General features: G+C 63.9%; 53 protein-coding genes and 1 pseudogene (1 of these 54 cut by a window edge). 34 read left to right on the top strand and 20 right to left on the bottom strand.

From position 1 onward, the window contains the following. Positions 1-415, bottom strand: the 5' end (the start) of a protein-coding gene (locus tag QZ634_RS20175; RefSeq protein ID WP_291991286.1) for a PIG-L family deacetylase. Its footprint begins 1,013 nt before the window's first position; 415 of the gene's 1,428 nt are visible here — the first part of the coding sequence; its start codon is at positions 413-415; its stop codon lies beyond the left edge, outside the window. 68 nt (positions 416-483) lie between these two features. Continuing rightward, positions 484-1,380, bottom strand: a complete 897-nt coding sequence (locus QZ634_RS20170) for a GNAT family N-acetyltransferase (protein ID WP_291991285.1) — start codon at positions 1,378-1,380, stop codon at positions 484-486. 283 nt (positions 1,381-1,663) lie between these two features. Here QZ634_RS20170 and QZ634_RS20165 point away from each other — a divergent pair, with 283 nt between their 5' ends. The 6 genes from QZ634_RS20165 (at position 1,664) to QZ634_RS20140 (ending at position 8,675) form a co-directional block, all read left to right on the top strand. After that, the gene (locus QZ634_RS20165; RefSeq protein WP_291991284.1) at positions 1,664-2,791 is read left to right on the top strand and encodes a glycosyltransferase; all 1,128 of its coding nucleotides are present in this window, start codon (positions 1,664-1,666) and stop codon (positions 2,789-2,791) included. A gap of 75 nt (positions 2,792-2,866) precedes the next feature. After that, positions 2,867-3,649: a glycosyltransferase family 2 protein gene (locus QZ634_RS20160; protein ID WP_291991283.1), complete on the top strand. Its 783-nt coding sequence runs from the start codon at positions 2,867-2,869 to the stop codon at positions 3,647-3,649. A 37-nt stretch (positions 3,650-3,686) separates the two neighbouring features. Then, positions 3,687-4,643 (top strand): glycosyltransferase, encoded by a 957-nt coding sequence (locus QZ634_RS20155; RefSeq protein ID WP_291991282.1) that lies wholly within the window; start codon positions 3,687-3,689, stop codon positions 4,641-4,643. 185 nt (positions 4,644-4,828) lie between these two features. After that, a complete protein-coding gene (locus QZ634_RS20150) occupies positions 4,829-6,538 on the top strand; it encodes a carbamoyltransferase C-terminal domain-containing protein (RefSeq protein ID WP_291991281.1) in 1,710 nt (569 codons plus the stop codon). Further along, on the top strand, positions 6,538-7,512 hold the full coding sequence (locus QZ634_RS20145) for a DUF6625 family protein (protein WP_291991280.1): 975 nt from the start codon (positions 6,538-6,540) through the stop codon (positions 7,510-7,512). Before QZ634_RS20150 ends, QZ634_RS20145 begins: the two co-directional genes overlap by 1 nt. Continuing rightward, complete coding sequence (locus QZ634_RS20140) at positions 7,509-8,675, top strand: O-antigen ligase family protein (protein ID WP_291991279.1); 1,167 nt, start codon at positions 7,509-7,511, stop codon at positions 8,673-8,675. Before QZ634_RS20145 ends, QZ634_RS20140 begins: the two co-directional genes overlap by 4 nt. Positions 8,676-8,754: 79 nt before the next feature. Here the strand turns inward: QZ634_RS20140 and QZ634_RS20135 are convergent, their stop codons facing one another. The 7 genes from QZ634_RS20135 to QZ634_RS20105 all read right to left on the bottom strand — a co-directional run bounded on the left by QZ634_RS20135 (position 8,755) and on the right by QZ634_RS20105 (position 13,463). Continuing rightward, positions 8,755-9,876: an alkene reductase gene (locus tag QZ634_RS20135; RefSeq protein ID WP_291991278.1), complete on the bottom strand. Its 1,122-nt coding sequence runs from the start codon at positions 9,874-9,876 to the stop codon at positions 8,755-8,757. 400 nt (positions 9,877-10,276) lie between these two features. Further along, entirely contained in the window at positions 10,277-11,266 is a 990-nt protein-coding gene (locus QZ634_RS20130) for an NAD(P)H-dependent glycerol-3-phosphate dehydrogenase (protein ID WP_291991277.1), read from the bottom strand. Between the two features lie 12 nt (positions 11,267-11,278). Continuing rightward, positions 11,279-11,713, bottom strand: a complete 435-nt coding sequence (locus tag QZ634_RS20125; RefSeq protein ID WP_291991276.1) for an SH3 domain-containing protein — start codon at positions 11,711-11,713, stop codon at positions 11,279-11,281. Between the two features lie 31 nt (positions 11,714-11,744). Continuing rightward, a complete protein-coding gene (gene secB, locus QZ634_RS20120; RefSeq protein ID WP_291991275.1) occupies positions 11,745-12,236 on the bottom strand; it encodes a protein-export chaperone SecB in 492 nt (163 codons plus the stop codon). 94 nt (positions 12,237-12,330) lie between these two features. Continuing rightward, positions 12,331-12,582, bottom strand: coding sequence for a glutaredoxin 3 (grxC, locus tag QZ634_RS20115; protein ID WP_291991334.1), 252 nt, complete (start codon positions 12,580-12,582; stop codon positions 12,331-12,333). A gap of 20 nt (positions 12,583-12,602) precedes the next feature. Further along, positions 12,603-13,022, bottom strand: a complete 420-nt coding sequence (locus tag QZ634_RS20110) for a rhodanese-like domain-containing protein (protein WP_291991274.1) — start codon at positions 13,020-13,022, stop codon at positions 12,603-12,605. A 132-nt stretch (positions 13,023-13,154) separates the two neighbouring features. Continuing rightward, positions 13,155-13,463, bottom strand: a complete 309-nt coding sequence (locus QZ634_RS20105; protein WP_042335199.1) for a metalloregulator ArsR/SmtB family transcription factor — start codon at positions 13,461-13,463, stop codon at positions 13,155-13,157. A gap of 218 nt (positions 13,464-13,681) precedes the next feature. On the opposite strand from QZ634_RS20105, the gene QZ634_RS20100 reads away from it, so the two are divergent. From QZ634_RS20100 to moeB, 4 genes are all read left to right on the top strand, one after another. After that, a complete protein-coding gene (locus QZ634_RS20100; protein ID WP_291991273.1) occupies positions 13,682-15,262 on the top strand; it encodes a peptidoglycan DD-metalloendopeptidase family protein in 1,581 nt (526 codons plus the stop codon). 21 nt (positions 15,263-15,283) lie between these two features. Beyond that, positions 15,284-16,714 (top strand): S41 family peptidase, encoded by a 1,431-nt coding sequence (locus QZ634_RS20095; protein ID WP_291991272.1) that lies wholly within the window; start codon positions 15,284-15,286, stop codon positions 16,712-16,714. Positions 16,715-16,739: 25 nt separating this feature from the next. After that, positions 16,740-17,165 (top strand): hypothetical protein, encoded by a 426-nt coding sequence (locus QZ634_RS20090; protein WP_291991271.1) that lies wholly within the window; start codon positions 16,740-16,742, stop codon positions 17,163-17,165. A 63-nt stretch (positions 17,166-17,228) separates the two neighbouring features. After that, positions 17,229-17,987, top strand: a complete 759-nt coding sequence (gene moeB / locus QZ634_RS20085; RefSeq protein ID WP_291991270.1) for a molybdopterin-synthase adenylyltransferase MoeB — start codon at positions 17,229-17,231, stop codon at positions 17,985-17,987. On the opposite strand, the gene ribD is transcribed toward moeB, so the two are convergent. The 5 genes from ribD to QZ634_RS20060 form a co-directional block, all read right to left on the bottom strand. Beyond that, positions 17,980-19,086, bottom strand: a complete 1,107-nt coding sequence (ribD, locus tag QZ634_RS20080; RefSeq protein WP_291991269.1) for a bifunctional diaminohydroxyphosphoribosylaminopyrimidine deaminase/5-amino-6-(5-phosphoribosylamino)uracil reductase RibD — start codon at positions 19,084-19,086, stop codon at positions 17,980-17,982. The genes moeB and ribD overlap by 8 nt on opposite strands. Continuing rightward, positions 19,086-19,556 carry a transcriptional regulator NrdR gene (gene nrdR, locus QZ634_RS20075; protein WP_169065383.1) on the bottom strand — a complete coding sequence of 157 codons (471 nt, stop codon included), beginning with the start codon at positions 19,554-19,556 and terminating at the stop codon, positions 19,086-19,088. Before nrdR ends, ribD begins: the two co-directional genes overlap by 1 nt. Further along, on the bottom strand, positions 19,553-20,812 hold the full coding sequence (glyA, locus tag QZ634_RS20070) for a serine hydroxymethyltransferase (RefSeq protein ID WP_291991268.1): 1,260 nt from the start codon (positions 20,810-20,812) through the stop codon (positions 19,553-19,555). The genes nrdR and glyA overlap by 4 nt, the downstream gene beginning before the upstream one ends. 191 nt (positions 20,813-21,003) lie before the next feature. Next, complete coding sequence (locus QZ634_RS20065; RefSeq protein WP_291991267.1) at positions 21,004-22,194, bottom strand: cation diffusion facilitator family transporter; 1,191 nt, start codon at positions 22,192-22,194, stop codon at positions 21,004-21,006. A 378-nt stretch (positions 22,195-22,572) separates the two neighbouring features. Further along, positions 22,573-23,172: a CBS domain-containing protein gene (locus tag QZ634_RS20060; RefSeq protein ID WP_291991266.1), complete on the bottom strand. Its 600-nt coding sequence runs from the start codon at positions 23,170-23,172 to the stop codon at positions 22,573-22,575. A gap of 464 nt (positions 23,173-23,636) precedes the next feature. Here QZ634_RS20060 and secA point away from each other — a divergent pair, with 464 nt between their 5' ends. From secA to QZ634_RS20045, 3 genes are all read left to right on the top strand, one after another. Continuing rightward, complete coding sequence (gene secA, locus QZ634_RS20055) at positions 23,637-26,351, top strand: preprotein translocase subunit SecA (RefSeq protein WP_291991265.1); 2,715 nt, start codon at positions 23,637-23,639, stop codon at positions 26,349-26,351. A 132-nt stretch (positions 26,352-26,483) separates the two neighbouring features. After that, the gene (gene argJ, locus QZ634_RS20050) at positions 26,484-27,722 is read left to right on the top strand and encodes a bifunctional glutamate N-acetyltransferase/amino-acid acetyltransferase ArgJ (RefSeq protein ID WP_291991264.1); all 1,239 of its coding nucleotides are present in this window, start codon (positions 26,484-26,486) and stop codon (positions 27,720-27,722) included. 24 nt (positions 27,723-27,746) lie between these two features. Beyond that, a complete protein-coding gene (locus QZ634_RS20045; protein ID WP_291991263.1) occupies positions 27,747-30,209 on the top strand; it encodes a tetratricopeptide repeat protein in 2,463 nt (820 codons plus the stop codon). Between the two features lie 168 nt (positions 30,210-30,377). On the opposite strand, the gene apaG is transcribed toward QZ634_RS20045, so the two are convergent. Beyond that, positions 30,378-30,761, bottom strand: a complete 384-nt coding sequence (gene apaG / locus QZ634_RS20040; protein WP_291991262.1) for a Co2+/Mg2+ efflux protein ApaG — start codon at positions 30,759-30,761, stop codon at positions 30,378-30,380. 151 nt (positions 30,762-30,912) lie between these two features. Between apaG and rpe the strand changes: the two genes are divergently transcribed. The 3 genes from rpe (at position 30,913) to trpE (ending at position 33,925) form a co-directional block, all read left to right on the top strand. Beyond that, a complete protein-coding gene (rpe, locus tag QZ634_RS20035; RefSeq protein WP_291991261.1) occupies positions 30,913-31,602 on the top strand; it encodes a ribulose-phosphate 3-epimerase in 690 nt (229 codons plus the stop codon). Further along, the gene (locus tag QZ634_RS20030; RefSeq protein WP_291991333.1) at positions 31,602-32,285 is read left to right on the top strand and encodes a phosphoglycolate phosphatase; all 684 of its coding nucleotides are present in this window, start codon (positions 31,602-31,604) and stop codon (positions 32,283-32,285) included. Before rpe ends, QZ634_RS20030 begins: the two co-directional genes overlap by 1 nt. A 167-nt stretch (positions 32,286-32,452) precedes the next feature. Next, positions 32,453-33,925 (top strand): anthranilate synthase component I, encoded by a 1,473-nt coding sequence (gene trpE, locus QZ634_RS20025; RefSeq protein WP_291983136.1) that lies wholly within the window; start codon positions 32,453-32,455, stop codon positions 33,923-33,925. A 172-nt stretch (positions 33,926-34,097) separates the two neighbouring features. Here the strand turns inward: trpE and QZ634_RS20020 are convergent, their stop codons facing one another. After that, complete coding sequence (locus QZ634_RS20020) at positions 34,098-34,496, bottom strand: carboxypeptidase regulatory-like domain-containing protein (RefSeq protein ID WP_291991260.1); 399 nt, start codon at positions 34,494-34,496, stop codon at positions 34,098-34,100. A gap of 237 nt (positions 34,497-34,733) precedes the next feature. On the opposite strand from QZ634_RS20020, the gene QZ634_RS20015 reads away from it, so the two are divergent. The 11 genes from QZ634_RS20015 to QZ634_RS19965 all read left to right on the top strand — a co-directional run bounded on the left by QZ634_RS20015 (position 34,734) and on the right by QZ634_RS19965 (position 44,292). After that, complete coding sequence (locus tag QZ634_RS20015; protein WP_291991259.1) at positions 34,734-34,901, top strand: hypothetical protein; 168 nt, start codon at positions 34,734-34,736, stop codon at positions 34,899-34,901. 281 nt (positions 34,902-35,182) lie between these two features. Then, positions 35,183-35,755 carry an aminodeoxychorismate/anthranilate synthase component II gene (locus QZ634_RS20010; protein ID WP_291991258.1) on the top strand — a complete coding sequence of 191 codons (573 nt, stop codon included), beginning with the start codon at positions 35,183-35,185 and terminating at the stop codon, positions 35,753-35,755. Continuing rightward, the gene (trpD, locus tag QZ634_RS20005; protein ID WP_291991257.1) at positions 35,752-36,777 is read left to right on the top strand and encodes an anthranilate phosphoribosyltransferase; all 1,026 of its coding nucleotides are present in this window, start codon (positions 35,752-35,754) and stop codon (positions 36,775-36,777) included. The genes QZ634_RS20010 and trpD overlap by 4 nt, the downstream gene beginning before the upstream one ends. A gap of 29 nt (positions 36,778-36,806) precedes the next feature. After that, positions 36,807-37,406 carry a Uma2 family endonuclease gene (locus tag QZ634_RS20000; protein ID WP_291991256.1) on the top strand — a complete coding sequence of 200 codons (600 nt, stop codon included), beginning with the start codon at positions 36,807-36,809 and terminating at the stop codon, positions 37,404-37,406. Then, entirely contained in the window at positions 37,403-38,191 is a 789-nt protein-coding gene (gene trpC, locus QZ634_RS19995) for an indole-3-glycerol phosphate synthase TrpC (protein ID WP_291991255.1), read from the top strand. Before QZ634_RS20000 ends, trpC begins: the two co-directional genes overlap by 4 nt. 276 nt (positions 38,192-38,467) lie before the next feature. Beyond that, positions 38,468-39,670 carry a porin gene (locus tag QZ634_RS19990; RefSeq protein WP_291991254.1) on the top strand — a complete coding sequence of 401 codons (1,203 nt, stop codon included), beginning with the start codon at positions 38,468-38,470 and terminating at the stop codon, positions 39,668-39,670. 394 nt (positions 39,671-40,064) lie between these two features. Further along, the gene (locus QZ634_RS19985; protein ID WP_291991253.1) at positions 40,065-41,207 is read left to right on the top strand and encodes a porin; all 1,143 of its coding nucleotides are present in this window, start codon (positions 40,065-40,067) and stop codon (positions 41,205-41,207) included. 189 nt (positions 41,208-41,396) lie between these two features. Continuing rightward, positions 41,397-41,663 (top strand): 30S ribosomal protein S20, encoded by a 267-nt coding sequence (gene rpsT / locus QZ634_RS19980; RefSeq protein WP_043566151.1) that lies wholly within the window; start codon positions 41,397-41,399, stop codon positions 41,661-41,663. A 230-nt stretch (positions 41,664-41,893) separates the two neighbouring features. Beyond that, on the top strand, positions 41,894-42,547 hold the full coding sequence (locus QZ634_RS19975) for a protein-L-isoaspartate O-methyltransferase (protein WP_291990140.1): 654 nt from the start codon (positions 41,894-41,896) through the stop codon (positions 42,545-42,547). Positions 42,548-42,562: 15 nt separating this feature from the next. After that, positions 42,563-42,916, top strand: a complete 354-nt coding sequence (locus QZ634_RS19970; RefSeq protein WP_291991252.1) for a rhodanese-like domain-containing protein — start codon at positions 42,563-42,565, stop codon at positions 42,914-42,916. 17 nt (positions 42,917-42,933) lie between these two features. Continuing rightward, entirely contained in the window at positions 42,934-44,292 is a 1,359-nt protein-coding gene (locus tag QZ634_RS19965; protein WP_291991251.1) for a TolC family outer membrane protein, read from the top strand. On the opposite strand, the gene waaA is transcribed toward QZ634_RS19965, so the two are convergent. Beyond that, a complete protein-coding gene (gene waaA / locus QZ634_RS19960; RefSeq protein ID WP_291989983.1) occupies positions 44,267-45,556 on the bottom strand; it encodes a lipid IV(A) 3-deoxy-D-manno-octulosonic acid transferase in 1,290 nt (429 codons plus the stop codon). The two genes, QZ634_RS19965 and waaA, sit on opposite strands and share 26 nt — an antisense overlap. Next, the gene (gene waaC / locus QZ634_RS19955; protein WP_291991250.1) at positions 45,556-46,509 is read right to left on the bottom strand and encodes a lipopolysaccharide heptosyltransferase I; all 954 of its coding nucleotides are present in this window, start codon (positions 46,507-46,509) and stop codon (positions 45,556-45,558) included. Before waaC ends, waaA begins: the two co-directional genes overlap by 1 nt. Before the next feature lie 223 nt (positions 46,510-46,732). Between waaC and QZ634_RS19950 the strand changes: the two genes are divergently transcribed. The 4 genes from QZ634_RS19950 to QZ634_RS19935 all read left to right on the top strand — a co-directional run bounded on the left by QZ634_RS19950 (position 46,733) and on the right by QZ634_RS19935 (position 51,132). Then, positions 46,733-48,154, top strand: a complete 1,422-nt coding sequence (locus tag QZ634_RS19950) for a mannose-1-phosphate guanylyltransferase/mannose-6-phosphate isomerase (protein ID WP_291989990.1) — start codon at positions 46,733-46,735, stop codon at positions 48,152-48,154. 110 nt (positions 48,155-48,264) lie between these two features. Beyond that, entirely contained in the window at positions 48,265-49,332 is a 1,068-nt protein-coding gene (gene rfbB / locus QZ634_RS19945; protein WP_291989992.1) for a dTDP-glucose 4,6-dehydratase, read from the top strand. Continuing rightward, a complete protein-coding gene (gene rfbD / locus QZ634_RS19940; protein WP_291989995.1) occupies positions 49,329-50,225 on the top strand; it encodes a dTDP-4-dehydrorhamnose reductase in 897 nt (298 codons plus the stop codon). Before rfbB ends, rfbD begins: the two co-directional genes overlap by 4 nt. Before the next feature lie 106 nt (positions 50,226-50,331). Further along, entirely contained in the window at positions 50,332-51,132 is an 801-nt protein-coding gene (locus QZ634_RS19935) for a sulfite exporter TauE/SafE family protein (RefSeq protein ID WP_291989997.1), read from the top strand. A 9-nt stretch (positions 51,133-51,141) separates the two neighbouring features. Here the strand turns inward: QZ634_RS19935 and QZ634_RS19930 are convergent, their stop codons facing one another. Together QZ634_RS19930 and QZ634_RS19925 are read right to left on the bottom strand one after the other, a co-directional pair. Next, positions 51,142-51,921, bottom strand: a complete 780-nt coding sequence (locus QZ634_RS19930; protein ID WP_291989999.1) for an enoyl-CoA hydratase-related protein — start codon at positions 51,919-51,921, stop codon at positions 51,142-51,144. Further along, positions 51,918-52,574 carry a GntR family transcriptional regulator gene (locus QZ634_RS19925; protein ID WP_291991332.1) on the bottom strand — a complete coding sequence of 219 codons (657 nt, stop codon included), beginning with the start codon at positions 52,572-52,574 and terminating at the stop codon, positions 51,918-51,920. The genes QZ634_RS19930 and QZ634_RS19925 overlap by 4 nt, the downstream gene beginning before the upstream one ends. Before the next feature lie 218 nt (positions 52,575-52,792). Between QZ634_RS19925 and QZ634_RS19920 the strand changes: the two are divergent. The 3 genes and pseudogenes from QZ634_RS19920 to QZ634_RS19905 all read left to right on the top strand — a co-directional run bounded on the left by QZ634_RS19920 (position 52,793) and on the right by QZ634_RS19905 (position 56,332). After that, a pseudogene (locus QZ634_RS19920) lies at positions 52,793-54,303 on the top strand (methylmalonyl-CoA mutase family protein). 149 nt (positions 54,304-54,452) lie between these two features. After that, positions 54,453-54,857 (top strand): hypothetical protein, encoded by a 405-nt coding sequence (locus QZ634_RS19910; RefSeq protein WP_291991247.1) that lies wholly within the window; start codon positions 54,453-54,455, stop codon positions 54,855-54,857. Positions 54,858-56,098: 1,241 nt separating this feature from the next. Beyond that, positions 56,099-56,332: a hypothetical protein gene (locus tag QZ634_RS19905; RefSeq protein WP_291991246.1), complete on the top strand. Its 234-nt coding sequence runs from the start codon at positions 56,099-56,101 to the stop codon at positions 56,330-56,332. The last annotated feature ends 495 nt before the right edge of the window (positions 56,333-56,827 follow it).

Here is a 56,827-nt window from a genome sequence, read left to right as displayed (position 1 = left end):
AGAGGTTCAGATAGCGCCGCCCGTTGACAGCGCGCTCGAAGTCCTGCCGGTCGTCGCCGAGAACGACGTGGGGGTCCAGGCAGTGGCCAAGCAGGGTGCTCTGCAAATGCAGCTCGAGAATCAGGGTCTCGCCAGCTGCCAGCGGCGCGCTCAACTGCACGCGCCCGGCGATCAGCGAGACCTTCTGCTGCGCCGTTTCGGCCGGGAAGTGGTATTGGTAGTCGTCCTGCGGCGAATAGAAGAGGTGGTCGGCAAACCAGGCTTCGTGCGCCACCCAGCCAGGCAGCAACAATACCGGCGGCAGCCACCAGGCGACGAAGACCCCGAGCGCGGCGAGCAGCAGCAGCGCGACCAACAGGAGGAAGCGCTTGTGCTGGCGGTGTCGCTTCAGCAATTGCTGTTTTCTCGAACTCATGGGTGCTCTCGGACGGTGGCCCCGCTCGCCAGGCGAGGCATGTTCATGACTACGCTCTTTCGTGCACTCTATATTTGATACGCCGGCACCCGGTGGCACCAGCGATCCTTATACTCGCGATCGGCACGGCCAAAGGAAAAGCGCAAGGGCTTGCCGAGCGCGCGCGCCTCTGCCCAGGCGCTCTGCGTATTGATGAAACTGAGCACGCTTCCCGGGCTGAAATCACGCGTTGCGGGATCGACACCGCCATTGATGTATTCCAGAGAAATCCACGCCGGGGCTTCGACGCGATAGAGAATCTGGACCGCCATCGGCTGCTCGTTACGCAACAGGACGGCGCCGGTCATGAACTCGCGCAGTAGCGTGAACACCTCAGCCAGATGCTCGTGGCCCCTGGCCGCAAAACCCCAGCGACGCTGAAAGAGATCGGCATACATGGCGGCCTGCTCGCACGGCGAAAAGTCGCACATCTGGCGTACCTGCCCGCCTGCCTCTTCGAGCAGGCGAAGCTCGCGACGCTGGTTGTAGCGAAACTTCTTCGAGTAGTCCTCGGGCGCACGCGCCAGCGCCAGGCCTTCCGGCTGCGCCTTGAGTTCGCCGATCCGTCCGGCGTTGAGCTCCGACACGTAACGCATGTGCTGGCGCACCGGCACGCAGGCGTGTGCGGCAATCGGCAGGATCACCTCGGCGTTGCCCAGATCAAACAGGTCGCGCTGGCCGCGCTGTTTCAACACCGCCTTCGACAGCGCCAAGTGGCGCCCCCAGCAGGGAATCGCCGCCACTAAATCTTCGCCGGAAGGGCAGCCTAGGTAGCGCACCCGGATTCCCGCCAGCGCCGAGAGTCGCTCGACGACTGCCGGATGGGTGAACACGCTGCCGCCGAAGCGCTGCCACGCGGTGGCATACGCCGCGGCATCGATTTCGCTCCAGCCGCGCTCGCGCCAGACTCGCAGCCGATTCAACATGCGTCGGCGGAGCGTGTGCAGAGGCGGGTCATGACGGCGGGAATCCTCGCTGTTCGCTGCGCCCGGAGGGATCTCCGGGTGCTCGTGGTGGGTGGTCGTTGAACGGGGCAAGCACGCCACCGCCACGGGCGCAAGGATAAACCAATTACGGCGCCGTTTGCCCTGCGTGCGGGATCAGCGCAGGCCATGGCTGGCGCGGTATACTTGCCAACCTCGAGCGCCCGGCGCGGCCGCAGGATTGCGCAGGGCCAGCAGCAGCCAATCAACATGGAGGACCACGACGATGTCGGCTGAATCGCGCCGCGTGCTGCAGCTCTGCCACAGCTATGGCGCGCCGTTCACGGATGTCGCCTGCCAGTGGGCCAGGCTATTCGCGGGCCAGGGCTGGACGATGACGACCGTATACCTCACCGGCGAACCGGACAGCGAAGTGGTGCGCAACTCGGGCGGCGACGAAGTGCTGTTTCTCGGCTTCGACTCGCGACAGGTGCGCGGACTGAAGCTGGCGGCCCTCTGGAAATTGCGCAAGCTGCAGCAGACGCACGCCTTCTCCCTGGCCATTGCCCACCGCTTCAAGCCGATCTACGCCTGCTGCCTGGCGCTGGACATCCCGGTCATCGGCGTGCATCACGCCTTTGGCGACTACCAGCGCCTGGGACGGCGCCTGCTTGCCGGCGCCTTCGCCAAGCGGCTGGCATTGCTCGGGGTCTCCAATGCCGTGCGCGACGACATTCGCGCGTGCCTGCCGCGCTGGCCCGCGGGGCGCATCCAGACCCAATACAACCACATCGAACTGGTGGCCTTGCAAGCTCGCCAGCTTCCCAGGAACGAGGCGCGGCGCGCGCTCGATCTGCCGCCCGACGCCTACGTCTTCGGCAATGTCGGCCGCCTGCACCCGGACAAGGACCAGGCGACACTGATCCGCGCCTTTGCCCGCCTGCCGCCGGCCGGCGCACTGCTGGCAATTGCCGGGCGCGGGCGCCTGGATGAATCGCTGCAGGCCCTGGCCGCCGAGTTGGGCGTCGCTGACCGTGTCCGCTTTCTCGGCCAGGTGCCGGCCATGGACCGCTACTTCCGCGCCTTCGACAGCTTTGTCCTGAGCTCGGATCACGAGCCCTTCGGAATGGTGCTTCTGGAGGCCATGGCTGCCGGAATCGCGGTGCTCAGCACCGATTGTGGCGGTGCCCGCGAAGTGGTCGCGGCCAGCGAGTGGCGGTTTGCTCTCGGCGACGTCGAGAGCCTGTGCCAGTGCATGCTCGCCGTCAGGGCCTTGCACGAGCCTGCCCGGACGGAGCTCGTTGCCGCACAACTGGCACATCTTGAGGCCCACTTCTCGCTGGCCGCCGCACGCCGCCAGTTCTGGGCGCAGCCCTGCCTGCACAGCGGGAGCGAATGCCATGCAGGGGTCTGAGGTGCGCTGGCATGCTGGCTGGCCAGCCAGCGCGCACAGGCCATCGAACGTAGCGGCGAATGACGGGAGATCAACATGAGCGGCCAGGCCTTTGCCGCAGATAGCGACGTGACTCTGGTGTTGACCAGTTGTGGGCGATTCGATCTCCTCAGGCGCACCCTGGAAAGCTTCGCACGCTTCAACACCTACCCGATCCGGACCTGCATCATCACCGAAGACAGTGGTGACGAGGGTGTGTTCGAGGCGCTGCCCGAGGACTGGCGCGAGCACACGCAAGTGATCCTCAACCGACCACCGCTTGGCCAGATTCGCTCCATCGATGCCGCCTACAGCCGCGTGGAAACACCGTACATCTTTCACTGCGAGGACGACTGGGAGTTCCACCGACCGGGCTTCATCGAGGATTCGAAACTGATCCTCGAGAAAAGCGCAAACACCCTGCAGGTCTGGCTGCGCAGCTACTACCACGACCTGCTCGTGCACAGCCCTTTCCACGGACTCGGGGCACGCGAGTTGCTGGACGGGGTCGCCTTCTATGGCCTGACTTCGGAGAAGGCCGGCTGGCAGGGCTTCTCGTTCAACCCTGGCCTGCGGCGAGTGGCAGACTACCAGCGCCTGGGCAGCTACGGCGCGACCGGCGGCGAGGAGAAGGCGGTGGCTCGCTGGTACGCCGAGCACGGCTACCGCGCGGTGATCCTGGAAAACGATGCGGTCGCCCACACCGGCTGGGGAGAGCACGTGGTCAGCAGCAGCGACCGCGTCAAGCGCAAGCATCGCGAGCGCCGCGCCCGACAGCGCTCGCTGTTGTGGCTCCTGCTCGGCCTGGCCATCGGCGCAGCGCTGGGCGCGCTATGGTAAGGGTCTGCAAACGAGCACCTGAGAGGAGAACTGCGTCATGAGAATCCTGCTGTTGGTTCAGGACGAACAGCGAGTCATTCTTGACGAGCTTTACGAGGCCATCGTCGCGGCTGCCGGCGAGGGCGAAATTCGTCGCCTGAACAGCGCGCAGCAAGCGGACCTGCGCAGCTATTTCAAGAACGTCGACGTCACCGCTTACGAGCGAATCGTTCTTTTTCTACGCTTCAAGAAAGAGATTCGCCAACGCCGTTTCCTGCGTGCCCTGCCGCGACTGGTTTTTCTCGAACACGACGCCTACCAGAACTACATCCCCGGCAAGTACCAGGGCGCCTTTTCGAAGCACTACGCGGCGCTGCCCTGGGTACGGGTAATCTCTTCCGGTTTCCTGGTCGTCGAGCATCTTCGCGCCGAAGGTATCGACGCGGCGTTTGTACCCAAGGGCTACGACCAGCAGGCGATGTGCAATCGCAGCCTGCCGCGCGACATCGAACTGGCCTTCCTGGGCAGCATCCAGAACCAGGCCTACGACGGCCGGCGGAGCTTTCTCGAGGCGCTGGCGGAGCGCGAGAAGCTGCTCGTCACGCGCACCAAGTCCGGCGAGGAGTACGTCGAGATGCTCAACCGCATCCGTTTCTTCGTCAGCGCCGACGTTGGCATGGGCGAATACATGATCAAGAACTTCGAGGCCATGGCCTGTGGCTGCATGCTTTTCGCCTTCGATCAGGGAGACGCCGAAAACACCGCTCTCGGTTTGCAGGACATGCACAACGTCGTGCTGTACCGAAACCTGGACGACTGTCAGGCCAAGCTGCAGCGCCTGCGCGCCGACCCCGAGCTGGCAGACAGCATCGCCGCGGCCGGTTGCGCGCTGGCACAAGCCCGCTTCGGCTACGACAGCATCGCCCGCGCCATTGCCGACGCCTTGCAGCCGCCGCTTCGCAAGCCGGTGATCCGACGCTTGCTCGGCTTTCCGTACAGCGTCGGCTGGGAGTAATCCCGGCAACAACAAGGCAGCGACGCCGGCTCGGGATACATCGGGATACAATCACGCCTGGGTGGCTTCTCTTGCCGCGAAGCTTGCGCAGGAGCCCCGAAGGGAAGCCCGTGTCCTGGAGGCCATTCCCCGGTGGCATCGCGAGCCGCCGCCGGAACCGAAAAACTCTCGTCGAAAGCGGTTGAATGTACATCCTGGGTATCCACACCGGGCATGATGCCGGTGCCGCACTGTTCAAGAACCAGCAGCTGGTGGCCTTCTGCAAGGAAGAACGCCTGAGTCGAATCAAGAACCACGGCGGGGTATTTGCCCTTGCCGCCATCGACGAGGTACTACGCATCGCCGGCATTCAACGCCCGCAGATCGACGTGCTGGCGATGACGCGCATCAAGATCCCGCTCTCCGCCTACAAGCGCACTTCGCGCCCCGCCAAGGACTTCGTGGACCGTTTGCGCGATGGCAGCCGCTTACGCAACCTGTACCGCGAAATGTACCGGCTGCGCACGCTCGACGAGTCGTCGGTGGTGGATCTGCCGGCACTGCGCAAGGCGCTGCAGCTGCGCCCGGATACGGAAATCGACTTCGTCAATCATCACAAGGCGCATATCCTCGGCAGTGTGATGTACACCGACTGGCAGACGGGACTTTACCTGTCGTTTGACGGTGGCGGCGATCACGCTTTCTACTCCGCCTATGAACTGAAAGATGGCCAGCTCGTCTGCCATCAGGGCGAAGACGAGATCCTGCTCACCGAGGCCCAGGATCCGGCGGCATCGGTCGCTCTGGCCTACGCCTACACGACCGAAATCTGCGGCTTTACGCCGCTTCGCCACGAGGGCAAGATCACCGGTCTCGCCGCCTTCGGCAAGCCACTCGCTGCAGACGCGATTCGCGATCAGTACCTGATTGGCGACGACGGACACATCGCCAGCCGCATGCAGGGCTACGCCGAACTCAAGGCATTTCTGCAGAAAATCTTTAGTGGCATGCGCCGCGAGGACATCGCGGCTTCGATCCAGACCGCCGCCGAGGAGGTTACCCTTGCCTGGATCCGCAGTCTGCGCAAGCGCCATCCGGCAACGCGTCTCGGACTGAGCGGCGGCCTCTTCTCGAACGTGCGGCTCAACCAGCGCATCGTCGAGATGCCGGGAATCGAAGAGATTTTCGTCTTTCCGGCGATGAGCGACGAGGGCCTGCCGGTGGGTTGCGCCATCGACAGCCTGCTGCGCAGGCACGGCGGCGTCGCCGGGCTGCAGCGCGGACGGTTCACCGATCTCTATTACGGCTACGCATATAGTGGAACCGACCTGATGGCTGCCGCCGACAGCCGCTTCCGCCTGCAACCCGACGGCGAGCCGGCACTGACGACAGCAAGGCTGCTCGTCGAAGGACTGGTCGGCGCGGTCTTCGCAGGCGGCATGGAGATGGGGCCGCGTGCACTGGGTGCGCGCAGCATCCTCGCCAGCCCGACCAGGCGCGAAGTCAACGACAGCATCAACAAGCGCCTGGAACGTACAGAATTCATGCCCTTTGCGCCCTACGTGCTGGACCAGGATGCCGAGAAGGTCTTCGAGATCGACGACCGAAACCGCTACGCCTGCCGCTTCATGACGACAACCACGGGCGTGCGCGCTGCCTACCAGTCGAGCATTCCGGCCGTGGTGCACGTCGACGGCACGGCCCGGCCGCAGATCGTTTACCGCGACGACAACCCCCTGTACTACGACATCCTGGCCCAGTTCAAGGAGCTTTCCGGAGTGCCGTGCCTGGTCAATACCAGTTTCAATGCCCACGAAGAGCCGATCATCAACACGCCACAGGAAGCCTTGCAGGCGCTGGCTGACAACCGCATCGACTTCCTGGTCTGTGATCGCGGCCTGATTTTTCGTAGCTGATGACGCGCGTGCGCGGGCGGATGTCGGACGGCGCGGAGACCGAGACGGCGGCGGGACTGCGCCTCTGCCTGGTAATCCCCTACTTCGGTCGCTGGCCATTCTGGTTTTCCCACTTCCTGGAAAGCGTGCGCTGGAACCCCGGTATCCAGTGGCTGTTTTACACCGACTGCGGCGTTCCCGAGAACGTACCGGCCAACACGCGTTTCGTGGACAGCAGCTTTGTCGACTACTGTCGGCGAGTCTCCAATGCGCTCGGCATCGTCTTCGCGCCGGAGAATCCGTACAAGCTCTGCGACCTCAAGCCTTGTCTCGGCCGTGTGCACCAGGAGGAACTGCGGGGCTTCGACTTCTGGGGGTTCAGCGACATCGACGTGATCTACGGCGACCTCGAACGCTATCTCGCGCCGCGTCTGCACTACGACCTCATCTCCACCCATGCCAACCGAGTTTCCGGGCACTTCTGCGTACTGCGCAACACGCAGGACATGCGCGATCTGTTCATGCGGGTGCCTGACTGGGCGCGGATGTTGGCTTCTCAGGAACACCACGCCTTCGACGAAGGGCCATTCTCGCGCATCTTCATTCGCCACAAGAACTGGCCGCAATGGGCCAGGCGACTTGCCGACCGTCGCAATCCGTATCGGCAGCGCGCCCTGTTCGAAGAGGCCTACTCGACACCCGGCGGGCGCATTCCCTGGCGCGATGGATCGCGCAGCTTTCCCGAGTGGTGGCACTGGCAGCGCGGCGAACTGAGCAATTCGTTCGCCGATGGCCTCGACTATCCCTACTTCCATTTCATCCAGTTGAAGTGCGAGCGCTGGTCCGCAACCACCACAGCGTCGGGCGACGCGGGAGCCGAAGACGGCTTTGTGGTGTCGGCCGACGGAGTGTCGCCCGCGTCATCAGAACAGGCTTCAGTCGTCCCGTCGCCAGTGGCGGCGTCGGCGGCGAGGGCCTGCGGAGCGCGCCAATGATGCTTGATTGCAGCCGTCCGTGGCTAGCAAGGAATTACTTTGCACTGGCCCTTGCCTGCTTCTGGCTGGCCTTTCTGGTGCTGCCTACCGCCAAGTCGGTCAACAACGTCTTCTATGCGCTGGTCGCATTGCCCGGGCTGTTCGTCGTCAGCCGCCGCTGGCGAGAGCTTCCCTGGCGAGAGACCGGATTTCTGCTCTTCGTTGCCTGGCTGTCGTACGGCGCCTTGTCGGCAATGGCGTGGGGGCCGGCGGGCTACGACCGGATCAAGGATGTGGTGTACGTGTTTCTTTTCTACAGTGTCGTGATCGTGACCGTCGATCCGTCATGGTGGCAAGCCGAGTTGCTGCGGCGCATGGCGTTCTGGCTGGCTTTGAGCTATGTCCTGGTGGCGTGCGTCTATCTCTGGCTGAGCGGGGCCTACGCCTTCGGCGAGCAGGTCCTGTGGTTGCCTGCACGCATGACAGGTCCTATCTATACATCGATGTTCCTGGTTTCTCTCTGGGCGCTGGCAATAGAAGACTGGCTGGTGCGCAAGCGCTACGCGGAGCTTTCCCTGGCAACGGTGCTGATGCTTTTTTGCATGTTGCAAGGGCTGCAAAGCCGTACCGGCCTGGTTGGCTTCGCTGCCGTAGTCCTTTTCCTGCTGCTGCGCAGGCGCTCTGTGGCCGGCCTGGCAATTCTCGCCGGGCTGGCGGCGCTGGTCGTCGCTTACCTGGGCCTGGCTGGCGGGGCCGAGACTGTGCAGAGCTGGAGTCTTGTCGCCCGTGCCGACAGTTACCGCTTCGAGCTTTGGGGCAAGGTATTTGGCGAAATGCGCGAGTGCGGCTGGCTCCTTGGCTGCGGTTATGGCCACGCCATTCACTCGAGCCTGGATGTTTCCGCCGCGCTCCGCATTGCCCACTCACACAGCATTTTCGTCGCGCAGGCCCTGTTAGGTGGCGCGATCGGCCTGTCCTTGCTCGTGGCAATGCTCCTGTGGTCCCTGGTCGGCGGTTGGCGGCGGAACACCCCCTGGGCGCTCTGCCTGGCCGCCGGGGCAATTATGCTCAACTTCGATGGCAACCGCCTGATCGATAATCCGGACGAGCTCTGGCTGCTATTCCACTGGCCGCTGGCGGTGCTCATCGCGCTACAGGCGCACCGCCCGCGCTTTCAGGGATGAAAGGGCAACCTTGATGCCGCCGCGGAAAGCATCTCGGCCGGGGGGGTCACGAGCCCCTTCTGCATTGTGCAAGTGCCGCTCAGGCGGCCGTCACGGCGGCCACGTCTAGCGCCGGATAGTCGACGTAGCCCTTCGCTCCGCCCTTGTAGATCGTCGTCGAGTTCCAGGGTGCCAACGGCGCCCCGATGCGCAGGCGATCGACGAGATCCGGGTTGGCGATGAAGTGCTTGCCGAAGGCAATCAGATCGCCGCGACCGGCACGCAGCGCCACTTCCGCACGCTCGCGGTCGAAGCCTCCGCAAAGAATCATCGTTCCCGGGAAGCAGGCGCGCAGGTGCGGCAGCAGATCGCCCTGCCGATCGTGGATCCAGCTCCCTTCCTGGTCGTAGACGTGCAGATGAGCGATGCGCAGGAGCTTCAGCCGCGTCGCGAGGTAGCCATAGCTGACCAGGGGATCCGGATCAGGTTGCATCTCGTGCGCGGTCCCCAGTGGCGAGATGCGTACGCCGACACGCGCGCTGCCAATCGCCGCGGCAACGGCCTGCACGGTCTCCAGGAGAAAGCGCCAGCGATTGGACAGCGAACCGCCATACTCGTCGGCACGGTCGTTGACGTAGGGGCAGCGGAACTGATCGAACAAATAGCCGTTTGCGGCGTGAATCTCGACGCCGTCGAAACCCGCGGCGACGGCATTGCGCGCTGCGCGGACGAAATCGGTGACGATCAGCCGCACCTCCTCGGTCGTCAGCCCGCGCGGCGCATCGCAGGGCACCATCACCGGCTCGGCGCCGCCGTTTAGGATCGGCACCCGATCACTGTGCAGACCGATTCCGGTCGGCCCCACCGGCGGTGAGCGATCCGCGCGCAGGCTGCTATGGCCGACGCGACCGACGTGCCAGAGCTGCAAATAGATGCGGCCCCCGGCATGGTGCACGTCTTTGGTCACCTTGCGCCAGCCGGCGACCTGCGCGCCGCTGTAGATGCCAGGCGTGCGCGCACAACCGCGCGCCTGCGGCGAGACCGGCGTTCCCTCGGCAATGATCAGGCCGGCCGAAGCGCGCTGTGCGTAGTATCTGGCGGTCATCGCCGGTGGCGCGAGTTGCCAGTCGGTGGCACGGTTACGGTTCATTGGCGCCATGACGACGCGGTTTGGCAGCAGCTTGCCGCCGAGCGAATGACGAGAAAACAGTTTCTTGAACATTGTTTGCCTACCTCCTTGATGGCTGGGCACACCAGAAATCTAGCAATTTCCGTGCCCGAAAGCCATCAGCTTTCGTGTATGTTGGTCAGGGTGATGCACCGCCAGCGGTTTGCCACTGCGGCGAGCGTACGATCTGCGTGACGATCACCGGTTGCGCGGCGCGCCCGGGATGCGTGACGTGACGTGACGGCCGCAGCGAACACTGGCGACGCTGTCAGCGCTCACTGGACAGCGAAGGCATCATAGAGGGCTAAAGGTTTCGCATTTGTGGCAGCGGCACCCGCTTCTGGAAACCGCGACCTGCGTTCGAGAGCGCGGTCTGACCCCCAACTGATGAGAAAGTTTCGTCAGCGCCGAAGCTGCCAAGACGATTCCCGGCGGCAACCATGTTGGCCGCCGGCTATGTACCCTCGTTCTTCGGATCCCGGCTGAGCAGTTTTTCGACCGCCGATGCTGCCGGTTCAGCGTGATAAAGCATGGCGTCGACGGCCTGCGTGATGGGCATCTCTATTGCCAGCTGGCTCGCCAGGCGAGCAACTTCGCGCGTCGTGCTGACGCCCTCGGCAACGTGGCCGAGATCACGAAGGATCTGTGACAGCGTCTTGCCAGCGGCCAGTTCCAGACCGACACGGCGATTCCGTGACAAGTCGCCGGTGCAGGTAAGGATCAGATCGCCGATCCCGGCCAGCCCCATGAAAGTCTGCGCCTGTCCACCGAGAGCGACACCAAAGCGCGCTATCTCGGCGAGCCCACGCGTAATCAGCGCGGCGCGCGCGTTAAGCCCAAGGCCAAGGCCATCGCAAACGCCGGTGGCAATGGCCATGATGTTCTTCACCGCGCCGCCGACTTCAACACCGGGCAAATCGTCGTTGGCATAGATGCGAAAGCGCGGGCTATGCAGGGCCAGCGCCGTCTGTTGGCCAAATGCGGCGTCGTTGGCCGCCAGCGTCACCGCAGTCGGCAGGCCGCGCGCCACCTCGTCGGCGAAGCTCGGCCCCGACAAGGCAGCACACAAGCGTTGCGCACCCAGTTCTTCGGCGACAATCTGGTGCGGCAGCTTGCCCGTTTCGGCCTCCAGACCCTTGCACGCCCAGATCAGCGGGCTGGCAACAGCGGCATCACGCAAGCGGCAAAGCGTCGGCCGCAGGCCGGCAAGCGGAGTGGCGATCAACAACAGATCGGCGTCGGCTACGGCAGTCGCGAAATCGTCGCCGATGTGCAAGGCCTCGGGAAAGCGGCGGCCCGGCAGATAGCGCGGGTTTTCGCGCTTGTCGCGCAGAGCACGCAGCACTTCCGGCCCGCGCGCCCACAGCGTGACCGTGTGCCGATCGCAGAAAGCGGCGGCCAGCGCGCTACCCCAGGCGCCGGCCCCCAGCACCGTCAACTTCATGTATTCACCGATTCACAGGCCCCAGATCTGGTCGGCGCGGACGTAGCCGGACTGTCCATCACGGTGGCGGACCTTTACCCAGCCACCGGGAACGATTTCCAGGTAATCGAGGGCGACGTTCCTCTCGGCTTCGAAGACCAGCGCAGCGGCATCGTCGGCGCTCTCCCGGACTTGCGCACGCGCGGCGACGACGACCACGGAATGCCGCAAGCCGAGGTACTTGCTCTCCAGCCAGGCCATGGCGCCGTCCGAATCCCGCACCTTTGCCCAGCCTTCGAGGTGGACGACCAACTCGACCGGTGTATCGCGCTTGATGACGAAAAGCTTATTGCCCCGCTGGGAAGGCGCATCGTAGAGCACGGTCGCCGTGTCGACCGTGCGAAACTCGACCGCCAACGCCGGTACAGCCGAACCAGCCGCGAGCAACACGCTCAGCCATCGCTTCATTGGCAAGGCCCCTTTTTCTGGCCGCCCCTGCTTACTGGATGGTCGCTTCGCCCGGCTCCTCGTTCGGCGCATCCTTCGCCGCTTCGGCCTGCTGCTGTTGGAGGCGCGACATGTAAAGCGCTTCAAAATTCACTGGCTGCAGCATTACTGGCGCAAAACCAGCACGGGTCACGGCGTCGGAAACGACTTCGCGAGCATAGGGGTAGAGAATATTGGGGCAGGCAATCGACAATACGGCGTCCATATTCTCGCTCGGCACATGCTGAACGCGGAAGATACCCGCCTGACCGACCTCGACGAGAAAAACGGTCTTCTCTTCTATCTTGGAGGTCACTGTGGCCGTCAAGGCGACCTCGAAGAGCCCCTCGCCGATACCCTGCGCCTTGGTCTGCAACTGGATGTTGATCGTTGGCGTCTCGCGCTCGAGATAAATCTGCGGCGCATTGGGCACTTCGACCGAGAGGTCCTTGACGTAGATCTTCTCGATGGAAAAAACGGGGTTCGGGGTTTCTTGTTCGCTCATGGTGTTTTTCGGCCTGTGGTTGGGGGTGGAAAAAATGCGCGCGGGAAAGTGCCGGGAACTGCCGGGAAGCGCGCGGTCACTCGGCGAGCGGTGGTCACACGGGATCACCCGCCAGCAAGGGTAACAACTTGCCCGCCCGATCAAAAGCAAGGAGATCGTCGAAACCGCCGACGTGCACCTCCCCGATGTAGATTTGCGGGACGGTGCGTCTGGCGGTCTTCTCGAGCATCTCGCTGCGGCGCTCGGGATCGAGGTCGATGCGAATCTTGTCGATCATGGCCACGCCGCGGGCAAGCAACAGTTGCTCGGCCCGGATGCAGAATGGGCAAACGCCGGTGGAGTACATCAGCACCCGCGGCGACTGGGTCACTTCCGCGAACCCTTCTTCAACGGCAGGCCAGCCTCGGCCCACGCGCCGACGCCGCCCTCGAGGGAGTGCAGCCTGGAGAAACCGAGCTTGGCCAGCTTGGAGCAGGCGGCGGATGAACGCATGCCGGATTGACAGATCAGAATCAAGGGATTGTCCTTGAACGACGCCAACTCCTCGGCCCGCTCGTCGAGCGACCCGACAGGAATGTTGATTGCGTCGGCGGGGTGTCCGGCAACGTATTCGCTCGGTTCACGGATGTCCAGCAACTGCGCATTCTCGCGGTTGATCAGTATCGTTGCCTGGGCGGTGGTCAGCGATCGCGCGCCACCGGGGCGATGCACCGAAAGCACGAGCAGCAGCGTGCCGCTGACCACAGCGACGGCCACCAGAAGAAGATTCTGCTGTATGAATTCCAATCGAAACTCCAGAAATTGACGCGAAACATGGCTAGAACGTGGCACAAACATGGCGAAAAAACGGGGCCACACCGGGAGCGAGGCCCGACCCCACTCGCCGGCAAGGACGGGTCGGGCAGCGACAACGCGCCGCTAATCGCCGCAGAACACCTCGCGCATCATGCCAATCAACTGCAGCGTGCGCGCGTCGCCAACCCGATAGTAAACTCGGTTGGCGTCCTTGCGCGCGAGCAGAACGCCCTTTTCGCGCAGTATTGCAAGATGCTGGGAGATATTGCTTTGCGAAGTCCCGACAGCGTCGACGATCTCTTGCACACAAGCATCCTGGTCACCAATCACACACAGAATCTTAAGACGCAAGGGATGCGAGATCGATTTGAGCGCCCGTGCCGCTTGTTCGATATGCTCCTGCTTGTCGATGATGCTGGTCCGGATAGGCACGTTACGCCAGACTCGCCGTTTATCATATAATCCGCGATTATAGAACAAAACCACCCGCCAAGGGGTGCCGCACACGCCTTGGACGCGCTCGCCGGGTTCCCGCTTACCAGCGGCGATACCGGCCACGTGACCTCGCCAATTTGCCACCACCTCGCCACCATCTCGGCCTCCCGTCCCTCTCCAGCCAACTCACGTTTAAGCCAGGCGTGCGCCGCTCATTGACCAACACATCCGCAAGCCCTTTCGACGACGCAACGCCGACCCGCACAGCCGCCAAGGCTGGCGTCGCGGCAAGGCTTCCGGGGAAGCGCCAGGACACGCGCCTGCCCGCAGCAGCCGTGCGTTCGGCACGCCGCGCACTCGGACGCAGCCTGGCCATTGCAGTGCTCGCCAGCGTCTTGTTCACGCCGGCTTTCGCCGCCGACGGCAACAAGGAGCGGCCGGACTCTCCCGCCAGCTCGACAGGCGACGTCGCCGAAAAGCAGGGCAACCTGAAATCCTTGCGCACCCAGATCGAAGCGCTGCGCCGGGAGATGGTCGCTGCGGAAGGTTCACGCAAGGAATCGGCGGATCAACTCAAGGACGCCGAACGCGCCATTTCATCGACACAGCGCGACCTTCACCAGCTCAAGGAGCAGATCGCCACACTACAGGGCAAGCTCAAAGACCTCGATGGCCAAGCCAAGGCGCTCGAGCAAGGGCTGACCCTGCAGCAGCAACAGCTCGAAAAACTGCTCTACAGGCAGTACCTGCGTGGCAATCCGGATGCGCTGCAGCTGTTTCTCAACGGTGACGACCCGCACCAGCTGGCGCGTGACCTGCACTACCTGGAAGCGATTGGACGGGCACGCAGCCAGCTTCTCCTGGAGATCGAAACCAACCTGCAGCGCCAAAAGGCTTTGGCCGTCGACGCCCGCGAGCAGGCGGCGCAACTCGCTGCCGCGGAGGACAAGCAGCGCGAGGAACATGCCAAGCTGCTCGCTCAGCGCGCGCAACGCCAGGCGACGCTGGATGGACTGTCTGAACAGATCACCACGCAGAGACGTGAAATCGGCAAGCTGCAACGGGACGAGGCGCGCCTGACCAACCTCGTCGAGCGCTTGTCGAGAATCATCGCCGCCAAAGCTGCCGAAGCACGCCGGGAAGCCGAGCGCCAGGCAAGCGAGCGCCAGGCGGCGGCGCAACGGGAACGGGCCTTGGCGCAGCAGGAAATTGCCCGCCAGGAGGCACAGCGCACAGCCCGCCAGCACAAGCCGGCACCGCCCGATGCCGGGGCTGGCAGAGCGCAGCCGGAAAGCGAGCCTCCCCGCCCGGAAATCCGCCGCGAAGCACCGCCGGCAGCACCGCCGGCAGCGCGCCAGGAAGCGCCGCGTGCGACCCCGCCGGCCGAAGCTTTCGTCGGCAACCTGGCGAAAATGAAGGGTTCCCTGCGCCTGCCCACAAAGGGGTCGGTAAGCAATCGCTTTGGTAGCGCGCGCCAGGAAGGAAGCACCTGGAAGGGGCTGTTCATCCGTGCCGGCACAGGCAGCGACGTGCACAGCATCGCCGCTGGCCGCGTCGTCTTTGCCGAATGGATGCGCGGGTTCGGAAATCTGCTCATCGTCGACCACGGTAGCGACTACCTGTCGGTGTACGCCAACAACGATTCACTGCTGAAACAGGTCGGTGACGATGTCCGCGGTGGCGAGAGCATTGCCACGGTCGGCAACACCGGTGGCAACCCGGAATCCGGTTTATACTTCGAAATCCGCCACGATGGGAAACCGCTTGACCCGCTGGCGTGGGTCAACAGCAAATAGGGCGCGCACGGAGTGAGAGAAATGGGCAAGTGGAAACAGGCCGGGCTGGTTTGCGCCGGAGTTCTTGGTGGCATTCTGATCAGCCTGCAGTTTTCGGCGCTGGCCGAAAAGGAGACGCGTACAAGCCTGCCCGTAGAAGAGTTGCGCACCTTCGCTGAAGTATTCAATGCCATCAAGAAGGGCTATGTCGAACCCGTCGGCGACAAGACACTGATCACCCACGCGATCAGCGGCATGCTCTCCAACCTGGACCCGCACTCGACCTACCTTGATGCCGACGCGTTCAAGGACTTGCAGGTCGGGACGCAAGGCGAGTTCGGCGGCATCGGTATCGAAGTCGGCATGGAAGACGGACTGGTCAAGGTGGTGTCGCCGATCGAGGACACTCCCGCCGATCGTGCCGGCGTCAAGCCTGGAGACCTGATTTTCAAGATCGACGACACGCTGGTCAAGGGTCTGACGCTGACCGAAGCCGTCAAGCGCATGCGCGGCAAGCCGAAGTCGCAGATCAGATTGTCGATTCTGCGCAAGGGCGAGGCGAAACCGATCGACGTCACACTGACCCGCGAAGTGATCAAGGTGCAAAGCGTCAAGTCGAAGCTGGTCGAAGACGGCTTCGGCTATCTGCGCATCACCTCTTTCCAGGAGAATACTGGCGCAGCGGTGGTCAAGCACCTCAACGACCTTTCCAAGCCCGGGCCGCTCAAGGGGCTGGTGCTCGACCTGCGCAACGATCCGGGCGGCTTGCTGAACAGTGCCGTTGGCGTCTCGGCCGCGTTTCTGCCGCCCGATTCCTTGATTACCTCGACCGATGGTCGCGCCCCCGACGCCAAGCACGAGTTTCACGCTTCGCCGGCGGACTATCTGCGCGGCAGCCGGGACGATTACATCAAGCGCCTGCCGGCGGAAGCGCGCACCGTCCCGATGGTCGTGCTGGTCAATGGCGGCTCGGCTTCGGCGTCCGAAATCGTCGCCGGTGCGCTGCAGGATTACAAGCGTGCCGTCGTCCTCGGCACGACGACCTTCGGCAAAGGCTCGGTGCAGACCGTTCTGCCGCTCCCCGGCAATACCGCCATCAAGCTGACGACGGCACGCTACTTCACGCCTCTGGGGCGTTCGATCCAGGCCAAAGGCATCGACCCGGACATCGTCGTCGAGGAAACGGCCAACGGCGGCTCAGCGCAGCGTTTGCGCGAAGCCAACCTCGACCACCACCTTGAGAACAATAGCGAAGCGGACAGTGAGGCCGCGGTCAAGGAGGCACCGGCCAAACCGTCAAGCAGGACACAGCCACCCGCCCAGCCGAAGCCCAGCGGACCGAAGGACAACAAGGACGAAGGCGACGAGTCGGCCGAACTGCCGAGCCGCGAACTGGCTTCGAAAAAGGACTACCAGCTGACCCAGGCGCTGAATATTCTCAAGGGCATGCAGCTTATCCGCAACAAGCCCTGAACCCCTTTCTCTCCAGGGAAGGAACGTGAAACGACCGGCGGCGACAACCGACAAGACAGCACCGATCCGCAAGCAGCGGAATATCCTGTTTGCCAAGTTTCCTCCGCATCAGGTGCCTGAGGCATCCGAATTCCTCGGCCAGATCGAGCAACTGGAGGTCGAGCGGCGCGAACAGGAGCGCGCCGTCGGCGTCGCCTACGATCTTCACCAGCACTCGCTGGAAGAGCTCGAAGGCTCGCTCGAGGACAACGGCTACCACCTCGACAACACCTTGATGAGCAAGATGATGCGGGCGCTGATCTACTACGTCGAGGAAACGCAGCTGCATAATCTCGAGGCGCCGGAGCGGCTACTGAAACGCTCGCAGTCGGAAGCCTACACGCACGCCTGGGAACGTCACCCGCATGGCGACCACGACGACACGCCGCCGGAGTGGCGCGAGTACAAGTAAGCCCGGCATGCAGGGCATTCGCAACATCTGCCGCAGGTGCAGGAAAAGGCCAGGGCCAACCCGATGAACGACGAGCAGTTGCTTCGCTATAGCCGCCATATCCTGCTCGACGAAATCGGCATTGAAGGGCAGCAGCGCCTGGTCAACGCCAAGGCATTGATCGTCGGTGCCGGCGGCCTGGGTTCTCCGGCCGCCCTCTATCTCGCCGCCGCCGGCGTCGGCCGGATCACCCTCGCCGACGGCGATCAGGTTGACCTCACCAATCTGCAGCGCCAGATTCTCCACACGCAGGAGCGCATCGGCCAGCCCAAAGCCCTGTCAGGAAAGATGGCGCTGGCGCATATCAATCCCGAAGTACGCGTCGAAGCAATCAACAGCCGTCTCGCTGGCGATGCTCTGGCTGCTCTGGTCGCCGACGCCGACGTGGTGCTCGATTGCTGCGACAATTTCGCCACCCGCCACGCCGTCAATCGGCAATGCGTCCGCCAGCGCACCCCACTGGTTTCCGGCGCTGCGATCCGTTTTGCCGGCCAGCTCGCGGTATTCGACAGCCGGCGCGCTGGCGCGCCGTGCTATAGCTGCCTGTTCCCGGAAGCAGACGATGTCGAGGAGGAGCGCTGCGCGGTGATGGGGGTATTCGCACCGCTCACCGGCATCATCGGCGCCATGCAGGCAGCCGAAGCGCTGAAGCTGATCGCCGGCGCCGGCGAAGTCGTCCTTGGCCGCCTGTGGCTGCTCGACGGTTTGTCGATGGACTGGCGCAGTGTGAACTTCGGCCAGGACCCGCAGTGTCCGGTCTGCGCGTCAGGCGACGTCAAGTGAAGCGTGCCAGCAGGCGCAAGTCGGGCCCCACCGAACGCAGGTCGCGGATGAGCAGGCTGCGTTTGCCGGCCAGCGACTCGAGCGCTGGCAGGTCGAACATGCCACGTGCGGCGTCGCCCAGCAGGCAGGGCGCCAGATAGAGCAGCAGTTCATCGACCAGACCGGCGCCGAGGAGCGAGCCGCTGAGGCGAAAACCCGCTTCAGCGTGAACTTCGTTGATGCCGCGGCGGGCGAGTTCGGCGAGCAGCGCGCGCAGATCGACCTGCCCGTCCGCCCCGGGCAGCAGCAGCACCTCGGCGCCGGCCTTCCGGAAAGTGGCAACCCGCGAGGCGTCGGCGTGGGCGGCAGCGAGCAGAACGCGAGCACCGCGCAACAGTCGGGCGCCAAGCGGCAGCTCAAGCCGGCTATCGACGACGACTTTCAGCGGCTGGCGCGAATCGCTGGCCAGCCCGGTCACCCCACGCACATTGAGCTGCGGGTCGTCGTGCCGGACAGTACCGATGCCGGTCAAAATGGCGCAGGCACGCGCGCGCCAGCGATGCCCGTCCTGGCGGGCATCGGCACCGGTCAGCCACTGGCTGGCGCCGTTGCGTAATGCCGTCTTGCCGTCGAGACTGGCGGCGACCTTCAAGCGCAGCCAGGGCCGCGAGCGAGTCATGCGGGCGACGAAACCAATATTGAGCTCGCCGGCCTCGACAGCGAGCAAGCCCTCCTCGGCAAGCACTCCGGCCGCGCGCAGGCTGGCGAGCCCCTGCCCGGCGACCAGCGGATTGGGATCGGGCATGGCGACGACGACGCGGCGCACTCCCGCCGCCAGCAGCGCGTCAGCGCAGGGCGGCGTCCGACCCTGATGACTGCACGGCTCGAGCGTCACGTAAACGCTTGCCCCGCGCGCACGTTCAGCCGCCGCGCGCAGGGCATGCACTTCGGCGTGCTGCCCGCCGGCGCGCAGATGCCAGCCTTCGCCGACGATCTGCCCATCATTGACGATGACGCAACCGACACGCGGATTCGGAGTGGTGGTATGCAAACCCAACTCGGCCAGGCGCAACGCCCGCGCCATCATTTCGTGGTCGAACGCGCTGAAGCCCTGCGCCATCAACGACCGAGTTTCTGCGGCGAGCGGGAGACCTCGCGAATCAGCTTGGAGAACTCGTCTACGTCCTCGAAATTGCGATAGACCGACGCAAAGCGGACGTAGGCCACCTTGTCGAGTTTTTTCAACTCGAGCATGACCATCTCACCGACTTTCTCCGAAGCCAGTTCCCGCTCACCGAGGGCCAGCAGCTTGCCCTCGATACGGGCAATCGCCGCCTCGACCGCCTCGGTGCCGACCGGGCGCTTGCGCAGCGCCAGGCGGAGACTGGCGGCCAGCTTCTCGGCGTCGAAGTTGACCCGCGAGCCATTCTTCTTGATGACCTGCGGCATGCGCAGTTCGGCACGCTCGTAAGTCGTGAACCGCTTGTCGCATTTCAGGCAACGCCGACGACGGCGAACCAGATCGCCATCGTCATTGATACGGGTGTCAGCGACGGTCGTTTCGTCAGCGCCGCAGAACGGGCATTTCATCCCGCCGACCCGCCATAGACCGGAAACTTCCTGCACAGCGCCGCACCATCGGCGCGCACTCTGGCGAGGACCTTTTCGTCGCCGGGCGCATCGAGAACGTCGGCGATCAGGTGCCCGACCACTTCCGATTCGATCTCGGTGAAGCCACGCGTGGTCATCGCCGGCGAACCGATACGAATCCCGGAAGTCACGAAGGGCTTCTGCGGATCATTGGGGATGGCGTTCTTGTTGACCGTGATGTGTGCGGCGCCCAGCGCGGCCTCGGCTTCCTTGCCGGTGATGTTCTTGGCCCGCAAATCAACCAGGAAGACGTGCGATTCGGTACGCCCCGAAACGATGCGCATGCCGCGCTCTTCCGACAGCACGCGCGAGAGAACCCGGGCGTTGGCCAGCACCTGCTCCTGGTATTTGGTAAAGCTCGGCTTCAGCGCCTCTTTGAAAGCCACCGCCTTGGCCGCAATCACGTGCATCAGCGGCCCACCCTGCAGACCCGGAAAGACCGCCGAGTTGATCGCTTTTTCGTGCTCGGCCTTCATCAGGATGATGCCGCCACGCGGCCCGCGCAGCGTCTTGTGCGTCGTCGAGGTCACCACATCGGCGTGCGGAACCGGGTTCGGGTAGCAGTCGGCGGCAATCAGACCGGCGTAATGCGCCATGTCCACCATGAAAATCGCGCCCACTTCCCTGGCCACCCGTGCGAAGCGCTCGAAATCGATGCGCAGCGAGTACGCCGAGGCACCGGCGATCAGGATGCGCGGCTTGTGCTCGCGGGCCAGCGCTTCCATTTTCGCGTAATCGATGGCTTCATGCTGGTCGAGACCGTAGGCAACGACGTTGAACCACTTGCCGGACATGTTCAGCGGCATGCCATGCGTCAGGTGCCCTCCTTCGGCGAGGCTCATTCCCATGATCGTGTCACCCGGCTTGGCAAAGGCCATCAGGACTGCCTGATTGGCCTGCGACCCGGAATTCGCCTGGACGTTGGCCGCCTCGGCGGAAAACAGTTTCTTGAGGCGATCGATGGCCAGCTGCTCGGCGACATCGACGTGCTCGCAGCCACCGTAGTAGCGCCTGCCCGGATAGCCTTCGGCGTACTTGTTGGTCAACTGCGAGCCTTGCGCGGCCATCACCGCGTGGCTGACGTAGTTCTCCGAAGCGATCAACTCGATATGCTCTTCCTGGCGCCGATTTTCGTTTTCGATCGCCTGCCAGATCTCGGGATCCACTTTCGCCAGTGTGTCGTTAGCCGAAAACATCGTACGCCTCTCAAGCCTTGAAAAAGAAAGGGATTATAGCATGCGGCGCGTACCTGACCGCTGCCCCCCGCTACTGATCGTCAGCAGGCAGAGGCGCCGGTTGCGCCTGCCGCGGAGAGCACAAGCAAGCTGCCACGCAGCCGACGACTGCCGTTCTGTCGGCGCTCCCGGGAAAAATTGCCGGCCGAGAATCAACCGCGGCGGACGGGAAAAATACGCTGGCGGTAGTTGATCGACAGGGCGCTGAGCAATGGATGCGCGCGCAGGCGCTCGGCGAATTCGCGTTCTGCCGTACTGACCAAGGCCGGGTCGGCGAGTATCTCGCAAGGCAGGAAGACTTCGGCCTCGACGCGACCATTGAGATAGTGCAGAACCACTCTCTGCGGTTTCGGCAGCGTCGCCAGCACCGGCGCCAGGAAGCCCATCAACTCGCTGCGGTCCGGCATGTTCTGGCTCTTGCTATCGTGATCGACGTCGTCTTCGACGTCGACGTGCACCAGCACGTCGGACACTGTGGGATGGCTGTCGAGCACCCGCTTGCGGGTCGCCTCAGCGATGCGATGCCCCTCGGAGACGCTGATCCGCGGATTGACGCAGACATGCGCGTCGACCAGCGAGCGATGCGCCATGCGGCGAGTGCGCAATTCGTGCAGGCTGCCCACACCCTGAGTGTCGATGATCACCTGGCGAATACCATTCACCTCGTCGACCGACAGCCCGGTGTCGATCAGTTCCTGCAGCGCTTCCCAGGAAAACACCACCCCCATGCGCACGATCATGAAACCGACGATCACCGCGGCCACCGAATCGGCGAAGACGAAGCCCATCAGGTTGCCGCCGATCCCCACTGCCACCACCAGCGACGAGGCAGCGTCCGAGCGAGCGTGCCAGGCGTTGGCGACCAGCATCGGCGAGCGCAGGCTTTCACCGACGTGCAACATGTAGCGAAACAAAGTCTCTTTGGCGATCAGCGCAAGCAGCGCCGTCCACAGCGCCAACGGCGCAACCGGCGGCAGGCTACCCAGGTCCTGCAACTTCACGCCAGCGCTCCAGATGATGGCGCCGCCAGTCGCTGCCAGAATCGCCCCCAGGGCAAATGACGCCGCTGTTTCGATGCGCGCGTGACCGTAAGGGTGACTCTCATCGGCCGGGTCCTTGCTGTGATGAGCAGCGAAGAGCACCAGGAAGTCGCAGACGAGATCGGACAGCGAATGCATGCCATCGGCGACCAGTGCCTGCGAGTTGGCGATAATGCCAGCGACAACCTGCGCCGCGGTCAGCAGCACGTTGACCACGACGCTGATCCAGGTGCAGCGCTGCGTCATCGCGTGCCGGCGTGGGTCGTCGAAGGAAATTTCCGGGGCGGCGTTACCGGTGCTCATTGTCGGGGTCGCTTCTCGAAAAAGGGGGGGTCATTATTCTATCGCCGCCTTGGCGGTCGCAGCAGCAGGCTCCCGGCAGCACGGCAAGCATCGGTACCGGGAGCCGTTGGGCACAACGAGAGGCGAACCGCCAACGGGATGGCCTGCCCTCACAACAGGGCAGGGATCATGCGTTGACCAGCTGAAGCGTGCCTTAAGCCCGAATCATCCAATCCCGGCAGCTTGCGGGCAGACGCGGCGAAGCGGCTTCTTGGTTGCCTGCGGACTGGCGGACGAGGCCACGCCTCGCCAGCAGTCCTCGGTGCGACTCGCCAAGCACCGGCCAACAAAAATGAACACGCTGCGTCGCAACCGCCAGCCGGCGCGTGTTGCGCCGACTCAGCGCCCCAGCGAATTGACCACCTGCGAGAAGGTGTGCGCGACCTCGTCGGGTCGCGACTCGCCACCCATCTGACGCTCGATCTGCGACAGGAAGAACGCCCCGCAAAGGACATGGTTATCGCTCTCATCGTGCTCCACTACCAGGCAGCTCGGCGTCCCCAGTTCCTTGAGCGTAGCCAGGACGTGGCCGACCTTGGCCGCGGCAAGGTCCTTGAGGTGCACCACCTCGGCATCGTCGTGCTTGTTGATCATCACATTGCCGACCACCAGCTCGCGCGGGCGTATTCCCATCGCGTGCGCTGTTGCCAGCGGCCGGTGCCCCTTGGTACTGGCCTCGGTGACGATTCCCAGCAACTGCCGCTGCTCGTCACCAACCAGCAGGTAGTGCACATTACACAGGGTCATCAATCGGTTGGCCTCGTCGAGCGCAGCATCGCGGGCAATCGTAACTGGCGCAAAGCGACGAAAGTCGGTCATCACCGCCAGGGCCGGAGAATGGGCGTCAACCCGAGCGCCCACGGCAGCCTTCGGCAGGTAACACGGAACGCCTCTCCTGAGCTTGGTCCAGAGCAGAGGCTTGAAGTGACTATCTGGCATCTCGTGACTCCTCACAGTGGCTGACGGTAGGGGGATTAAAGCACCTGTCTTTCCCGATTGACAAGCACAATTCGGCCACTTCTGCCGCGTTCGGCCGGGGGCCGCCGCGACAGCCGCAGCGGCAGCTGCCGAGACGCTTTGGCGACACGCAGCACGGGCTGCCACGACAAGGTGCTGGCAAATGCCCGCCAGTCGCAGTCGCCGCCATCAGACGCCACTCGGCGCGCCCGCGTCACGGCGCCAGCGGAAGCCAGAATTGCGTCTATCCCCTCTTGAAGGTAGTATCCATGCCGCACGCCTTATGATTGCGTTGATCCTGTCACCCTGCGTTTGCGGCGCTGCAATCCCGGTTACTCACGATTGGCTCTCCAGTGCTCGCCATTTCTGGCAGTGGCAGCGCTTCGCTGCTGCTGCCAGACTGGAGTCCTTATACTAACTTCGCAGCTTCCTTTACCGTTCCCAGAATGATTCCCGGCCTACTCAAAAAGATTTTCGGCAGCCGCAACGATCGGCTGATCAAGCAGTACTCGTGGGTTGTCCGCAAGATCAACGCGCTCGAGGAAGGTATCAGCGCGTTGTCCGATGAAGATCTGCGCGGCAAAACGGTCGAGTTCAAGGAACGAGTCGCCAGCGGCGAGACGCTGGACGCACTCCTCCCGGAGGCATTCGCGGTCGTACGCGAGGCCGGCAAACGAGCCCTCGGCATGCGTCACTTCGACGTGCAGCTGATCGGTGGCATGGTCCTGCACGACGGCAAGATCGCCGAAATGCGGACCGGCGAAGGCAAGACCCTGGTCGCGACCCTGCCCGCCTATCTCAATGCCCTGGCCGGCAAAGGCGTTCATATCGTCACCGTCAACGACTATCTGGCCAACCGTGACGCCGAATGGATGGGACGCCTGCATCGCTTTCTCGGCTTGTCGGTCGGCGTCAACCTGTCGCAGATGGCACACGACGACAAACAGGCAGCCTACGCTGCGGACATCACCTACGGCACCAACAACGAGTTCGGCTTCGACTACCTGCGCGACAACATGGTCTACTCGACCGCCGAACGGGTGCAGCGCAAGCTCAGCTTCGCCATCGTCGACGAAGTCGACTCGATTCTCATCGACGAAGCGCGCACCCCGCTGATCATCTCCGGACAGGCCGAAGACCACACCGATCTCTACGTGCGAATGAACAAGGTCGCCCCCTTGCTCACGCGCTGCCAGGAAGAAAACGGTCCCGGCGACTACTGGGTCGACGAAAAGGGTCATCAGATCCTGATGACCGAGGCTGGCCACGAGAATGCCGAAAGGGTTCTCGAGGAAGCCGGGCTGCTCCCGGGCAACGGCAGCCTTTACGACGCCAGCAACATACTCCTGATCCATCACCTCTATGCCTCCCTGCGCGCCCACAACCTGTTCCTCAAGGACCAGCAATATGTGGTGCAGAACGGCGAAGTGGTGATCGTCGACGAGTTCACCGGTCGGCTGATGAGCGGTCGCCGCTGGTCCGAAGGCCTGCACCAGGCGGTCGAGGCCAAGGAAGGCGTGAAGATCCAGAACGAGAATCAGACGCTGGCGTCGATCACTTTCCAGAACTACTTCCGGATGTACAGCAAGCTGTCGGGAATGACCGGTACGGCGGATACCGAAGCCTACGAGTTCCAACAGATCTACGGCCTCGAGACCGTGGTCATCCCGCCCAACAAGCCGATGCGCCGGACCGACAACAACGACCAGGTGTTCCGTACGGCACAGGAAAAACACGCGGCCATCGTCGCCGACATCCGTGGCTGTCGCGAGCGTGGGCAGCCGGTGCTGGTCGGCACGACGTCGATCGAGAATTCGGAACTGCTCTCGGCGCTGCTTGACCACGAGAAGCTACCGCACCAGGTACTCAACGCCAAGCAACACGCACGCGAGGCGGACATCGTCATCCAGGCCGGCCGCCCGGGGGTCATCACCATCGCCACCAATATGGCCGGGCGTGGAACCGACATCGTTCTCGGCGGCAGCATCGAAAAGCAGATCAGCCTGGTCCGCGACGACGAAACGCTGCCGGCCGAAGAACGCGATCGGCGCATCGCCAAAATCCGCAGCGAGTGGCAGGTGCTGCACGACCAGGTGGTGGCCTCCGGCGGCCTGCACATCATCGGCTCGGAACGGCACGAATCGCGGCGCATCGACAATCAGCTGCGCGGCCGTTCCGGCCGCCAGGGCGACCCCGGCTCCTCACGTTTCTATCTGGCGCTCGACGATTCGCTGCTGCGCATTTTTGCCGGCGATCGCCTGAAGGCGATCATGGAGCGACTGAAGATGCCTGAAGGCGAGCCGATCGAGCATCCGCTCGTCTCGCGCTCGCTTGAATCGGCGCAGCGCAAGGTCGAAGCGCGCAACTTCGACATTCGCAAACAACTGCTCGAGTACGACGACGTCTCCAACGATCAACGCAAGGTCATTTACGCGCAACGCAACGAGCTGCTCGAAAGCGAAGACATTTCGGAAACGGTCACCGCGATGCGCGCCGCCGTATTGCACGAGACTTTCCGGGTGCACGTACCGGCCGACAGCGTCGAAGAGCAATGGGACCTGCCCGGTCTGGAAAACACCCTGGCCGCCGACCTACAACTGCCGCTGCCGATCGTCGCCTGGTCGACCGACGAGCCGAATCTGCGCGACGAGGAGATACTGGAGCGGGTCGTCGACAACGCGTCTGCAACCTACTCGGCCAAGGTCGATCTGGTCGGCGCCGGGATGTTTCACCAGTTCGAACGCAACGTCATGCTGCAGAGCCTGGACACGCACTGGCGCGAGCACCTGGCGGCACTCGATCACCTGCGCCAGGGAATTCACCTGCGTGGCTACGCCCAGAAGAACCCCAAGCAGGAATACAAGCGCGAAGCCTTCGAGCTTTTCGAGCGCCTGCTGGACAGCGTGCGTGCCGATGTAACACGCTTATTGATGACCGTTCAGGTACGCCCGCAGGACGTCGAGGAAACCGCGCCACATGCCGAAGTGCAGAACGTACAGTATCAGCACATAGGCTTCGATGAAGCGCTGCGCAGCGACGACCAGGCAGCGCCGCCAGAGGGCATGACGCCGCTGCCGGCGGGGCCGAAAGTCGGTCGTAACGACCCCTGCCCCTGTGGATCGGGCAGGAAGTACAAGTTCTGTCACGGCAAGTTGTCGTAAGCGCCGCTGCCGCCACGCGCATCGCCGTGGGTTGCCACCTGCGCGGGCGCCAGCTGCCGAACCTGTAGCCTGCCAGGCGCGCCCCCACTGCCGGCCACGCTGCCACAGCCATTCCCCGTTCGCGAGGTTGCAATGCCCGTCAATTATCGTACCCCCGCCGCCGCAGATCTCTTGCCGGTTGCCGGCGTTCGTCTCGGCGTCGCCGCGGCGGCCATCCGCAAGCCGGACCGGAACGACCTCACCGTTCTCGCCCTCGACCCCGGCTGTCGTGTCGCTGGCGTGTTTACCGCCAACCGCTTCTGCGCCGCACCGGTACACGTCTGCCGCCGCCATCTGCAACTCGGCAGCGACGTGCGCGCACTGGTCATCAATACCGGCATCGCCAACGCCGGGACCGGCGAGCAAGGCTGGCAGGCAGCCGCTGAAAGCTGCGCTGCGCTAGGTCTGCTACTGGGAATCGCCGACCGCCAGGTGCTCCCCTTTTCGACCGGAGTGATCCTCGAACCGCTGCCCGTCGAGCGCCTGATCGCCGGCCTGCCAGACTGTATCGCCGACCTGCGTGCCGACAACTGGCATGCTGCCGCACACGCCATCATGACCACCGACACCGTCGCCAAGGCTGCCTCGCGGCGCCTCGGGATTGACGGCAGAAGCGTCACCATCACCGGCATCAGCAAGGGCGCCGGGATGATCCGCCCGAACATGGCGACCATGCTCGGCTTCATCGCCACCGACGCCGGCGTCGCGGCGCCGCTGCTGCAGCAACTGCTGCGCGAAGCGGCCGACGAATCGTTCAACTGCATCAGCGTCGACGGCGATACGTCGACCAACGACTCGCTGATCCTGATCGCCACCGGCCAGGCGGGCATCGAATGCAGCGACGCCGGCTCACCCGCCTACGCGCAACTGCGCGAAGCGGTGATCGCCGTCGCCATGGAACTGGCGCAGGCGATCATCCGCGACGGAGAAGGGGCCAGCAAATTCATCACCGTCGCCGTCGAAGGCGGCCACGACCGTCAGGAATGCAAGCGCGTCGGCTACGCCGTCGCCCATTCGCCTCTGGTCAAGACCGCCTTTTTTGCTTCCGATCCCAATCTGGGCCGCATCCTCGCGGCGATCGGCTATGCCGACGTCGACGCCCTCGACGTCAATAGGCTCAGGGTATGGCTGGCGGGCGGCGGCCGCGAGATTCTGGTCGCCGAAAACGGCGGCCGGGCCGCTTCCTATAGCGAGAGCGACGGCGCGCGCATCATGCACGCGGACGAAATCACCGTCCGCGTCGAGCTTGAACGCGGCACTGCCCGAGCGGCGGTCTATACCTGCGACCTCTCCTACGACTATGTCAAGATCAACGCCGACTACCGCAGCTAGCGCCTCTTTGCGGAACGACTGGCGATGAAGCCCGGACGGAATGATCCCTGTCCCTGCGGCAGTGGCAGGAAGTACAAGAACTGCTGCCTGGGCCAAGGGGCCGCGGAAGCGGCCCGGCATCGCCAGCTCACCTTGCCGCCCGACGCGGTCGACGCGCGCCAGCTGGTGGCCATGTTCCAGGCGGGCCGCCATGCCGAACTGGAATCGTGGCTGCACCTTCTGGTGCGACAATCGCCGCAGTCGGGATTTCTCTGGGGCCTCCTTGGTGCCAGTCTGCAGGCGCAAGGCAAGGATGGTGTGCCCGCCCTGCAGCGCGCAACGACGCTCGCGCCCGGAGATTTCGATGCCCAGACTGCGCTCGGGAGAGCTTTCATCGAACGCGGGCTTTTCGACGCGGCGGCCACCAACTTCGAGCGCGCCGCGCTACTTCAGCCGGGGAACGCGGGCGCGCAGTTCGCTCTTGGCGATGCCTTGCGACTGTCGGGAAGGTTTGCCGAGGCGGAAGCCTGCCTGCGCGGAGTCCTGCGCAGCGCGCCGGATTCGGCCGAACTGCTGGTCTGTCTCGCTGATACGCTGGGCGAACTGGGGCGATTGGACGAAGCCGAAGCCTTCTCTCGTCGGGCGGCACAGCGCGCACCGGAATATCCTGCGGCACACTTCTGCCTGGGCAACATCCTGTGCAAGAGCGGGCGGCTGGAAGAAGCAGGGAACTGCTTTGCAGCCGCGCTGCAGCACGCTCCGGACTACGTCCCCGCCCTCGACAATCTTGGCAACGTGCTCCAGGAACTGGGGAGCCTGGTCAAGGCTGAGGAATGCTATCGTCGGGCCCTGCAATTGGCTCCTGGCTACGTGAATGCGTGCACCAACCTGGCACGACTTCTCGTCGACCAGACCCGTTTTGCCGAGGCCGAGCGCTGCTATCGGGATGCTCTGAAGACGCCGCCGGCGAACGCCGAAATCCTTGAACGGCTGGGCGGCGTCCTGGTGGAACTCGGACGCTCGAAGGAAGCCAAAGACTGTTACCTTCAGGCACTCGCCGCGCAGCCTGACCGCAGCACCACGCGGCTGGCGCTGGCGACCGTCGTCCTGCCGGTGGTCGTGAACAGCAGCGAAGAAGCAGCCACCGTCCGCGGCGCTTTCGCTGGCGCGCTCGATACGCTTTCCGAGTGGCTGCACGCCGACCCCGGTCGGCAGTTACGCGCTACCGACCTGGCCGGCGCGCAGCAACCGTTCTTCCTGGCCTACCGCGATGGCAACCACGTCGATCTGCTATCGCGCTACGGCGATCTGGTCGCTGAATGCCTGCCCTCGCGGGACCGTGCACCGCGTCCGCATCGCGACAGAACCCGGCTGTTGGTGGTATCGCATCACGTGCGCCGGCATTCGGTATGGGATATCGTCTTGCGCGGCCTGTTGCTGCACCTGGATCGTGCGCGTTTCGAGGTGCTCATCTATCACCTGGGCAATGCCGAGGACGAGGAAACGGCCTTTGCCCGCACGCAGGTCGATGGCTGGCGTGACCGGCACACGATTGGCGAGGCCAGCGGCTGGCTGGCCGCCGCTGGCGAAGACTGCCCGGACGTGATTTTCTACCCGGAAATCGGCATGTCGTCGATCGCCTACTTCCTCGCCGCACATCGGCTCGCGCCGCTGCAGGTGGCCAGCTGGGGGCACCCGATCACCACCGGCCTGGCCAGCATCGACCTGTTTCTTTCCGGCGACCTGCTCGAGCCCGCGGATGCCGATGCCCACTACCGGGAGCGCTTGATCCGCTTGCCGGGCACCGGCTGCTGCACCGCTTCCCTGCCGATCGCTGCCGCGCCCATTCCGGAGGTGGAGGCCGCCCTGCACGGTCTGAAGGGTAGCCGCTTCCTGATCGCCCAACGGAGCATCAAGCTCGACCCGGTCGACGATGATCTCTATGCGCAGATAGCCGTAGCAGCCGGATCGAGTGTCTTCATTCTGCTGCGCGATCCGGTTTGCCCCTGGGCGACCGACCAGGTCGTGGCGCGCCTCGAATCGGCGTTCCGCAAGCGCGGCCTCGATCCGACGCGACACCTGCTGTTGATCCCCTGGCTCTCGCCCGGGAAGTTCCTTGCCTTGCTCGATCTCTGCGACGTCTTTCTCGACTGCCCGGCTTTTTCCGGATACACCACGGCCTGGCAGGCACTGCATCGCGGCCTCCCGATCGTCACCCGCGAAGGACGCCATATGCGCCAGCGCCTTGCTTCGGGATTGCTGCGCAAGGCCGGCCTGGCCGACAACGTCGCCTCGTCGGCAGACGACTACATCCGCATTGCGACACGTCTGGCCGAGGAGTGCCGCGACGCAGGTCGCCGAACGGCGCTGCGCGCCGCGGTTCTCGCTGCCGCGCCAGCGGTGGACGATGACGTCAGCGTCGTCAGATCATTTGAAAGCTGCCTGCTGGCTGAACTGGACGTCGCCCGCCGCGCCGAAGTCACGGGTTCCCGACACGCTTCAGACTGATCGACCTGAACCAGCCAGCCGCCAGTGCCGCCTGGTCGCTGGCCAGGACCAGTTGCGGAGTTGCCGCCAGCAGCTCTTCAGAAACCCCATCGAGTCGCGGCGGCAAGCACCGGATCGTAGAACGGCGAGAGCAGAGCGTAGCTATGCCTGAGGCGCAAAGGAAATGCGTCAGTGCAGAACGCGCGGCACGGCCAGGGTGAACTCGTGGATTTCCGCTTCGAACTGCTTGCCGTCTACGGCCGTCATCTGGTAACTGCCACGCATCGTGCCCACCGGCGTATCGAGCTGACAGCCGCTGGTGTATTCGAATTTCTCGCCCGGCTGCAGCAGCGGCTGGCGGCCGACGACGCCCAGCCCACGTACCTCCTGCACCTCCCCCGCGGCATCGGTAATGATCCAGTGCCGGGAGATCAGCTGCGCCGGCACGGTGCCGACGTTCTCGATGGTAATCGCATAGGCAAAGACATAGCTGTCGTTGGCGGGGTCCGATTGCTCGGCGATATATTGCGGGACCGCGCTGACTGCGACCTCGTATTTCTTGCTTTCGGCCATGTTTGCTCAATGTCGGGACGATCAGAAACGGCATTGCACACCAAAGTGCGCACGCTGACAAGCCCGCCGCGACCCGGCAACGGCGCGCCGGGCCGACGGAAGCCGTTTCACGGTAGAATAGGACCTCGCTTTTTCGCCGGGTTTCCTGTTCATGCACGTCATAGCGCCGAGTATTCTTTCCGCCGATTTCGCCAGGCTTGGCGATGAGGTGATCAACGTCCTCGCCGCTGGCGCCGACTGGATTCACTTCGATGTCATGGACAACCATTACGTCCCCAACCTGACCATCGGCCCCCTGGTCTGTTCCGCCATACGCCCGCTGACAACGGCGCCGATCGACGTGCACCTGATGGTCAAGCCCGTCGACCGGATCATTCCCGACTTCGCCAAGGCCGGCGCCAACATCATCACCTTTCACCCCGAAGCTTCCGAGCACGTCGACCGTTCGCTGGCGCTGATTCGCGAATGCGGCTGCCAGGCAGGCCTGGTGTTCAATCCAGCGACGCCGCTGGACTACCTGGACTACGTCATGGACAAGCTGGATATCGTCCTGCTGATGAGCGTCAACCCGGGCTTTGGCGGGCAGACGTTCATCCCCTCGACGCTGGCCAAACTGCGCGCTGCGCGCACCCGCATCGACGCCTACCAAGGCAAGAGCGGGCGCCGCATCCGGCTCGAGGTCGATGGCGGGGTAAAGGTGGACAACATTGCCGCGATCGCCGCTGCCGGTGCCGACGCTTTTGTCGCCGGTTCGGCCGTCTTCGGCGCCGGCCGCGACAGCGACGCCAACCGCTACGACACGGTCATCGCGGCGCTGCGCGCCGAACTGGCCGGCGCATGATGGTGCCAGCACTCGCCGTGCGCGCCGTGCTCTTCGATCTGGACGGTACGCTGATCGACACCGTCCTCGACCTGCACGCCGCAGCCGACGCCATGCTCGGCGACCTCGGTCGCCCGGAAATTCCCGTGGCGGCGATTCGCAGCTACGTCGGGCGCGGCATCCCCAATCTGGTCAAGCGCGTTCTCGCCGGCAGCATGATTGCCGCCGAAGATCCCGCACCGCCGCCCAAGGAAGCGCTGGACAGTTTCCGGCACCACTACGCGATCGCCAACGGACGCCATGCCGTCCTTTTCCCCGGCGTCCGCGAAGGCCTCGAAGCCTTCCAGTCCCTGGGCCTGCCGCTCGGGGTGATCACCAACAAGGCGGAAGCTTTCTCGCTGCCATTGCTCGAACATGTCGGTCTGGCACCATTTTTCCAGGTGGTGGTCAGCGGCGACGTTCTGCCCCGCCCGAAACCCGACCCGATGCCTCTGGTCTGGGCCAGCGGCCGCCTTGGCGCCTCGCCCGCCGACGTGCTGATGATCGGCGATTCGGTGCACGATTTTCACGCCGGACGGGCCGCCGGCTGCCACGTTTTTCTCGTCCCCTACGGCTACAACGAAGGGCGCGAAGTCCGCGATCTCGCTTGCGATGCTATAGTCTCGACCCTCGCCGAAGCGGCCCAGCGCGTCAGTCACGCATGAGCACCCACGACCACGAACTGCACGCGCCGCCTGCCCGCCGGGCGGGGGCCTGGCCCTGGCGTCCCTGACGCCTGTAGGCAGACCAGCCGCCTCGTCGCGCTGCCCGGCCGCGCCGTGCAGCAGCCCGGCGCACCTCTGTTCCAGCCGTGTTTTCTTGTGGAGTTCCCATGACTGCAGCGTATTTCAATCGGCTGGCCGCCGAAGGCTACAACCGTATCCCGGTGACCCTGGAGACCTTCGCCGATCTCGACACCCCGTTGTCGATCTACCTGAAGCTGGCCAATCAGCCCTACACCTACCTGCTTGAGTCGGTACAGGGGGGCGAGCGCTTCGGCCGTTACTCGATCATCGGCCTGGCCAGCCCGACGCGCATCGTGGTCAACGCGCATCAGGTATTGGTACTCAATGGCAATCGCATTGCCGAACGCGAGGACGACACCAACCCGCTCGACTTCATTGCCAACTACATGCAGCGCTTTCGGGCGGCGCCGACGACCGGTCTGCCACGCTTCTGCGGTGGCCTGGTCGGCTGCTTCGGCTACGATACCGTGCGCTACATCGAGACCCGCCTGACGCGCTCGCAGAAACCCGACGACCTCGGCATTCCCGACATCGTCCTCCTGCTCTCCGAGGAGATTGCCGTGGTCGACAACGTCTCGGGCAAGCTGACGCTGGTGGTCTACGCCGAGCCAGGCGTTCCCGGCGCCTACCAGAAGGCGCAGGCGAGACTGCGGGAACTGCTCGCCAGGCTGCGCGAACCGGTGCGCATTCCCGCTGAAAAACCGCAGCCCTCGCAGCCGGCGACGTCGATGTTCGGTGAAACCCAGTTCAAGAAGGCGGTGGTCAAGGCCAAGCGCTACATCACCGAAGGCGACATCATGCAGGTCGTCCTTTCGCAGCGCATGAGCAAGCCCTTCAGCGCCAGCCCGATGGCCCTGTATCGTTCGCTGCGCTCGCTCAATCCGTCGCCGTACATGTTCTATTTCGACTTCGAGGACTTCCACGTCGTCGGTGCCTCACCGGAAATCCTCGTTCGCCTCGAGGGCGACACGGTGACCGTGCGGCCCATCGCCGGCACCCGCCGGCGCGGCGTGTCCTTCGACGAGGACCAGGCGCTCGCCGACGAGTTGCTGGCCGACGAGAAGGAACGCGCCGAACACGTCCAGCTCCTCGACCTCGGCCGCAACGACGCCGGTCGCGTCGCCCGCGTCGGCAGCATCAAGCTCACGGAAAACATGATCGTCGAGCGCTACTCTCACGTCATGCACATTGTCTCGAATGTGGAAGCCCGGCTGCGCCCCGAGCTGAACGCCTTCGACGTTCTCAAGGCCACCTTCCCGGCGGGAACGGTCTCCGGCGCCGCCAAGGTGCGGGCCATGGAAATCATCGACGAGCTGGAACCGGTCAAGCGCGGCATCTACGCCGGTGCGGTCGGCCACATGGGTTTCAACGGCGACATGGACCTGGCCATCGCCATCCGTACGGCCGTCGTCAAGGATGGCCAGCTGCACGTCCAGGCCGGTGCCGGCATCGTCGCCGATTCGGACCCGGCCTCGGAATGGCAGGAGACCCAGAACAAGGCTCTGGCAGTGCTGCGCGCCGCAGAACTTGCCGAGCACGGCCTCGACACGCGCTTGTGAGCCACCGACCGCCACCCGCAATGACGGTGGCTGGGGAGTGCTTGCCCGGATTTGGCGATGACGGCAGCGCCATGGAGCGGGCGAAATCCAGCCACCGCACGGGTTTCACGCGGCGATCCGGGTCGCTGCAGGTCTCATCAAGAACGCAGCACGACACCAGGGGCAATACGACCTACTCGTGCGGCCAGTAGAAATAAAGCTCCCGGCGACGACCTTCGCCAACACTGGCGGTCTTGCTGAGCACCCCGCCATTGTATTCGGCGTCGACGCGGTAGTGCCCTGGGCGCAGGCTGACGAAGAACAGAGGTCCCGGTGAATACGCATCGAGGACTGTCTGCCCCGCCGCATCCTGAATGCGCACCTTGACATCGGCCAGGTAGGCACCGCTGCCCTTCTCGACAAAAACGAGTTGCAGGTTGTACTCGTTGCGCATCGCCTCGACCTCGATCGGGTCGTCGTCACCAATACCGCCACTGACATACGGCACCGCGGCGCCGGCCGCGCAGACGACTCCCAGCGAGAGCAGGCTTGCGCCGAGAAATTTTGCCAGCAAATCCTGAAATCCTTGCATGTCTGATCTCCTCCTGAATGGCCTTGGCGAAAACTCGAGATTCCCGGACCAGCGCCGCGAATGACGGAAAGCCGCTGCGCAACACGCAGAACACGAGCGGGGATCGATGCTGCCCAATGAACGCGTGGCTGCGGTAACAGCTTATCAAGGGTAATGGCCGGCGATGCGTTCTGAGCGGGAATGCGGTGGCGTCTGCGTCATGCTAGTCAGTATGACTAATTTATCAAAGCCGTCACCGTGCATGGCCGCGACGAAGTCGTCATCATCGCCACCGAAGAGTTTCGCCGTCTCAAGGGCGTTCGCACCGGCCGGGCATTGATCGCGGCATTGCAAGCCTCGCCGCACCGCGATATCGATCTTGAACCCCAGCGCGTGCCGATGTCCGTGCCGGACTTGAGCCTGTGACGGATTGGCTGCTCGATACGAATGTCCTGTCCGAGCTGCGTCGTCCGCGGCCCGCGCCGCCGTCAAGGCGCGGCGCTTGCCTTACCAGGGGCAATCACGGTGCCTGAGCGGCGCCGTGGTGGTTTGAGCCGGAGCCGATATGGGCGACAATAGTCGTTTTCGTGCATTCGCTTCCAGACCATTGGCACGAGGGTGGCAATCGAAACAGCGGGTATCAACGAGGGCATTGAACCCGACCATCCGGACCGCTGGCCCTAGAGAACAAAAAGGATAGGCCCTGCATGCTGTTGATGATCGACAACTACGACTCCTTTACCTACAACCTCGTGCAGTATTTTGGCGAGTTGGGGCAGGAAGTCAGGGTATTCCGCAACGATGCCATTTCGCTCGCCGAGATCGCGCGTCTCGACCCGGCCCTGCTGGTCATTTCTCCCGGCCCATGCACGCCGGCACAGGCGGGAATCTCGCTGGCCGCGATTCGTGAGTTTGCCGGCAGGATTCCACTGCTCGGCGTCTGCCTCGGTCACCAGGCCATCGGCGAGGCCTTCGGCGGCCGCGTGGTGCACGCGCACAAGCTGATGCATGGCAAGGTATCGCCGGTCGAGCACAGCAACCAGGGCGTTTTCCGCGGCCTGCCGAATCCGCTGACCTGCACTCGCTATCACTCGCTGGCGGTTGAGCGCCACTCCCTGCCGGACTGCCTGGAGATTACCGCCTGGACCGACGACGGCGAGATCATGGGCCTGCGCCACCGTACCCTGGCCGTCGAAGGCGTTCAATTCCATCCCGAATCGATCCTCACCGAACGCGGCCACGACCTGTTGAAGAACTTCCTCGAGGAGCACCACCAATGAAAGCACAGGAGGCCCTGGCGCGAGTCGTCGAACACCGCGAGATCTTTCACGACGAAATGGTTTCCCTGATGCGCCAGATCATGGGTGGCGAAGTGACGCCGGTCATGATTGCGGCGATCATCACCGGCCTGCGCGTCAAGAAGGAAACCATCGGCGAAATCTCGGCAGCGGCGCAGGTGATGCGGGAATTGTCGACCAAGGTAACCGTCAGCGACCGTGCGCACCTGGTCGATACCTGCGGCACCGGCGGCGACGGCGCGCAGACCTTCAACATTTCGACGGCCGCGATGTTCGTCGCCGCGGCAGCCGGAGCCCGGGTAGCCAAGCACGGTGGCCGCTCGGTGTCATCGCAGTCGGGCAGCGCCGACGTTCTCGAGGCGCTTGGCGTGAATATCAACCTCACCCCGGAACAGGTCGGACAGTGCATCGACGAAGTCGGCATCGGCTTCATGTTCGCCCCCAATCACCACAGTGCGATGAAGCACGCGGCGCCGGTTCGCCGCGAGCTGGGTGTGCGTACCCTGTTCAATATCCTCGGCCCGCTGACCAACCCGGCCGGCGCGGAAAGCCAGGTTCTCGGCGTCTTTCATCCCGACCTGGTGGGAATCCAGGTGCGTGTTCTGCAGCGACTCGGCAGTTCGCGCGCGCTGACCGTTTTCGGGCGCGAAGGTCTCGACGAAATCTCGATCGCCGGCGAAACGCTGGTCGGCGAACTGAACGACGGCCGCATCGACGAGTACACCGTCCACCCCGAGCAATTCAATCTGCCGCTGCACGATCCCGCGGCCTTGCGCGTGGCCAACGTCGAGGAGTCGAAGGCGATGTTGCTGGCCACCCTGCAGAACAAGAGCGGTGCGGCGCGTGACATCGTCGCCCTCAACGCCGGCGCGAGCATCTACGTCAGCGGTCTTGGCGATACGCTGGCCGACGGCGTCGAGCGGGCTTTCGAAGCCATCGCCTCGGGCGCGGCCCTCGCCAGGCTCGACGAGTTCGTCGCGTTCACGCGCGACTTCTCGGCGTGATCAGCCGCTTGGCGAGGGAGACACAAGGCATGGCCATCCCGCAAACTGAAGAGCCCTTCGATGCTGCCGCCTACCTGGCCTGGGAAGAAGTGCAGGCAGAGCGGCACGAATACGTCGCGGGCGAGGTCTTTGCCATGGTCGGCGTGCGCCAGTCGCAAAATGTCGCCACACTGAACCTTGCCAGCACCCTGCGCCAAGCCCTCAAAGGCACGCCATGTCGCGTCTTCGTCGAATCGGTCAAGGCCCGCGTCGAAGCTGCGAATTGCTTCTTCTATCCCGACGTACTCGTCACCTGCGACCCACGCGACCGCTTGACGCCCGATTACGTCAGCCACCCCGTGCTGGTCGCCGAAGTCCTCTCCGAGTCGACCGCGGCCTTCGACCGCGGCAGCAAGTTCGCCGCCTATCGCATGCTTGACAGCCTGCAGGACTACGTCCTCATCGACCTGGCGGCACAACGCATCGAAGTCTTCCGGCGCGACTCCGAAAATCACTGGGTCCTGCACGATTATGGCCCTGGCGAGAACGTCGAACTGGCGTCTCTGGCACTGCAGATGCCGGTTGGCCAGATATTCGAAGACACGGAAGAAGACGCCACGGTACCGGCCGCGGAGGCAGCGCCACGATGAGCGACATCCTCAAGCGCATTCTTGCCGTCAAGCACGACGAAGTCGCGACTGCGCAAGCGGCCACCCCCCTGATCGAGCTACGTGCCACCGCCGAAAGGCAGCCGGCGGCACGCGACTTCGTCGGCAGCATCCGCGCCAGAATCGCGGCCACGCAGCCGGCGGTGATCGCCGAAATCAAGAAGGCCAGCCCGTCCCGCGGCGTGCTGCGTGCCGATTTCCACCCCGCCGAGATCGCTGCCAGTTATCAGCGCCACGGCGCGGCGTGTCTGTCGGTACTCACCGACAGCCCGTTTTTCCAGGGCTCGCCCGCGTATCTGCAGGCGGCGCGTTCAGCCTGCGCCCTGCCCGTATTGCGCAAGGACTTCCTGGTCGACGCCTATCAGGTCTTCGAAGCACGCGCGATGGGTGCAGATGCGATCCTGCTCATCGCCGCGGCGCTCGATTTGCCGAGCATGCTTGACTTCGAGGCCGTCGCCGCCAGCCTCGGGATGGGCGTCCTCGTCGAAGTGCACGATGGCCACGAACTCGAGCTCGCCCTGCAACTCGCCACACCGCTGATCGGCATCAACAACCGCAACCTGCGCAGCTTCGAGGTCAGCCTGCAGACGACCCTGGACCTCCTGTCATCGACCCCTGGAGATCGCGTCGTGGTCACCGAAAGTGGCATCCTTGCCCGCAGCGACGTCGCCCTGATGCGCGACCACGGCGTCAATGCCTTTCTTGTCGGTGAAGCCTTCATGCGCGCCGGCGAACCCGGCGAAGCGCTCGCGGCCCTGTTTGCCTGACCTCGCCCGATCGACCGCTGGTCGACCGGAACCGGTCTGCGCCCAACACCCACAACCCGTATGACGAGGCGTCGCGAACCGGTCAGCGCAGGAAATTGGCAGGCTTGTTGCAAAAACCCAACACTATGTTCCCAACAAGCCACTAAAGCGCTCGGGGAACTTGCCGCGCTTGGCGGCGTTTGCCACAATCACTTCAACTTCTCGTCTTTACCGAGAGGCCCAGTTTGATGAAGCACCAGTTGGATTCATTGATCGCAAACATAGAGGAGATTCACCATGCAAAAGAAACTTATCGCACTGGCCGTTGCCAGCCTGGCCTCGGGCGCTGCTTTTGCCCAGACCAACGTCACCGTTTACGGTGTTGCTGACGCCGGCTACGTTTATAGCTCGGGCAGCGCGGGCAAGGACGACTTCCAGAACGGCGACAAGATCGGCGGCAACAACACCTTCAGCGGCATCCAGTCCGGCCTGCTGAGCGGTTCGCGTATTGGCTTCAAGGGCGAGGAAGCCCTCGGCAACGGCCTCAAGGCGGTCTTTACCCTCGAATACTCGCTCGGCATCGACGGCAACGGTGGTATCGGCAGCGGTACCGGGAGCTCTTTGAATTCCCGTCAGCAGTTCGTCGGCCTGCAAAGCGACAAGCTCGGTACTGTCGCCCTGGGCCGTCAATATGCTCCCGGCTATCAGGCCACGGTCAATAACGACCCGTTTGCTGGCGCCGCCTTCGCGCCGACGGCTTTCCTGACCACTAACGCAGCCAACACCATCAATCCGGGCAGCCTTGCCCGCTGGAATAACGCTGCCACCTACACTTCGCCGAACTGGAGCGGCTTCACCGCCAAGGCCAACTACAGTTTTGGTGAACGCGCCGTAAATGGTATGTTCAACAGCAAGGACACCAGCACCACCGACAACGGCATGTTCGGCATTGGTGGCAACTATTCCAATGGGCCACTGAACATCGACCTGGTTTACCAGACGCATCAGAAAGTCTATGGACTATACGGTTCCGTTCCAGCTTTTGGTGCGAACTTCTCCGGCACCGGTGACGGAAAAGACATTAACGAGTACTACATCGGCGGCTCCTATGACTTTAAGGTCGTCAAGGTCATGGGTTCGTGGCAGCAACAGAATGACAAGAACCCGCTCACCAATACCACGCTGGGCAATCTCGACAACACGATCTGGACAGTTGGCGCAGTCGTCCCGGTCATGGCCGCGAGCAACATCCTCTTCAGCTACGGCAATCTGGGCTGGGATATGGGCCGCGCTCCCGATGGCGAGAAGCTGTTTAACAACAACAGCCAATCGGCCGCCCTGGGTTGGACGACAGCCATGTCCAAGCGCACCACCCTGTACGCTGGTTACGTCTGGACCTCCAACGACAACTACAGCAGCGCAAGCGCGCCAGTGGCCGGCGTCGGTGCGGTGAACGAAGACAACAACACCTTCCTGGCTGGTGTGCGTCACACCTTCTGATTCCACCGGATCAGCTAGTATGTAAGACGGGCGCTACGGCGCCCGTTTTTTTTTTGCGTTCATCAGCCAATCCACTAGCCCTGCGTAGCGTATAGAGCCCGCGCCACTATCGCCCGTGCCGGTGACCATAGCGCCGCGACCCCACTCGGCCACCCACTCACCCCGGGGATGTAATTCACATGGCATCGCCATGCGCCGCCCGCAAAGGGGGCTGTGGCAGAAACACAACAATTACTCCTTTCTGCACCAATCGACGCTTGTCGCGCTTGCCCACCTCCCTACAGTTTGCCAAACTCTGTCCAGCCATTTCGCAGCGCTGCCTCAGTCACAGCAGGTCATTTCGGCGCAAAGCGAACAGTCCAATTGATGAAAAACGACACCGGAGATTACTGATATGCAAAAGAAACTCATCGCGCTGGCCGTTGCCAGCCTGGCTTCAGGCGCTGCGCTTGCCCAGACCAACGTCACCATCTACGGCGTCGTCGATGCCGGTTACGTTTACAGTTCGGGTAGCGCCGGTCCCGGCATGGGGACGAATACCTTCAGCGGCATCGCCTCGGGAATCGCCGCCGGTCCGCGCCTCGGCTTCAAGGGCGAAGAAGCGCTAGGTAACGGCCTCAAGGCGGTATTCACGCTGGAGTACGCGCTGAACATCGACGGTAACTACGGCATCGGTAACAACGGCGCCGACGGGTCTCTCAACGCCCGTCAGCAGTTCGTCGGCCTCTCCAGCGACAAGCTCGGTACCGTCGCCCTTGGCCGCCAGTACTCGCCTGGCTTCAACGCAGCCGCCCGCAACGACGCTCTCGACGCAACCGACATGGCCATACAATCCAGCCTCAGCGCCCTGTCCGGAATGACGATCACGCCGAACAGCCCGGCCCGCTTCGACAACTCGGTCACCTATACCAGCAACAGCTACTCGGGCTTCACCGTTAGCGCCATCTACGGCTTCGGAGAGAGCAATCTCGGCGGCTACAACAACGCCAGCACCTCGGACAACGGCAAGGCTGGCCTCGGCGTCAACTACGCCAACGGCCCGGTGAACGTCGACTTGGTCTACCAGTCGCGCACCAATGTCGTCCTGCCCAATCCCGCCCCGCCTCCGGTTGAGGCACCGGGTAGCGGCAAGAGCATAAACGAATGGTACGTTGGCGGTAGCTACGACTTCAAGGTTGTCAAAGCTTTTGCCAGCTATCAGTCACTCGACAACAATGCTGGTTTCCTGGTCAATGGCATCGACGACAGCAAGCTCTGGACCCTCGGCGTAAATGCGCCCGTTGGTCCCGGCACGCTGGCTTTCAGCTACGGCAAACTGTCACTTGACAAGAAGAACGCCCCCGACGGCGATAGCTGGGGCGCAGGCACCATGTACACCTACCCGCTCTCGAAGCGCACCGCGGTGTACGCAGCGTACAGCTACTTTAACAACGACAATCACTCCATTCCCGGGCAGGCGATCATCACCCCGGGCCTGATTGGCGCGCCAGGCGAAAGCAACTACACGGTCGGTGGCGGCCTCGTGCATAGCTTCTGAGTTGCCGTCTCTTGATGGCAGAAAAAACGGGCGCCTGGCGCCCGTTTTTTTCTCGCCCGCCGGATTCCCGATTATCGCGACGAGCAAAAAAGCCACACCCCGACCGACGGGCGCTTGCTTCCCTTGGCCTGCCCCTGTACAATCCTCGCCTTTCGCTGCAACCAACCGCTTTCATAGGAACGAATATTCATGGCCAATAGCGCACAAGCTCGCAAACGAGCCCGCCAAGGCGTCAAGCAACGCATCCACAACGCCGGCCTGCGCTCGACGCTGCGGACCGCCGTGAAGCGCGTTCAGAAGGCGATCGTGGCAGGCGACAAAGCTGCTGCCCAAAGCATTTTTCAGGAATCAGTCGCGGTGATTGATCGTATCGCCGACAAGAACATCATTCACAAGAACAAGGCCGCTCGCCAGAAGAGCCGCCTCTCGGCCCAGATCAAGGTTCTCGGCGCCTAAGCCCGGACAGGGCTCGATAAGCAGCGACAGCGGCACCTCAGGGTGCCGCTTTTTTTTCGCCCTGCGACCAACGGTGAGCACTTCGGCACGGCCTGCAGGAGCGCCGAACCGCGCCACGGCAGCCGAGGCAAGACCCTGGTCAGATAGCAGGGTATAATTTCGCTGAAGATCGCATATTAGATCGTGCTAATATGGCTATATTGATGAGGAATGCCATGACAGCGGTGAAGATGGATATGGAACAGGCTCGCTTCAACATGATCGAGCAGCAAATCCGCCCTTGGGAGGTGCTCGATCCGGAAGTGCTGGCGGTTCTTGACGCGGTGAAGCGCGAACAGTTCGTACCGGCCGCCTACCAGATGCTGGCCTTTGCCGACATCGAGCTGCCGATCGGCAATGGCCAGACCATGCTGCAACCCAAGATCGAGGCGCGCATTCTCCAGGAAGTGGCCGTCAAGAACGCCGACATCGTGCTCGAGGTCGGTACCGGCAGCGGCCATATGGCCGCCCTTCTGGCGACCAAGGCCGAGTATGTCTATAGCGTCGAGATCGATCCGCTGCTCGCCGAAACCGCCAGGGCCAACCTGGAGCAGGCGGGAGTGGCCAACGTCAGCGTTGAAACCGGCGACGCGTCCGAGGCGTGGCCGACGCAGGGACCCTACGACGTGATCGTCGTCTCCGGCTCGTTGCCCGAGTTGCCCGAAGCCTTCCTGCAGCAGTTGAAGATCGGTGGCCGTCTGGCAGCGTTCATCGGTGAGCGACCGGTGATGCAGGCCCGCCTGACGACGCGCACCGACGAGAAGGCCTTCAACACGATCAATCTTTTCGAAACCATCGTCGCGCCGCTGCGCACGGCAAAGCCGCGCCAGCGCTTCGTTTTCTGACGCTTCCGAGACCAGATGCAGCAGCTCTCGGCGACCCAGCTGAAGGAATGGTTGACGGCAAGCACCTCGGCGGGCGGCAGTGGCGGGTCGCCAGCACGCCGGCGACCACTGCTGCTCGATGTCCGCGAGCCCTGGGAGTTCGAGCTTTGCCACCTTGCCGACTCACTCCTCCTGCCCATGCAGAGCGTACCGGCGCGCATTGACGAGCTCGAGCGCGATGCCGACATCGTCGTCATCTGCCATCACGGCGTGCGTAGCCGGCAGGTTGGCGGCTTTCTCGAGCGGCAGGGCTTCACTTCGATCTACAACCTCAGCGGCGGTGTCGACGCGTGGGCGAATGACGTCGATCCGGCGATGCACAAATATTGAAAGCGAGTTCGAAAAACATGTCCGTGAAACCCGGCGCCCGGAAGTTTGGCCCCCGGAAGTTTGGCCTCCTCCTGGCCGCACTTTTCTCTGCAGCTCCCGCGTTCGCCGCCGACCTCCTGCAGGTCTATCGTGATGCCCTGACCTACGATGCGCAGTACGCTGCCGCGCGCGCCAGCGCTGCTGCCGGGCGCGAAAAGGAGCCGCAAGCGCTGGCCGGATTGTTGCCGACGATTGCGGCGACCGGCAACACCTTCTGGAACGACACCACCTACAAGGTCAAGGTTAACCCACTCAGCGACTCGTATCGGAACAAGTACAACAGCAACAGTTACGGGGTCAACCTGACGCAGCCGCTGTTCCGCTGGCAGAATTTCGTTCAATACGACCAGTCGAAGCTGCTGGTCATGCAGAGCGAAGCCACTTTCGCCCAGGCGGGCCAGGATCTGGTCCTGCGTGTCGCGCAGGCCTACTTCGACGTCCTCTTCGCGGTCGAGAACCTGCGCGCCGTGCAGGCCAACAAGACAGCGATCGCGCAGCAACTTGCGCAGGCGAAGAAGAACTTCGAGGTCGGCATCGCCACGGTGACCGACACCTACGAATCACAGTCGCGCTACGACCTGGCCACCGCGCAGGAGGTTGCTGCCGACAGCGAACTGGCGGTAAAGCGCTATGCGCTGAGCGTGCTCACCGGCAAGGACGTCGGCGAGCTGAATCGGCTCAAGCCGAAAGCCGTCATGCAGCCGCCACAACCGGCAAACATGGAACAATGGGTCAGCGCTGCCGAGAACGATAGCTTTGTCGTCCAGGCGCAGCAGGCGGCCAGCGAAGCGGCGGCCAAGGCTGTCGAGGTGAGCAAGGCGGGGCACTACCCGACGCTGGACATGGTCGCCAACGTCAACCAGAACAACGGTCCCGGCCAGTTTGGTGTCGGCTCGATCGACAACACCACCCGCCAGGTGGGTCTGCAGCTCAATATCCCCATATTTCAGGGTGGCTCGGTCAACTCGAAGACCCGCGAAGCGATCGCCAGGCGCGACGCCGAACAGGCTGCGCTCGACAATGCCAGACGCAGCTCGACGCTCAACGCACGTCAATCCTACCTGGGGGTGGTCAACGGCCTCGCCGGCGTCCAGGCGCTGGAAGCCGCGCTGGTTTCCGGCCTCAGCTCGCTGGAATCGAACCGGCTTGGTTACGAGGTCGGCGTACGCATCAACATCGACGTCCTCAACGCCGAGAATCAGGTCTATGTCACCCGCCGCGACCTGGCCAAGGCGCGTTTCGACACCCTGCTCGCCCAGCTCCGCCTGAAAGCCGCCGTCGGCGCGCTCGGCGAAGCCGACCTGGAGAAGATCAACAGCCTTTTCGAGGCCCCGTAAGCGTCTCGATCAGCGCCACGGTACGCGCCGTGGCGCCGCGATGCGCCTGACTGAACGCCGTCGCCGCAGCGCGCATGGTCAGCAGTTCCGCCGGCTGGGCAAACAGTTCGCCGGCCACCAGCGCCGCCTGGCCGGCGTCGACGATTCGCCGCGCAGCGCCACAGGCCACGGCATCGTCACTGGCCTGGGCGAAGTTGAAGCTGTGCGGACCCAAGAGCAGCGGACAGCCACAGGCCGCGGCCTCGATCAGGTTCTGTCCGCCAAACGGCAGCACCGTGCCCCCCATCAAGGCCAGATCCGCCAAGGCGTAGTAGGCGGCCATTTCACCCATGCTGTCGCCCAGCCAGACGCGGGTCTCGCTGCCTGGCAGTTGCGCTGAGCTTCGCTGGCGGAAAGCCAACTTGCGGGCGGCAAGCAGCGCGGCGACCTCGGCAAAACGCTGCGGGTGGCGAGGGACGAGGACCAGCAGGAGGTCGGCAACGCCCACCGCTGCCAGGGCGTCGAGCAGCAGCGCCTCCTCCCCTTCCCGGCTGCTGGCCAACAACCACACCGGCCGCTGGCCAACGGCTTGCCGCCAGTGCGCGCCAAGCTGCAGCTTGTCCGCCGGCGGCGTGACGTCGAATTTCAGATTGCCGCAGACGCTCGGCTGGCGAGCACCCAGGTGCTGCAGGCGTTCGCCGTCGGCCTTCGTTTGCGCGGCGACCGCACTCAGCGACGCCAGCGTCGGTCGGATCAGGCGGCTCAGCCGCTGGTAGCCGCGCAAGGAGCGCGCCGACAGGCGCGCGTTGATCAGCGCCATCGGCACGCGCCGCCGGCGCGCCACGTCGATCAGGTTTGGCCACAGCTCGGTTTCCATCAGCAATCCGACGCGCGGCCGAAAATGATCGAGAAACCGCCCGCAGGCGTCCGGCAAGTCGTACGGCAGGTAGGCCTGTTGCAGCCGCCCGGGATGTGTCGCCAGCAACTCGCTGCCGGTTTCCCGGCCGGTCGGCGTCATATGGGTGAGCAGCAGGTCATGGTCCGGATAGGCAGCCAGCAGCGCGTCGATCAGCGGTGCGGCGGCGCGCGTCTCACCCACCGAAACGGCGTGCAGCCAGAGCAGCGGCCGCTGCCGGGCCGCCAGCGGCGGATAGAAACCATGGCGCTCGCCAAGATGTTGCACATACGCCGGCTGGCGGCGGGCGCGCCAGAGCAGCCGCAGCCAGACCAGCGGCAGCGCCAGGTAGAAGAGCAGCGAATAGGCGAGAAGGGCCAGACGCGCCATCAACGCAGCGCCTGCTCGGCAACCCTCAGCACCTCGCCGGTCGACGGCGGCGCGCCGCTACGACCGAGGTTGCGCACGAAACCGCTGCCGTAGACGCCGGTCAAGGCCGGATCGGTAGCGACGTAGAGGGCAATCACCGGCACGCGCAAGGCAGCCGCAAGGTGCGCCAGGCCGGTATCGACACCGATCGTCAGGTCTGCCCGCGCGATCAGGACGGCGACCTGCGGCAGCGACAGGGGTGGCGGCACGATGGCCCCGTCCAGGGCGGCGGCGATACGCTCGGCCCGCTGCCGCTCGAGCGCACTGCCAGCCGGAAGAACCGGCGTCAGCCCACGCTCCAGCAAGGCGCGACCAAGCACGCACCAGTTCGCCTCGTCCCACAGCTTGTCGTCGCGACTGGTCGCCGTCAGCAGGATGACCGACCGACCCCGCGCAGGACCAGCGCCATCGATGGCCGGTGCCGAAATACCGTAGTCGAGCACCAGGTCGACCGGATAGTCGAAAGCCGCGGCGGCCAGCCAGCGGTTGCGTTCGACCGCGTGCACGTTGCGCGGGATGACAAAGGTTTCATCGTAGAAGCGCGCTGCAAGCGGCTCACGCGCCGATTCGGCGGCGTAGCCGTAGCGCCTGCCGCTTGCCTGGCGGGCAATCAGCGCGCTTTTCAGCAAGCCTTGGGTGTCGAGTACGGCGTCGTAAGTCCGGGAAACGATGCGGGCGCGAAAAGCGCGCACTTCGCGCCAGGTCACCAGCCGCGAGAGATTCTTTCGCCAGCGCCTGATGGCCACCGGGATGACCTCGTCGACCGCCGGATGCAGCCGCGCAATGTCGGCGAACGATTCTTCGACGCACCAGTCGATCGACGCTTCGGGGAAGCTATGGCGCAGATCACTGACGACTGGCAAGTTGTGGATTACGTCACCGAGCGACGAGGTTTTTACCAGTAGGATGCGCATCGGTGGGCCAGTTCAGGGGAAAAGGGGCGGCAAGCGGGAAGAGTGCATTATAGAAGATGGCGCGCGCCGCCAGCCGCCTTGCCGGCCGCCCCTGTCGGCCAGCGCTTGCCGGCACTCGCCTACACTCCTCGCCGCCGCCCGCGAGGGGCAAAACGCGGCAGCGCTATAATGCTGCCTCCCAAATCCCTTGGCGGCAAGCCTGCAGCAACTGGAGACGCTGAAAATGAACACCTCTGTGATCCGCCCGGTAATCCTCTGTGGAGGCTCGGGCACCCGTCTGTGGCCGCTGTCACGAACGCACTACCCGAAGCAGTTTCTCCGCCTGGTCGACGACTTCTCGCTGCTGCAGAACACCGTGCGCCGCCTCGACGGTATCGCCGGACTCGGCGGCGCGATTGCCGTCGCCAACGAGAACCATCGCTTCCTGGTCGCCGAGCAGTTCTTCGAGATCGGCCAGAAAGCCGACATTCTCCTCGAACCGGCCACACGCAACACCGCACCGGCAGTCGCCGCGGCCGCGGTGCACGCCATCGGTACCGGCACGCAGCAGGACCCGCCACTGCTCCTGGTGCTGCCCTCGGACCATGTCATCGCCAACGTGGCCGCTTTCCAGGACGCGGTCAGGGCAGCGATTCCACACGCCGACGCCGGCGCCCTGGTCACTTTTGGCGTCGTCCCTGACCGTCCCGAAACAGGTTACGGCTACATCCGTCGCGGCGAGGCCGTGGCCGGCGGTTATGCGCTCGATCGCTTCGTCGAGAAGCCCGACGGCGAAACCGCGCAGCGCTACCTCGATTCCGGCGACTACTTCTGGAACAGCGGCATGTTCCTCTTCCGCGCCGACAGCTACCTCGACGCCCTCGAGCGCTACGCGCCGGAAATCCGCGAGTGTGTCACGGCGGCTGTCGCCAGCGACCGCTGCGACCTCGACTTCGTACGCCTCGATCACGCCGCTTTCGTCGCCAGCCCCTCGAAGTCGATCGACTACGCGGTGATGGAAAAGACCGACCGTGGCGTGGTCATTCCACTCGATGTCGGCTGGAACGACATCGGCGCCTGGGACGCGATGGCGGCGCTGGGCCAGGCCGACGGCAACGGCAACACACAACGCGGTGACGTGCTGAGTATCGACACCCGCAATTCGATTCTCCTCTCCGAAGGGCAATTGCTGGCCACCGTCGGGGTCAGCGAACTGATCGTCGTCGCCACTCCCGACGCCGTACTTGTCGCCGACAAGTCAAAAGCGCAGGAAGTCAAGGCGGTGGTCGAGGAGCTGAAGCGCTCGGCGCGCAGTGAAACCGAACTCAGGCACATCGTTCATCGCCCCTGGGGCAGCTACGAAGGGCTGGCGCATGCGCCGCGCTATCAGGTCAAGCGTATCCTGGTGAAAGCTGGCGCCAGCCTCAGTCTGCAGAAGCATCATCACCGTGCCGAGCACTGGGTGGTCGTCAAGGGAACGGCGCTTATCGTGCGCGGCGACGAAACCCTGTTGCTGTCCGAAAACCAATCGACCTATATCCCGCTCGGCGTCGTCCATCGTCTGGAAAACCCCGGCAAGATCGACCTCGAGATGATCGAGGTCCAGTCCGGCAGCTATCTTGGCGAGGACGATATCGTCCGTCTGCAGGACAGCTACGGTCGCTGACTCGAAAGCGGTAGGCCGCGCGTCCCGGCTGGCGGGCTGTACCCGATGCCTGCGCCTGACTGCGCCGACACCGCTTCTCCCGTTTACCCTCCCTCTGAAAGGACCTGTACATGATTCTGGTCACCGGCGGCGCCGGCTTCATCGGCGCAAACTTCGTCCTCGACTGGCTGGCACAAAGCGACGAGGCGCTGATCAACCTCGACAAGCTCACCTACGCCGGCAATCGCGAGAACCTCGCGACGCTGGCCGGCGACCCGCGGCACATCTTCGTGCACGGTGACATCGGCGACAGCCAGCTCACCGCCAGCCTCCTGGCGCAATACCAGCCGCGCGCGATCGTGAACTTTGCCGCCGAGTCACACGTCGATCGCTCGATCCATGGCCCCGAGGACTTCATCCAGACCAACATCGTCGGCAGCTTCCATCTCCTCGAAGCGACGCGCGCCTATTGGGGCACACTGGCGGACCCGGCCAGGCAGGGCTTCCGCTTCCTGCACGTGTCGACCGACGAAGTGTATGGCTCATTGCGCAGCGACGAAGCGGCTTTCAGCGAGACGCACGCCTACGAGCCGAACAGCCCGTACTCGGCAAGCAAGGCGGCCAGCGACCATCTCGTGCGCGCCTACCACCACACCTACGGGCTGCCGGTGCTGACCACCAACTGCTCGAACAACTACGGTCCCTACCATTTCCCGGAAAAGCTGATCCCGCTGATGATCGTCAACGCCCTCGCCGGAAAAGCCCTGCCGGTCTATGGCGACGGCCAGCAGATCCGCGACTGGCTGTACGTCAAGGATCACTGCACGGCCATCCGCCGCGTGCTCGAAGCCGGTCGCCCGGGCGAAACCTACAACGTCGGCGGCTGGAACGAGCAACCCAACCTCGACATCGTGCACACCGTCTGCCAACTGCTCGACGAACTTCGTCCGCGCGCCGACGGCCAGCCCTATCGCGAGCAGATCACCACCGTCGCCGACCGGCCGGGTCACGACCGCCGCTACGCCATCGACGCGCGCAAGATCGAGAACGAGCTCGGCTGGAAACCGGCAGAAACCTTCGCCACCGGCATTCGCAAGACCGTGCTCTGGTACCTCGAAAACCAGCAATGGGTGCACAACGTACAGTCCGGAAGCTACCGCGACTGGGTCGAAAAGAACTACGGCGAACGCGAGAAATGAGGATCCTGCTCTTCGGCAAGCGCGGACAGGTCGGCTGGGAATTGCAGCGCAGCCTGGCGCCGCTCGGGACTATCGTCGCCCTCGATCGCGAAGGCGATGGTCAGCTGTGCGGCGATTTCACCAAGCTCGACGGCCTGGCGGCCTGCGTGCGCGCAGTCGCTCCCGACGTCATCGTCAATGCGGCCGCGCACACGGCGGTGGACAAGGCCGAAGCGGAACCCGCGCTGGCCAGAACGCTCAACGCGCTGGCGCCCGGCGTGCTGGCCGAGGAAGCCAGCCGCCTCGGCGCCTGGCTGGTGCACTACTCGACCGACTACGTCTTTGACGGCAGCGGCGAGAGGCCCTGGCAGGAAAACGACGCGACCGCCCCACTGAGCGTCTACGGACAAAGCAAACTCGCGGGCGAACAGGCGGTCGCCGCTTGCGACAAACACCTGATCTTTCGCACCAGTTGGGTCTACGCCGCGCGTGGCAACAACTTTGCCCGCACCATGCTGCGCCTGGCCGGCGAGCGCGACCGGCTGCAGGTCATCGCCGACCAGATAGGTGCGCCAACCGGCGCCGAACTGCTCGCCGACGTCACCGCACTGGCGCTGCGCAGCGTTCGGCCACAGCCGCAGCTGGCGGGACTCTATCATCTGGCAGCCGGTGGCGAGACCAGCTGGCACGGCTACGCGCGACACGTCGTCGAGTTCGCCGGCCAGGCCGGCGAGAGCCTCCGCGTCGCCCCGTCGGCCATCGAGGCGGTGCCGAGCAGCGCCTACCCCCTGCCCGCGCCGCGACCGCTGAACTCGCGCCTGGAGACGCGCAAGCTGCAGACGACGTTCGATCTATGCCTGCCCGATTGGCGGGTCGGCGTCGACCGCATGCTGGCCGAAATCCTCGAAAAGTAGGAGCGCATCACCGCCATCGCCCGCGGGCAGACGCGGTGCGGCACCCGATTCGTGGGATGATAGGTCGTCTTGGCACAGTCGGTTGTTGACCTGAAGGGAGTCTGCCTTGCTCTGGTGGCTCGCATACATCGCGCTCGGATTGTTCACCGGCTTCTTCGCCGGCATGCTCGGCATCGGCGGCGGACTGGTGATGGTCCCGACACTGACCATGATGTTCGCCGCGCAGGCTGGATTTCCGGCCAACGAGGTCCTCCATCTGGCGCTCGGCACGTCGATGGCCACGATCCTGTTTACCTCGCTGGCCAGCCTGCGCGCCCACCATCAGCATGGCGCCGTGCTCTGGAAAATCGTCTTCCAGATCACCCCGGGGATTCTGCTCGGCACCCTGCTTGGCACCTTCTTCGCCGGCAGCGTACCGTCGAGGCCGCTGGCCCTCTTCTTCACCGTTTTCGTCTGCCTGGTCGCTGCGCAGATGATCCTCAACCTGAAGCCGAAAGCGGCGCGCGAGCTGCCCGGCTTCGGCGGTGTCTTCGCCGTCGGCAGCGGCATCGGCGCGGTCTCGGCGCTGGTCGCCATCGGCGGCGGATCGCTCACCGTCCCTTTCCTGACCTGGTGCAATGTCCGTGTTCAGCATGCCATCGGGACATCCGCGGCAATCGGCTTTCCGATCGCCTTTGGCGGTTCTCTGGGTTACATTTTCAACGGCTGGGGACAGACCGATCTGCCGCCGTGGAGCCTCGGCTACGTCCACCTGCCGGCTTTCGTCTGGCTGGTGCCGTCGAGCATGCTGATTGCGCCACTCGGCGCGAGACTCGCCCACCGCCTGCCGGTGGCCACCCTGAAGCGTCTTTTCGCCGGCATCCTGATCGTCCTTGCCGGGAAGATGATGTGGGGTCTGTTCGCCTGATGGCGGCGATCAGCGGCCGGTGAATTGCGGCTTGCGCTTTTCCATGAATGCCGCCAGGCCTTCACGATAATCGTCGCTATCGAGAAAAGCGAACGAGGCGCGCAGTTCCTCGTCGCTGAGCGGACCACCCTGCTGCAACCGGCGTAGCCACTGCTTGTGCCAACGGGCAACCAGCGGTGCACCGGCGCAAATTCGACCGGCGCTGGCGTAGGCCTCGTCGACGACGTCGGCATCGGCAACGACGCGGGTGACGAGGCCTTTGCTCAGCGCTTCCGCGGCGCCGAGGATACGCCCTTCGAGCAGGATTTCGAGCAGGCATGCCGGCCCAGCCAGACGAAGAAGACTCGCCATTTCGGCGGGATACATGGAAAAACCGAGCCTGTTGATCGGTGCGCCGAAACGCGACGACTGCGCGCAGATGCGCAGGTCGCACTGCGCGGCAATCTCCAGCCCGCCACCGATACACGCCCCCTGCAGCAACGCGATCGTCGGCTGACGACAGTCGGCCAAAGCCTGCAAGGCGGCTCCCGCTTGCGCGTGGTAGGCCATCGCCCGGTCCACCGTGTCTCGCCGGCTGAGAAACTCTTCGATGTCGCCACCGGCGGCGAAAGCCTGATCACCATCGCCGCGGACGATGACGCAGCGCAGCTGATCGTCGCCCGACAGTTCGGCGACGATCTCGGCCAGGCTCTGCCACATGGCGAAGTCGATGGCGTTGAGCTTGCCCGGATTGGAGAGGGTGACCGTGGCCACATTTTCCGCGCGCGTGCACAGAACACGCCCGCTCATGTCGCCAGTTCTTGAGCGACGTGGCTCCTGGCCAGTGCCTGGCGTCCGGCCAGAATGTGATCGTGCATCGCCGCTTGCGCGCCCGCCGCGTCGCCGGCCTTGATCGCCGCCAGGATGGCCGCGTGTTCGACGAGCGACTGCTGCAGGCGGCCGTCAATGCTCAGTGAAAACAGGCGCGTCAGTTTGAGCACCTTGCGCAGGTCCTGGATCACCTGGCGCAATCTGCGGTTGCCGGACATTTCCTGGATCTGGTAGTGAAACGCCTGATTGGCCTCGAAGAAACGCGCGATCTCGTTGCTCTCGGCGAACTGTTCCAGTTGCCCGTGCAGCGCATCGAGCCTGGCCAGGTCTTCGGGCTGGGCCCGCGTCGTCGCTTCGAGGGCGCAACGCCCTTCGAGCATGGCCATCAAGGGGAAGATGTCATCGAGATCCTGCTCGGAGACCTCGGTAACAAAGCAGCCACGGCGTGGCCGCAGTGTCACCAGGCCTTCGGAGGCCAGCACCTTCAGCGCCTCGCGCAGCGGCGTCCGGCTGATCCCGTAATCGAGCGCCAGCGCCTGCTCGTCGATTCTTGCGCCCGGGAGCAACTCATGCGCAAAGATTCTCTGCCGTAGTCGTTCAGCGACTTCCTGATAGAGGGCAGTCTGGGCGATTTGACTCGGATTCCATCGATCTCTTTATTGCCGATTCGTTCAGGGTCTCAGGCGAGACCTTGCTTTCATAATTATGGATACAGTATTATTCGTCGGGCGGGGTGTCAAGCGTTACAGTCATCTGTCCGCCGTTGTGGCTCTCCTGGTCGGTATAATTCCTAGAGTCGTCGGGGGCGAGAGCCCCACCCCATTCCTCTGATTCCGTGAAAGGTTCCGTCATGTCCAACGCGAACAATCCTGCACCCGCTGATTCGTCAAACCTCGATGCCTGGAAAAAGGCAGCCGCCAAAGCGCTGCGCGGTGCCGAGCTTGACACACTGAACTGGGTCACTCCTGAAGGAGTGGTCGTCAAGCCGCTGTATACCAGCAAGGATCTGGAAGGCCTGCCCTACACCGACACGCTGCCCGGCCTCGCCCCCTTCGTTCGCGGCCCGCAGGCCACCATGTATACCGGCCGGCCATGGACCATTCGCCAGTACGCCGGCTTCTCCACCGCTGAAGCGTCGAATGCCTTCTACCGCAAGGCGCTGGCCGGCGGCGGCCAGGGCGTCTCGGTGGCCTTCGACCTGGCCACCCACCGTGGCTACGACTCCGACCATCCGCGCGTCACCGGTGACGTCGGCAAGGCTGGCGTGGCAATCGACTCGGTCGAAGACATGAAGATTCTCTTCGACGGCATCCCGCTCGAGAAGATCTCGGTATCGATGACCATGAACGGTGCCGTCCTGCCGATTCTTGCCGGCTACATCGTCGCCGCCGAAGAACAGGGCGTGCCGCAGGACAAGCTCTCGGGGACCATCCAGAACGACATCCTCAAGGAGTTCATGGTCCGCAACACCTACATTTACCCGCCGCAGCCGTCGATGAAGATCATCTCCGACATCATCGGCTACACCGCACAGCACATGCCGAAGTTCAACTCGATCTCCATTTCGGGTTATCACATGCAGGAAGCCGGTGCGACGCAGGCGCTCGAACTGGCGTTCACCATTGCCGACGGGCGCGACTACGTGCGCACGGCGATCGCTTCCGGCCTGGACGTCGACGCCTTTGCCGGCCGGCTTTCGTTCTTCTTTGCCATCGGCATGAACTTCTACCTGGAAGTGGCCAAGCTGCGCGCCGCGCGCCTGCTGTGGTGGAAAGCCATGCAGGAGTTCGAACCGAAGAATCCCAAGTCGAGCATGTTGCGTACGCACTGCCAGACCTCCGGCTGGTCGCTGACCGAACAGGACCCCTACAACAACGTCGTACGCCACGACCATCGAGGCCATGGCCGCCGTTTTTGGCGGCACGCAGTCGCTTGCACACCAACGCCCATTGACGAGGCGATCGCCCTGCCCACCGAGTTCTCGTCACGCATTGCCCGCAACACGCAGCTGGTCATCCAGGAAGAGACGCACATCACCAACGTCATCGACCCCTGGCCGGCTCGTACATGATGGAGAAACTGACCCAGGATCTCGCCGACGAGGCCTGGAAAATCATCGAAGAAGTCGACAGCATGGGCGGCATGACGCACGCCGTCGAATCCGGCTGGGCGAAGATGAAGATCGAGGGCTGCGCAGCCGACAAGCAGGCGCGTATCGACTCGGCAAGGACGTCATCGTCCGGCGTCAACAAGTACAAGCTAGCCAAGCAGGACGACCCTCGAAATCCGCGACATCGACAACAACGCCGTCCGCGACTCGCAGATCGCCCGCCTGAAGAGCGTCCGCGCCGGTCGGGATAGCGACAAGGTCAACCGCCGCACTTGCCGACCTCACGCGCGGCCGAGACCAAGGAAGGCAACCTGCTCGACCTCGCCGTCAAGGCGATGCGCCTGCGCGCTTCGGTCGGCGAGGTTTCCGACGCCATGGAAAAGATTCTACGGGCGTTTCCGTGCCACCCCAACAGACCGTTTCCGGAGTCTACGGCGCGGTCGTCGAAGGCATCGCGAGCTGGGAAGCGCTGAAGGCCGAGATCGCCAAGTTCAATGACGACGAAGGCCGGCGGCCGCGCATCATGGTCGCCAAACTCGGTCAGGATGGCCACGACCGAGGCGCCAAGGTGGTGGCTACCGCCTTTGCCGACCTCGGCTTAGGACATTCGACGTCGGCCCGCTCTTCCAGACCCCTGGAAGAAGCGGCGCGGCTTGCCTCGAAAACGACGTGCATGCGGTCGTGTAATCGCGCTACGCACGCCGGCCACAAGGACGCGTTGCCGGCGCTGGTCAAGGCGCTCAAGATCCGGCGCCGACGACATCATGTCCTTCGCCGGCGGGGTGATCCCGCGCAGGGACTATGAATTCCTGTACAGTCGGGCGCCAAGGCCATACTTCGGAACCGGGAACGCGTATCGAAGGATAGGTTCGGCGATGGACCATCATCAGCAGAGATCGCAATAGCCCGCGCTCTGCTGAACCGGCCCACCGATGCTGTCAGCATGGTATGACCCACTCTTCAACCGCTGGTATGGCAACGGTGACAGCATCCGTCCGGCGTCCTAGCGCGCCGTCGGCGAGCGTGGCGATAAGCCATCACGCTCGTAGAGTCGCGCGCAATGATCATCAGCGTCGGGACCGAAGGTTGTAACGGGACGATGCTCCATACCGGGCGACCATCCGCGTCGGGCATCTCGGCGCCACCGGCGCGCAAGTCACTTTTATCGAATCGCTGGCCCTGTACCTGATCCGACGCGCAGCGCGTCGGCGTGCGCGACCGCGACCGTCGTCTGTCGTCTCCGGAGGCTCGATTCGGCGAAAGACGCGCATGGGTTGCTCTGCCAGCCGAGACGAAAGAGTTCATCCGCCCCAGCCCTCCGGGGTGCGCATGGGCGGGGTTGCGACAAGACGCGCGAGGACGCTCTCTGAGAAGCCGGCGCTTCGACGTGATCATAGTCGAGTACCGCCATCGGTGCGGCCAATCCGAAAAAAACACGGTGGCCGGCATGGTCGATGCGTCGTCCTGCTGTCAGTGCCGCAGGTACAGCACGATGACCTGCAGGCAATAACAGAAGGGAATTTGTGCGAGAATGCCGACTGATCGTCTTCACTAAGGCCGCCAGATATCGACGCAACGCGGCCTGCCGCCGCTGCGCGCAGTCGATGCGGCGGCGCTGACCATGCTGCGCTGAGCGCCAGCCCAAACTGGCGGCCGCCGCCGGTGCTGACCTGCAGCGCGCTGGGGCAAGCGACGCATCGCCGAGTTCTGGGCCGAATATCGAGCGCTACCAGGCGCGATGACGACACGGCGAAGTCGAACAAAAGCGCCGCAGACAAGGCGGTGAGATCTGGTGGGGAGCATGCTCGATTCAGGTCTGCGCCGCTACTTTCGCGCCCACCCGGCAGTCGCGCGGCAGCCTGCCACCGATCTTTGCGCGATCGTCGCCGAGGGGCGGGACGACGCCCGGTGCGGCAGAGTCACGGTCTGCTGACGCAGATGAAGGAATGAATGTTTCGAGTCGCATCAGGATAGTCCGACTTGAAAACGCGTAGTTCTGAGGTTTGAAGTAGTTCTGATTGAACCGAACGTAGGGAAGTAAACCTTATGCACGACATTATCGGACAGCGTGCAGAAAAGCGTGCGGCTGGCGCGCCGGTGGTTGGCCAGACAGAAACGCATCGACAGCAAGAACCACGCAAAGGGAAAGCTGTCCGCCGCGAGCGCATCGAGCTGTTGCTCGACAGTGGCTCTTCGAAGATGGGACATGTTCACAGGCGCACCGATGTCACGACCTTCGGAAATTGGCGACAGTCGGTTACCGGCGACCACGGTGAGTGATTGGCGCGGGCCGGATCACGGGCGGGCTGAATGTTCGTGTTTTCGCAGGAACTGTCACGGTTTCGGGGGCTCGCTGTCGAAGCGCACGCGAAAAAGATCTGCAAGGTGAGGACAACGCGATCAAGGTGGAGCGCCGGTCATCGGTCGCAACGATCTAGGGGGGGCGCAGCATTCAGGAGCGGGCGCGCGCGGGCCGGCTACGACCCGTCTTTCAGCGAACGTTCTCGCCGCCGGCGTCGTTCCGCAGATTTCTTGCTCATGGGCCCTGTGCGGCTGGGGCGTTTATAGCCAGTCGAGACCGACGTAATTTTCATGTCAAGGACTCGTAGTACATGTTCGGTCCAACGGCCCCGAAGTGGTTCAAGACGGTGACCATGAGGACGTCACCGGCTGAAGAATGGGAGGCCGCACGTCACCCATACAGCAATTCCGGGTCGCCGATTGGCTTCGAAAAACGAGTCGAGCGTTGATGATGATGCGCCGCTTCATCAGTTT

The organism is Candidatus Accumulibacter sp. ACC007 (assembly GCF_907163205.1).
GTDB classification, from domain to species: Bacteria; Pseudomonadota; Gammaproteobacteria; order Burkholderiales; family Rhodocyclaceae; genus Accumulibacter; species Accumulibacter regalis.
This window is presented reverse-complemented; position numbering and strand designations above follow the sequence as displayed.

Coding starts and splice junctions, on each gene's coding strand:
- QZ634_RS20150 (WP_291991281.1), top strand. CDS start 4,829: ATGTACATCCTGGGTATCCACACCGGGCATGATGCCGGTGCCGCACTG.
- rfbD (WP_291989995.1), top strand. CDS start 49,329: ATGAGGATCCTGCTCTTCGGCAAGCGCGGACAGGTCGGCTGGGAATTG.
- QZ634_RS20010 (WP_291991258.1), top strand. CDS start 35,183: ATGCTGTTGATGATCGACAACTACGACTCCTTTACCTACAACCTCGTG.
- QZ634_RS20065 (WP_291991267.1), bottom strand. CDS start 22,194: ATGAGCACCGGTAACGCCGCCCCGGAAATTTCCTTCGACGACCCACGC.
- rfbB (WP_291989992.1), top strand. CDS start 48,265: ATGATTCTGGTCACCGGCGGCGCCGGCTTCATCGGCGCAAACTTCGTC.
- QZ634_RS20145 (WP_291991280.1), top strand. CDS start 6,538: ATGACGCGCGTGCGCGGGCGGATGTCGGACGGCGCGGAGACCGAGACG.
- QZ634_RS20060 (WP_291991266.1), bottom strand. CDS start 23,172: ATGCCAGATAGTCACTTCAAGCCTCTGCTCTGGACCAAGCTCAGGAGA.
- QZ634_RS19990 (WP_291991254.1), top strand. CDS start 38,468: ATGCAAAAGAAACTTATCGCACTGGCCGTTGCCAGCCTGGCCTCGGGC.
- QZ634_RS20160 (WP_291991283.1), top strand. CDS start 2,867: ATGAGCGGCCAGGCCTTTGCCGCAGATAGCGACGTGACTCTGGTGTTG.
- rpe (WP_291991261.1), top strand. CDS start 30,913: ATGCACGTCATAGCGCCGAGTATTCTTTCCGCCGATTTCGCCAGGCTT.
- moeB (WP_291991270.1), top strand. CDS start 17,229: ATGAACGACGAGCAGTTGCTTCGCTATAGCCGCCATATCCTGCTCGAC.
- waaA (WP_291989983.1), bottom strand. CDS start 45,556: ATGGCGCGTCTGGCCCTTCTCGCCTATTCGCTGCTCTTCTACCTGGCG.
- QZ634_RS20045 (WP_291991263.1), top strand. CDS start 27,747: ATGAAGCCCGGACGGAATGATCCCTGTCCCTGCGGCAGTGGCAGGAAG.
- QZ634_RS19905 (WP_291991246.1), top strand. CDS start 56,099: ATGCACGACATTATCGGACAGCGTGCAGAAAAGCGTGCGGCTGGCGCG.
- QZ634_RS20125 (WP_291991276.1), bottom strand. CDS start 11,713: ATGAAGCGATGGCTGAGCGTGTTGCTCGCGGCTGGTTCGGCTGTACCG.
- QZ634_RS19975 (WP_291990140.1), top strand. CDS start 41,894: ATGGATATGGAACAGGCTCGCTTCAACATGATCGAGCAGCAAATCCGC.
- QZ634_RS20130 (WP_291991277.1), bottom strand. CDS start 11,266: ATGAAGTTGACGGTGCTGGGGGCCGGCGCCTGGGGTAGCGCGCTGGCC.
- QZ634_RS19930 (WP_291989999.1), bottom strand. CDS start 51,921: ATGAGCGGGCGTGTTCTGTGCACGCGCGCGGAAAATGTGGCCACGGTC.
- QZ634_RS20030 (WP_291991333.1), top strand. CDS start 31,602: ATGGTGCCAGCACTCGCCGTGCGCGCCGTGCTCTTCGATCTGGACGGT.
- QZ634_RS19965 (WP_291991251.1), top strand. CDS start 42,934: ATGTCCGTGAAACCCGGCGCCCGGAAGTTTGGCCCCCGGAAGTTTGGC.
- trpC (WP_291991255.1), top strand. CDS start 37,403: ATGAGCGACATCCTCAAGCGCATTCTTGCCGTCAAGCACGACGAAGTC.
- QZ634_RS20165 (WP_291991284.1), top strand. CDS start 1,664: ATGTCGGCTGAATCGCGCCGCGTGCTGCAGCTCTGCCACAGCTATGGC.
- QZ634_RS20095 (WP_291991272.1), top strand. CDS start 15,284: ATGGGCAAGTGGAAACAGGCCGGGCTGGTTTGCGCCGGAGTTCTTGGT.
- nrdR (WP_169065383.1), bottom strand. CDS start 19,556: ATGAAATGCCCGTTCTGCGGCGCTGACGAAACGACCGTCGCTGACACC.
- QZ634_RS20170 (WP_291991285.1), bottom strand. CDS start 1,380: ATGTTGAATCGGCTGCGAGTCTGGCGCGAGCGCGGCTGGAGCGAAATC.
- secB (WP_291991275.1), bottom strand. CDS start 12,236: ATGAGCGAACAAGAAACCCCGAACCCCGTTTTTTCCATCGAGAAGATC.
- QZ634_RS20140 (WP_291991279.1), top strand. CDS start 7,509: ATGATGCTTGATTGCAGCCGTCCGTGGCTAGCAAGGAATTACTTTGCA.
- argJ (WP_291991264.1), top strand. CDS start 26,484: ATGCCCGTCAATTATCGTACCCCCGCCGCCGCAGATCTCTTGCCGGTT.
- glyA (WP_291991268.1), bottom strand. CDS start 20,812: ATGTTTTCGGCTAACGACACACTGGCGAAAGTGGATCCCGAGATCTGG.
- QZ634_RS20020 (WP_291991260.1), bottom strand. CDS start 34,496: ATGCAAGGATTTCAGGATTTGCTGGCAAAATTTCTCGGCGCAAGCCTG.
- QZ634_RS20135 (WP_291991278.1), bottom strand. CDS start 9,876: ATGTTCAAGAAACTGTTTTCTCGTCATTCGCTCGGCGGCAAGCTGCTG.
- rpsT (WP_043566151.1), top strand. CDS start 41,397: ATGGCCAATAGCGCACAAGCTCGCAAACGAGCCCGCCAAGGCGTCAAG.
- QZ634_RS20000 (WP_291991256.1), top strand. CDS start 36,807: ATGGCCATCCCGCAAACTGAAGAGCCCTTCGATGCTGCCGCCTACCTG.
- trpE (WP_291983136.1), top strand. CDS start 32,453: ATGACTGCAGCGTATTTCAATCGGCTGGCCGCCGAAGGCTACAACCGT.
- QZ634_RS19970 (WP_291991252.1), top strand. CDS start 42,563: ATGCAGCAGCTCTCGGCGACCCAGCTGAAGGAATGGTTGACGGCAAGC.
- grxC (WP_291991334.1), bottom strand. CDS start 12,582: ATGTACTCCACCGGCGTTTGCCCATTCTGCATCCGGGCCGAGCAACTG.
- secA (WP_291991265.1), top strand. CDS start 23,637: ATGATTCCCGGCCTACTCAAAAAGATTTTCGGCAGCCGCAACGATCGG.
- trpD (WP_291991257.1), top strand. CDS start 35,752: ATGAAAGCACAGGAGGCCCTGGCGCGAGTCGTCGAACACCGCGAGATC.
- QZ634_RS19985 (WP_291991253.1), top strand. CDS start 40,065: ATGCAAAAGAAACTCATCGCGCTGGCCGTTGCCAGCCTGGCTTCAGGC.
- QZ634_RS20155 (WP_291991282.1), top strand. CDS start 3,687: ATGAGAATCCTGCTGTTGGTTCAGGACGAACAGCGAGTCATTCTTGAC.
- ribD (WP_291991269.1), bottom strand. CDS start 19,086: ATGGCGCAGGGCTTCAGCGCGTTCGACCACGAAATGATGGCGCGGGCG.
- apaG (WP_291991262.1), bottom strand. CDS start 30,761: ATGGCCGAAAGCAAGAAATACGAGGTCGCAGTCAGCGCGGTCCCGCAA.
- waaC (WP_291991250.1), bottom strand. CDS start 46,509: ATGCGCATCCTACTGGTAAAAACCTCGTCGCTCGGTGACGTAATCCAC.
- QZ634_RS19950 (WP_291989990.1), top strand. CDS start 46,733: ATGAACACCTCTGTGATCCGCCCGGTAATCCTCTGTGGAGGCTCGGGC.